This window comes from Bradyrhizobium sp. SZCCHNR1017, from assembly GCF_032381375.1.
Taxonomy (GTDB): domain Bacteria; phylum Pseudomonadota; class Alphaproteobacteria; order Rhizobiales; family Xanthobacteraceae; genus Bradyrhizobium.
This window is the reverse complement of sequence record NZ_JAUHIR010000021.1, coordinates 57672-111602: the sequence shown is the minus strand read 5'-3', so window position 1 is coordinate 111602 and position 53931 is coordinate 57672. Positions and strand designations below refer to the sequence as shown.

Genomic DNA, 53931 nt, shown 5'->3' with positions numbered 1-53931 from the left:
CCGCTACGGCGCTATTTGGGAGCGCGCGTCCGGGCGGCTTTGCTCCACCGAGCTACACCACCTCCGGGGACACGACCCCAAGTAGCCCTTCTGGCCGGACCATTGCGGTGACGGCGATCGAGTTCTGTGTGCAGATTCGCAACTATCAACACCGACATTCACGGGAGGTTGCGGTTCGACCACGGCAACGCGAGGCTGCCACTCCCTCGAGCGTGCTGTTTTTATACGGAAACATAACCTGAGTTCCGGATAGTTGGCACATCCCTCCTTCTGAGAAGAGATCGAGGAGTTCTCCTGCCTTTTGCCAAGTTGCTGCAATAGTGCCGGCTCTGCGGCCCGCATCAGGTGCTTGAGCTTGGCAAAGACCTCCTCGATAGGATTGAGATCCGGGGGCTGTAGGGAGGCAGGAATAGGAGGTGCGCCCCTCTGGCGGAGATGATGGCGCGAGCTGCCTTACCTTTGTGGCTTCCGAGATTGTCGAGGATTACGACATCCCCCTTGGTCAAGGTCGGAGCGAGCTCCTTCTCGACATAGAGCGTGAAGAGTTCGCCATTGATCGGTCCATCGATTACGCAGGGTGCTGAGATCCGGTCGCAGCGAAGTGCCACGATGAAGGTCATCGTCTTCCAACGACCGAACGGTGCGGATGCCTCGAGCCGCTGCCCGCATGGTCCCCAGCCGCGCAGCGGAGCTATGTTGGTCTTGATCCAGGTCTCATCGATAAAGACTAGGCGGGAGGTATCAATGCGATGGACCGTTGGATCGGGTTCAGTTTCGAGGATAGAGCTGCAATTCGATCGCGCGCCCCGCCTGCTCGATCCAAACGCCTGACGCCTCGATCGATGTCACCCGCCATCCCTGGAATGTCTCGTTCTCGTTAATCCAGGAGCCTGCTCCGGTCTTGCTCAGCAGATACGCCTTGCTCGTGCCGCCGTTGATCATGACGCCACCGACCGCGAGGCCCGGATCAGCGGCGACCGGGGGCGGAGCGACCACCGGCATCGGCGGTGGCGGCGCGGGTGGGAGCGGAACGAACGGCTCGCGCGACTTCTGGAATACCGGATGGGCCAGGATCTCCGCATATGTCTCGAGCGGCTGCCGTCCAGCCACGCTTGCCATGGCGCGGGGCACCGGCGCGTCCCACGCCGCGCGGCCGGCGCCGGGGGCTTCTCCGCCCACGACGAGCGTCGCGAGCCTCGCTCCGAGCAGCACATCGAGACACGCCAGGAGCCCTAACACGCCGGCCAGCGGCGTCACCCGCCATCGCGCCAGGCTCCTCATTGGACGGCACCGTAGACGTCGAGCTGTGCCTGAAGCACCGGCTCTTCGGCTACTCCCGGGCGCATGGCAGGTCCGCTCTTCAGCACCGCATTGGCAATGAAGAGATACGGCTTTGCGCTTTCGATGGCGTGAACTGCGCGCATGACGGCCGGCAGCGGTCCCGACAGGTCGATGCGCGCGCCGCTGTACTTGATCTGGTCGACGGTCCGGCCCGGCAGCGATTGAATCGCGCGGGACTGGGCGCCGGCATTGCCCATGATCGCCTTCAGCTTCGTCTGCAGGTCGGCGGCGATCACGTTCTCATTCGCGCCTGTCAGGAACTCCCCGTTCTGGAGCTGCGACTCGGTTTCGGAGGCAAGGCCCGCGACGGCCGAAGCCTGCGCCGCGATCGCGCTCAGCCGTGCCAACAGCGCCTGCTGCTGCTGGATCCGCGCCTCCCGCTCGGCGAACATCGCCGCGATCGGCGCCACGAAGCCCCAGAACAGCAGCGCAAGAAGCGCGAGGTTGACGACGATGAACAAGCCGTGGCGCCCGAGCTCGTCCCTGCGCCTAGTTAATGCGCTCATGGCGCTACCTCCTTGAAGGCATCCGGCACGCGAATCCTGGCCTGCAATGAAAAGCGCTCCCGGCTCTCGATCGGATCCATCGCCACCGGCGATGTCAGCGCGGCGTCCGCAAACAGTTTCGATCCAGCGAGCGTGTTGATCAGGCTCGGCGCCGCCGCCGAGAACCCGGTCATCGTGACCGATGCGCTGCGCAGGTTTGGGCCCTCCACGATCCGCAGTTCGGTCAGCCAGGAATGCTTCGGCAGAATGCGCGAGGCTTCGTCCCAGACGTCGATCAATCCCGGCACTTCGCTGCGCTGCAGACGCAGGCGCGACAGCGTCGTCCGCTGCTCCCGCAATTGATCCACCAGGACGCGAACGCGCTCGGCGCCCTTGCGGGCGACAACGATCTCGGCATCGAGCCTATCCAGCGTGGCCTGTTGCCGGGCGAACGTTAGCGCCGCGATGCCGGACCCAAGAAGGACGGCGAGCGTACCGAGCACTGCGATCACAACGGTGGAGGTCTTGCGGGCAGCAACAGGACGCGTCAGTCGGATCGAGGGTGAGGCCTGATCGTCGCCGAACACGACGAAGTCGATCTGGGCGACCGCAAGCCCCAGCTGATCTGCGGCTAGCTTAACGTGATGGCGCCGCGTCACCCATTGCCGAACCGCGATCCGGCCGTCAGGCGATGTGGCGGTCACGTGGTCGCAATAGATGTCCTCCGCCTTGAACGGAGTCCGGCGCAACAGGTCCTGCGGCACGATGGTGTCGATCGCGCCCTTTGCCTCGCGCGGCAGCACGAGATCGCGACCGAAAACACTGTCCGCCGGCAGACGCAGGCCGAGATCGACGTCGCGCCGATCCAGACCATGACGCTGCAGCATGGATGCGATCGCTGTTGTCACCTTACCTGCATGGGTGGTTTCGCCAGCCTGCACTCCTGATCGCGGATCGTGCAACCGAAGCCGGACCTCCATGTCGTCGCGATCGACCAGAAGTCTCGGCCGGCCGGCCGGCGCCAGCGCGGCCACGAAGCGTTGCGGCAGCAGATCGACCGCTTCCCGGCACCACCAGGCGAACGCCGATTGCGCCCAGTCGCGTGGACTCGCCGCACGAACCGTGGCCAGCAACGCTCCCTTGTCCTTGCTCTCCTGCATCGCTTGTTCCGCCGCCCTATCCCATGCGCGTCGCGCGCAGGACCTCATCGATCGTGGTCTCGCCGCGCCAGACCTTCCGGACGCCGGTCTCGTACATGCTCTGCATGCCCTGGTCGCGGGCGGCGCGCTCGATCGCGGTGTCCGACGCCTTGGCCAGGATCAGGCTCTGACATGCCTCGTCGATGACCAGCATCTCCGCGATGGTCGAGCGTCCGGAGAAGCCGACATCGCTGCAATCGGAGCAGCCGAGCGGCTGGCGAATGTCGGGCTGCGAAAGCGCACGGAGCCCGGTCACGGAGCGCTCGAAGCTCTCCGCCCAATAGGCGGCCTGCGGATGTTGATGGGAACAACGGGGGCAGAGCCTCCGCACCAGACGCTGCGCAATCACGCCCTTCAGCGTCGAGGCCAGCAGATAGTTCTCGACGCCGATGTCGATCAGGCGGGTGATCGCGGACGCCGCATCGTTGGTGTGCAGCGTCGACAGCACGAGGTGACCGGTCAGCGAGGCCTGGATGGCGATGCGCGCCGTCTCGAGATCGCGGATTTCGCCGATCATGATGATGTCAGGATCCTGCCGGAGCATCGAGCGCAGCGCATGGGGAAACGTCAGCCCGATCTCCGACTGGACCTGGACCTGATTGATCCCCGGCATCTGATACTCGATCGGATCCTCGACCGAGAAGATCTTGCGTTCGGTGCTGTTGAGCGCCTTCAGCGCCGTATACAGCGTCGTGGTCTTGCCGCTGCCGGTCGGTCCGGTGACCAGGATGATGCCGTTGGGCTGCTGCAGCAGCGCCTGCAGCGTCGCGATATGCTCAGCGGAGAATCCTAGCTCGGCAAAATCCAGGCTGACGCGATTGCGGTCGAGCACGCGCAGCACGACGCTTTCGCCGAAGGCCGTGGGGATCGTGGAGACGCGGAAGTCGATGTCGATGCCGCGGACTGCGATCTTGATGCGCCCGTCCTGCGGCAGGCGCCGCTCGGCAATGTCGAGCTTCGACATGATCTTCACGCGGGAGGTGATCGCAGCACGCAGGTCCACCGCGAGCACCTGGACCACGCGCAAGGCGCCGTCGATGCGATAGCGGACGAGCACCTGGTCGACATTGGGCTCGATGTGGATGTCCGATGCCCTCGCCTCGACGGCGTTGGTGATGATCTGGTTGACAAGGCGGATGATCGGCGCCTCGCTGGCAAGGTCGCGCAGCCGCTGCACGTCGGATTCATTGGCCTCGGCGCCGCCGGTCGCGCGCGCTTCCTCGCCGCGCGACAGCGCCGGGTAGAGTGCCGCACAGGCCTTGTCGAAATCTGCCGCCGTGAACAGCCGGATGTCGACCGAAAGGCCCGTGAGGAAGGCAAGCGCCCGGATCGGATCGTGGTTGAACGGATCGGTGACGCCGACGGCGAGCCGGCCGTCGCTGCAGCCGAGCGGCAGCACATGATTGTGACGCACGAACTCCGCTTCGACCAGCTCGGGCAGCACAACGTCGATCGGGACCTGATCCGGACGCACCAGATCGAGCGCCAGGAATTTCGACAAGGCGGCGACCAGACCGGCCTCCGACACCAGACCGAGCTTGGTCAGCACGGTGTCGAGCCTGTCTCCGGTGGTTTGCGCCGCGCGTCCGGCACGGTCGAGGCTCATACGATCGACGATGCCTTCGGCCCGCAGGAAGTCGCCAAAACTCTGCAACAGCACGGTCCGGTCCATGTCGGGCATGGAGCGGTGCAGCTGCGCGCGCGGCTCCTCGATGTCTGCGGCGAAGGCGTCGTCCCGCTGCGTCGCAGGCATTGCGGGTCCCATCATCGCGTCCCCCAGCTCAGCACCCAATAGGGCTGCTGCGGATTTTCCGTCAGGCGCACCGCGACCTCGCCTTCGACCACGCGCGAAGCCTGGGAAAACTCGGTCCGGATCGTGAAGGCGCGGCCACGCAGCGCCGTCATCGGGCTGCCTTCGGCGAGGCCGGATCTGGCGCCGTCGCGCGCGGCCAATGTCGCTTCGGCACTCTGCGCGGTCATGCCGGGCAGCGCGCGCAGCACCTCGCGCGGTGCCAATTGCGGATCGACGAACTGCCGCCCCGAATGGACCGTGAGCGCCGGCGCGATCCGGGCGAAGATCGAAGGTGTCATGTCCATGACCAGGAGCAGCTCGTCGACGCTTTGGAACGGACCGTTGCGCGGATGATAGGCGGCGTTGCGCGACGCGTAGTCCCGGTCCTTGACGCCGTTCAGATGCTTCAGCGACGTTGCGGTTCGCCAGTCCACGATCTTGTCGGCCAGGTCAGCGGCGGCCCGCGCGTCCAGCCCTGCTGATAGCAGCAGGCTGTTCAGCATTGCCTCATCGGTCTGGTTGAGGTCGACCCGTCCGAGCTCGTCCTGAATCCGGATGCCGATCTGCGTGCCGTTGAAATCGAGGGTGTAGAGACGGCCGTCGGCGCGCCAGCGGCGGTCCGCCCGGGCATCGAGCAGACCGTCGATGGCGGCGTTCACGCCGGCCTCGACGAGCGCACCGAGAGAGGCCTGATCGACCCCGTTACGGGCAAGGCCATAGGACACGCTGCTCGACCATGACAGCGACAGTGCAATCGCCGTCAGCAGCGCGAGCCCCCAGAGAACCGACAGCACCGGCATGTCGCCCCCTATCGCCCGCGACAGCGCATCGTGAGCGCGTCGTAGACGCAGGCCACATCGGCCTGCACCCGCGGCGCGATCACGAGCTCCGGCCAGTGACGGGCATCGCCGGGACGCATCAGGACCCGCAGCCGGATCAGGCCGGGAGCCTCGCTCTGATCCTTCCAGCTTGTGCTCCAGGCCGCATTGGCGTCTCCCGTTGCTCTTGCCGCATAACTGAGCTCGATCCGATCGATGTCGGACACCAGCAGCGTCCGCTCGGTGTCCTGCTTCACCGCCAGTTCGGGCCGGGACTGCAGAACGAGATCGACCCCGTCACGCCTGCGGTCGGCGAACAGCTTGAAGCGGAAGCGGCCGGCCCCACCGGACACGGCCGGCGCGTCGCTGAGGAACTCGAGGCTCTCGGCCTGGCCGTCGATATCGATGCGCCGCTGCGCCGCGCCTTCGCCCAGCATCATCGGATAGAGATTGCCGATCAGCCGCCGCAGTACGTCCTGCGCCGCGAGCTCACGCTGGAACGACTCCGCGCGGGCGCTGCCGCTGCGCCAGGCCTGCACGCCGAATTTGAGATTGTCGAACAGCAGGACGGCGAGCAGGCTGAACAGCGCCAGCGCAACGAGAACCTCGACCAGGGTGAAGCCGGCGTCGCGATCATCCATCCCGCTTGCTTTCGGCGACGTCATCGGCCTGGCTCACTGCGACTTGGAGACTCTGGGCCCGAGGCGAAGCGTCGAGAGCGCATAGGAGCGCGGGTCCTGCCCTTCCAGCCAGCCGATCTCGACCGAGACCTGATACAGCTCGACCGGGCGTGCATCGCCGCCTTGCGCCGGCCGAAAGGGCTGCATCGCAAGGCGCCACCGATAGCCGTTCGCCGCGGCGCCATCGCGCGTCTCGGTGCGCAGCGGAATCGAATTGCCGACTTGGGCCATGAGCGACTGCGCCAGCGCAACGGCACCAGCCACGCGTTCGGCCATGCCCGTTCGTGACAGTCCGGTCGAGAACAGGCTCATCACCAAAGCGAGGCCGACCGACAGCATGGCCAGCGCAACGAGGACCTCCACCAGCGTGAAGCCGGCGTCGTCGCCGTCCGCGTGCTTCATCTCTGCCGTGGCGGGAGTCACGGCTGCCAGCTCGTCACATTGGCCGTGGCCGAGGTCTCGTCCTCACGTCCCTCGGGCCCGAGCGAGACGATGTCGTAGGTGCCGTGCTGTCCCGGGAATCTGTAGACATAGGGCCGTCCCCACGGATCGTTCGGGACCAGGGTGCCGCTGAGATAGGGCCCGTTCCAGGTGGTCGCGGTGGCCGGCTTCTGCACCAGCGCCCCGAGCCCTTCGGCTGCGGTCGGATAGCGGCCGTTGTCGAGGTGATAGAGGTCGAGCGCCGAGGACAGGCTGCGGATCTGGATCCGCGCCGTCTTGAGCTTGGAGTCGGAGAGATAGCTCAGCACGCGCGGGCCGACGAGACCCATGATCAGGCCGATGATGGTGATGACGACCAGCATCTCGACCAAGGTGAAGCCGGCCTCGCCATCGCGGCCTCTGCGTAAACGAAGCCGGAATTGCCCGCGCCACGCGGCCACGCGCAGCTTCACGGCATCACGACATTTCATCCATCCCAACATGATCGTCCCCTCCCCTCAACACGTCGCGGCGGTCCGCACCGTCCCTGTCAGCCATTCGACACAGAGCCTGATATGATGCCCGTTCAACTCCAGGCTCAGATCGCCGCCGGTCGACGAGCCGTCCGGAAAGAACCGGAAGCCGCCCACGGCGGCGCCCACGCGCGTCGCGGCGGCATAGGTCAGCTTCGCCTGGATGTCCGGCGCAAAGGTGCGCGGCCGGACGACGTCCGAGCTGAAGGTCCGGCGGTCGACGTCGATGGTCAAGGTCATCACGCGGTTCTGCACGATCGCAGCCGAGCGCGTCGCGCGCAGCGCCGACGCAATCTCGCCTGTCGCCGCATCGAGACTCACCGTTCCGGCGCCGCGTGATAGCAAAGGGACAGCGGCGGATACCGTCAGCGCCAGGATGACGAGCACGGCCAGCATCTCGACCAGCGTGAAGCCGGCGCTCGCCTCGTCCCGTCCCACTGCCGCCCGCGCGCTCATCGCCCCGCCAGATCATTGATACTGAGGACGGCGTTCATCACCGGCATGATCAGCGCGCCGATGATCAATGCGATGCCGACCGTCATCGCCGGCGTCAACGCCGCCATGAAGCGATCGACGCTGGTCTGCAGCTGCTTCTCCAGCATCTGCGCCACGCGCAACAGCATTCGGTCGAGCTTGCCCGCCTCCTCGCCGACCGCGATCATCTGCAGCGCGACGGCCGGCAGCGCGACCTCGTTGCGCAGCGCGCGGTGCAACGCTGTGCCCTGCTGGATCCGCTCGATCGCCTGTTCCATGCCGGCGCGGAGATGACGGTTGTCGACGACGTCGCTCGCCGATTTCGTCGCCGCTATCAACGGCACGCCGGCCATCAGCATCGTACCGAGCGTGCGGGCGAAGCGCGCGGTGTCCTGCTGCAGAAGGAAGCCGCCGAGCAGCGGCAGCTGCAGCGCGAGCCGGTCGAGACGCCGGCGGCGGCCGGGATCGGTCAGCACGAATGTGACGACCGCCCCCCCAGCCACGATGGTGGCAACGCTGCCGACCACGATCTCGAGCCAATGCGCCTTCAAGGCCAGCATCAGCTGGATGGTCAACGGCAGCGGCTTGCCGCTCTGGGTGAAGATCGGGGCCATCGACGGGATCACGCCGCCAACGATGATCGCGAGCGTTGCGAGGCTCAGCACGATCAGCATCGCGGGATAGATGAGCGCCGACTGGATGCGTGCACGGATCTCCGCCCGCCGCTCCAGGAGCTCGGCGAGCTCGCTCAGCACCTGTGCCAGCCGCCCGCCGCTCTCGCCGGCGCGCACGACAGCGACATAGTCGGCCGGGAAGATGCGCGGCTGCGCCTGCATCGCCTCCGACAACGGGCGGCCATTCAGGACATCGGCGAGCAGCGCCTCGACCAGGGTGCGCAGCCGCGCTGCCGAGGCCTGCGTCTGCACGATGCGCAAGGCGTCGTCCATTGGAATGTCGGCCGCGCAGAGCGTGGCGAACTCGCGCGTGAAGGCCAAGAGGTCCGCGCGCGCCGCGCCATTGCCGAGCGTGATCTCGCGGTTCCACCATGCCGTACCGGCGCTATCGGCGGCCTGCATCTGGAACGGCGACAACCCCTGCGCCCACAGCGTCGCGCTCGCCGCATCCGCGGACGCAGCCTCGATCGTCCCCTCCGCGAAAGAGCCGTCGGTGCCGTAGGCGCGGTAGCGGAAGCGCGGCATCAGTCGAGAATCCTGCGTCCGGTGTCCTCGACCCGCCGCCGCGCCGGCTGCCGGCGATGCGGCCCCTCGATCGCCATGAAGTGGCGGTACTCCTCGGTCACGCTGCGCGCCTCGTCGAGGCTGCGCATCACGTGCGGCCGGATCAGGATGATCAGCTCGGTCTTGCCGATGACGTTGTCGCGACTACCGGCGAAATTGCCGATAAATGGGATGTCGCCAATGATCGGCAGCTGGCTCCGGCCGGTCGTGCGGCCCTCCTGGATCAGCCCGCCCAGCACCAGCGCGTCGTTGTCGTTGACGACCACCGATGTCCTGATCTTGCGCTGCCGGATGGTCGGCGAATCGATGTTCGACGACGTGGTCGGCGCCACGCTCGACACCTCCTGCTCGATGTCGAGCAGCACCCGCCCGCTCTCATTGATGCGCGGGATGATCGACAGGATCACGCCCGTATCCTTGTAGCTCACCGTATTGACGATCGGCGCGCCGGGCGTCAGGGTGCCGGTCGCAGACTGCGTCGTGATCGGCACCTGATCTCCGATCTGCAGCACCGCCGGCTTGTTGTCCATGACCGCCAGCGACGGCGAGGACACGATGTTGACGTTGGTGATCTGGTTCAGTGTGTCGATCGTGGCAGCGATGTTGGCCGCTGTCAGCGCGTAGGAAAAGCCGGGAAACACCGAGCTCACGGCGCCGGAGGCCGCCTCCGTCAGGGTGAATTTCGAGCTGTGCTTCTGCATGTACCATTGCACGCCGAACCGCAGCTCGTCGTTCAGAGTGACCTCAGCGATCGTGGCCTCGATCAGCACCTGGTTCGGCATCTGGTCCAGCCGCTCGATCACCTGCAGCACGCGCTTGTAATCGGCATTCGCCGCCTCGATCAGGATCGCGTTCTTGGCCTCGTCGGCCACGATCCGCAGCCGCGGCCCATCCGCATCGCCGTCGCGGCCGGTGGGTGCAGCCGGAGCCGCCGCCGGCATGACGCTCGGCGCAGCAGCCACCGGCGCCGCATTGCGCATGCCGCCGAAGCCGCCACTGGTCGCGCCGAGCCCGCCGGTGAAGGACGGCGACGACGATCCGGACAGCCCGCCTCCGGAGGGCGACGGCTGCGACTGCACGCTCGCCTCCTGATAGTTCGGCGCCACGGTGCGCCGCGCGGCCGTCGTCTGCGTATCGGTCGGGAACATCGACTGCAGCACGTCGACCAGTTCCTGCGCTCGCCGGTTCTGCACGGCATAGGTGAAGAGCTGCTTCTCGCTGCCTTGCGCCTGCGCGTCGAGTTTGCGGATCCAGGTCTCGGCGCGGCGCAGATACTGGATCTGTGGCGAGATCACCAGGATCGAGCGCAGCCGCTTGTTGGGCACGAACTGCACCATGCCGGCCATCGGCCCGTCGCGGTCGGAGGCAAATACGCTCTTCAGCTCGGTGGCGATCGCATCGGGCGCCGAGGTCTTGACCGGGATCAGCGCGAACGACATGCCCTTCATGGTGTCGACGTCGAACAGCGCGATCGCATCCATCATCGCCGCGATCTCCTGGCGATTACCCGAGAGCGTGATCAGATTGCGCGCATCATCGACCCGCACCACCCCGCCGCGCGGCGCGATCGGCTCGACCACGCGCCGGATCTCGGAGGCTGAGACATATTTCAGCTGCACCACCTGCAGCCCGTTGCCAACCATCTCGCCGCTGTCAACGACGTCATCGGTGCGATAAGCGCCCGAAGTCGCGGTCTGGTCCGCCGCCACGATGCGATAGATGCCGCGATTGTTGACCACGGCCGCATTATTGGCCCGCAACGCCGCCTGGAACAGATCGATCACCGCCGACCGCGCCACCGGCTTCGGCGTCTGGATCGTGACCCGCCCCTCGATCCCCGGATCGACCGTGTACTTGACCCCGAGAATATCCCCCAGCACCGTCTTCGCCGCCTGCGGCACCGGCACGCCAGCGAGATTGATGGTGACGCCGTCAGCGACATCATCCGCACCGCGCGGCACGGCCCCGGTCGCCGGCTCCCCGACGAACCGTCCGGTGCCTTCCATCACAGTGGCAGGACCACCTCTGTTATCGTCGAGCAGCGGCGAACCCGAGACCCTGCCGGCCCGCGCATTCCCCGCGGGCGATCGCATCGCCGCCTGCGCCTGCGCGGCCGATCCCGCCTCCGCAGCATTCGTGCTCCAGGCAAACGACGACGTGCCCTCCTCAACGGTCTGACACGCCGACAGCGCCAGCACCACCGGAAGCGCCACCCAACCGCGCCAGCAAGCCTCACCACGCACTGCCGTTCACCCCAACCCGAAGCAGCCATGGCTGCTCAACAACTAACAGACGGAGTCTAGAGGGTTTTGGTGGCGAGCGATATTGCTAGCAGGACACGTAAGGGGAGTCATACACATGCTTTGATGTGCGGAAGAACGACAAAACACGATACACAACCTTTAGTTGTATTTTTTACAAACGTAACTTCGACCAGACTTCACCTGCTCGTCGATCACCATGAACGCCGCATGCACCGCCCAATCAACTAATTACGTGCACTGTCACCGCAATACCCAGTGAAGGCCGCACAGGTGAACTGCGAGCCCTGGTCGGTGTTGAGGGTCTCCGGCTTGCCGTGACGCGCGATAGCATCCTCCGCACACACAATCACCTCGACTTCGAACAGCTGCGCTGCCCGTCAACTAACAAGCAGTGTCTAAGGCGTTTTCGTCACCAGAGAAATTGCTTGCGGGATGCGTCAATGAGTCATGCACATGCCTTACTGCAACACTTTGCAGAGACCACAGCTTCACACAGCCCATAGGGGTACACGACCATAACTCGTTTCAGCCAAATTCTGCGCGTCGCTGAAACGCCACACCGCCAGCCAGGTGCGTCGCGACACGAGCTCGTCTTCAAGACGACAACTAATTAAATGCACTGTCAACGTAATTCCCGAGGCATTGCCGGCTCCTTTGATGAGATCGCCTTCCCAATGCCCTGGGAATTCTGGGCCCAACACGTCGACTGGCCTCTCATAGATCGAGATCATCCCGATCATGCCGCGGCGCTTGTCCGTCCGGCGGCTCAAGGGCAATCGCTGACTGTGATGTCGACGCAGAACGCTGACGAGTTCTCTACGGATTCACCACGAAGCAACACGTAGATCGCCCGACAGATCTTCTCGTGAGAAACCGTCGGCAAATGAGGTCCCGCTGCTGCTCGTCGTCACGCTGCCGGCGGAGCTTGCCGCAAATCTGTCGAGGTGACCAGCCACGCCGGGCACGCGCAAACACCCAGGCCCGCAACGCCGAACCTTCCCGCAGCTTTGCCAGGCCACGGCGTCGACGCAACCGACTCGCACACCCTGCGAGACATGCATCGCACTCTTCGCCATCCTCGCTATTGCGCGAAATCTCCCGCGATAGTGTTGACGCTGAACGACCGAAGTCCCGGGCGGTCGACCGCAGACCTTCGCCCTTCAACATCCGGTTATGAAGCTCGTTGCGCTCCGTCGCGCTCAATTGGCTCTATTGTCGCCCCATGCTCACCCTCGATGTATGTATGGGGGTGTTGCGCTCCAAATTGGAATCCGCCTTAGACAGGACCCTGTTACCGAACCCCCAATCACCGGCCTGTCGTCGCCGCCTCATCTACCAACCTCAGACTCACCCGATATTTTCTTAAGCGCGCGACGCATGTCTAAGACGGCATTCGAAGATACCCCGAACTTACCAAATTTCTCATCAACTGCGAAACCGACGTTATCTATTGCTGCCTGTAGTGCACCCCGAACGGGCTTAGCTGGCGGGCCTATATCGCCCAATGTGATCGCAGCAAAAGCCACGACGATGTCTGATCGATCTTTGAGCAGGGAAGCGATAGCCCTTAAAGATTCGTCGCTTATTGATTCCACAGCTTTGCGATCTTGCTGTTTGACGAAAGCAGATAACTGGCGCGCCGCCTCAACGCGCCGAGCGTCCCGCTCTTGCGTTTTCACCTCGTTTACAAGGGACTGAATTTTTAGATCAACCGCTTTCGACTTCGCGTGGCCGACTGTTGCAACCGCAGAGAAGACCAAAGAGAGCATTACTACGAAGATTCGACCAGATCGAAACTGAGCATGTAGATTCATTGGATCACCACTGCGACTCGATGCTGCGCTTAACAGCATTTGTTGCACGACCGAGCCCCAGCTTAGGATCAATTCTTGTTGCGGGAAGTCCGTTGGCCATCCCCACAGATCCTGCCTTAAATGTAGACGGCAGAGCGAGCCCTTCATAAAAACGAGCTTCCGTACTCAAACTGACGTATCCTGTTGTCCCACTATTCGGAAAACCGACCAAAGCATCAGAAGATGGAACTGAACGGACGCTCCCCTTAGGCACGTACCATGCCTCGAAATACGTCTCTTTTTTATACGGTTGTATCCCTTCGACTTCATAGCTGAATTCGACTTTCTGTATTATATATCCTCCTCGCTCGGAGGGGGCTGATAGCTTCCACTCGATCGTCCACGCAAAATCTCCAGTGGCCGTATGCTCTCTGGATATTGTGTCGTACAAGAGGGACCTAGGCTGCTGCCCGCCGCGCATCTGCGCATTTGCGTTCTCCCAATCTTCGCTTGCTTTTTCGTAACTGACCGCGGCTAGATACTGGAACGCACCCGTTATCGCGCCATTCGCAAACTTTCCACCGCCGGCAACCGAAGCCAGACCACCTGCCGTAGCCTGCACGATCGTGCCGCCGGCAAGATCTCCCATATCCGCTCTTGCGTTCGGAAAGAGCGTATTCGTCAGTGGATTGAATGCTGCACTTACCGCTGCTGCAGCCGCTCCAGATCCACACGATCCACCTGATATCACCGACGAGGCGCAGCCGATCGCGGCGCTTCCTGCGATGTTGGCTGCGTAGAGTCCCGGATTGATGTTCGCGAACGACATCGTTCCAGCCAGCGTGGCGCCACCAAGTTGTTGGAACGCGAATGTCGACATCGCCGCGATTGCGCCGGCTTTGATGATATCGCCCAGATTGCCACCGGACAGGCCGGTCACGATCGCCGCCGCCAAACCAGCCGCGATCGGACTCCCTCCCATGCCGATCGTCAGCGCGATCTGCAGGATCGACCGAGCAATCGCGTTGGTCTGGAAGAAGTGGGTGACTGCACGCCAAGCGCTGCTGAACGCCTTGCCGATCGCATTCCAGAAGCAGCCGAGGATGCAGTGGCCGTTGGGATCGGTGAAGGTCAGGGGGTCGTTGCCGACATAGGAATAGCGGTTCCAGCCCTGTGTGCTGAACGGAAACTGAGTGACCGTGTCGGCGCTGGTGAAACGTGCCAGCAGTGGATCGTAGACACGGCCGTTCATGTGAACGAGGCCAGCGACCGACAACTGCTCATGATCGGTGAAGCCGCGCGTGGTCTGGCTGGTGATGCTGCCGGTGGTATCGTCAGAGCCGTCGACGTTGCGGCGCTTGCCCCAGGCGTCGTAGCTCAGGCGCTCGACCAGCAGGCCATTCTCGTCTGAGATCGCCGAGATCGAGCCAAGATGGTCGGTGTGGAAGTAGCGCGTGGTGACGGTCGTGCTGCCGCCCGAAGTCTGCGCCACCCGCATGCCGACGCGGGCGTTGCCGACCAGGAGATAGTCGGTCCATTTCTGTGTGATCGCACCGGGGTTCTGCACCTCGGCCGCGACGCCAAAGGCGGCAATGTAGAGCGTCGTGCCCTCCGGTGTCACCTGCTTGACGCGCTGGTGGTCGGTGTCGTCGACGAAGGAGATCGTCCGCGCCCCCTGCGTGATGCTCGCGGGCTTGTTGTAGGAAGTGTAGACGATACTGCGGCCGAGACCGGAGGTCTGGTTGCCGTTGGCATCATAGGTGAAGGTGGCGCTGATCGTGCCACCCGAGACGCTGGTGACCGCGTGGGGGCGCGGCTGTCCCGCCGCCGGATAGGTGTAGGTGCCGACATCCGACTTGGTCAGAATGTTGCCGATCGGGCTGTAGGCGAACGTCTTAACCAGCGGCGCCGTGTTGACGCTGGTGGTCGACGTCGTCAGCCGGCTTAGCGCGTCATAGACGAAGCTCTCGCTGACATTTGTATTGGCATCGCTCCGCGAGGTGAGATTGCCGAGCCGGTCGTAGCCGAAGCTCTGGTTCTGCACGGCGCCGTTGACGCCGGTGGCGACGCTGAGCAGCGATCCCGTCAGCGGATCGAAGCCACGGGTCGTGACCAGGCCATTACCTGCCGTCTGCTGGGTGAGGTGCCCCTCGGCATCCATCGCATAGGCCGTCCAGTAGGACTGGCCGCTGGCATCGTCCTGCAGCTGGTTGGCGAAGCCGAGGCCGTTGTAGCCATAGCGCGCGGTGAAGCCGGAGGGATAGCTGACCTTGGTCAGCCGGCTGTTGGCGTCGTAGGTCGCGCCCATCGTGTAGGTCGCGCCATCGATGGTGGTCACGACCTGCAAGGGACGGCCGAGGCTGTCATAACTGACGCTGCGGGCAAAGCCGTTGCCGGAGCCTGAGGTGATGCCGGTCGAGGCCAGCTTGCCGATGCCGTTGGCGGCGGTGTCGTAGGTCCAGACCGAGGTCATGTCCGGCTCGACCCGCTGCACCGTCCGGCCCAGCTTGTCATAGCTCACGCTGACCACCTGCCCCTTGGCGTCGGTCTGCGTGGTCAGCTGCCCCAGCGTATTGTAGGTGTAGCTCCAGACGCCGAGATCCGGATCGGAGCTCGATATCTTGCGCCCCCTGATGTCGTAGCTCGCAGTGACGACATTGCCGACCGGATCCGTGGTCTGCACCATGTTGCCGACCGCGTCATAGGCGGCGGTCAATGTCTGGCCGAGCGCATCGGTGACAGAGACCACCTGGCCCTGGCTGTTCTTGACCGTCGTGCGCGTCTGGTTGAGCGCGTTGGTCTCAGTGGTCGTGAGACCATGAAAGGCCGCCTGCGACACGCTGCCGTCTGGCTGCGTCGTCGTCACCACCCGGCCCAGCGTATCGTAGGTGAAGGTCGTATAGCGCGGCGTGCCGCCGTTCGCGAAATACGGCCGACTGGTCTGCGTCACCCGTCCGAGTGCATCATAGGTCTTGGTGGCCTGGACAATGCTACCGTCGAAGCCCTGGGTCTGGCGACCGATCTCGCGCTCCAGTGCATCGAAGAACACGGTCGCCACCGGTGCGATCACGGTCGAACCGTCGGCTGCGTAGGAGGTCTCCTGAATCAGATAGCTCGCGCCTGAAATACAGCTCGCGGTGCCGCCATTGACGCCGCTGCAGAACTGGTAGGACCAGCGGGTCTGGGTGCCGTCCGGCGACACGACCTGAGTCTTGCGGCCGAACTCGTCATAGCTGAAGGTCGTGGTCAGACCGTTCGGTCCGGTGTGGCTGGTCGGCTGGCCGAAACGCAGGTCGTATTGGAAGCTCTCGCTCTGCCCGAGCGCATTGGTGTTCGACGTGCCGAACTGTCCCCGCGCGTCATAGGTGCTCGAGCTCGAACGGCTGACGATATCGGCGCCGCTGACGGTCACGGTCTGCTTGTGGCCGAAGGCGTCGTAGACATAGTCCGTCTGCAGCCGCAGCGCCGGGGTATCCGGCTCGACGACTTCCTGCGTCAGCAGGCCCGAAGCGGCGTCGTAGGAGAACGACGATGTCCGGGTGATGGTGTAGATGTCGGCGACCGGCGTCGATCCTGACCCTGAGCCGGTCGACGGCGTGTAGGTGATGACGATGATGCCCTGCGCGCCGGCCGTTCCCGCCGTGTTGACGCCGGAGCCGCCCGGACCACCGGCGCCGTAGAGACCCGCAGACCCGTTCGCTGCGCCTGGTCCGCCACCGCCGCCGCCACCACTGCCACCGCCGCCGCCCGAGCCATGTGTCGCATCCCACTCGGACCCGGTGCTGCCGCTGCCACCAGCGTTGTTGATCCAGGCGCTGCCGTCCCAATAGCCCGAACCACCGCCGCCGCCGTTGCTGCCGACACCGCCGGGAACGCGGATCGTGCCTGCGCTACCGCCTCCCGTTCCCACGTAGTTGTTGCCGCCCGCGCCCGCGCCGGCGCCGTTCGTGCCGCCGCCATTGCCGCCGCCGCCGGCGCCCGAGCCGTTCTGTCCGCTGGAGCCGCCATTGCCGCCATTGCCGTTCGGTCCCGCAGCGCCGCCGCCGCCACCACCACCATTACTGCTCGCACCGGAGTTGCCGCCAGCGCCGCCCGAGTATCTGACCGTGCCAACGCCGCTGCCTGCGGTGCCGCCAGCACCGCCACCGGCCGCGTTGAGGCCGCTGCTGGCCTGCCCGGAGTTCCCGCCCTTGGCGCAGACCGACTGCCACAGACATGTCGTGCCGGTGCCATTGAAATACGTGTCACCACCGCCCGCGCCTGCATTGGCGGCGCCGCCGCCAGCGCCGCCAAGACCGATCCGATAGCTGACGCTCGAGCCAGGTTGCAGCGACAGGTTGACGGCCTTCGAATAGGCGCCGCCGCCACCGCCGCCTGCTCCCTCGGAAGAGGCATTGGATCCGGCGCCGCCACCACCGCCGGCGATCACCTCGACGGTATTGTTCGCGCTGTTCCAATCGCTCGGGACCGTCCAGCTCGAGCCGCTCGTCAGATAAATCCGCGTTGCCGATGAGGGCGGCGGCGGAGCGGGCGTGTAGTTTATGACGATGATTCCGGACGCGCCGGGCATGCCGGCGGTGTTGTTGCCGGAGCCGCCGGGGCCGCCCGCGCCATAAAGCGCGGCTGCGCCGTTCGCGGCACCGGCGCCACCGCCGCCGCCCGCCCCACTGCCACCACCGCCTCCAGAACCATGGGAGGCGTCCCACTCCGTTCCGGTGCTGCCGCTGCCGCCGGCATTATTCACCCAGGCGCTGGCATTCCAGTAGCCCGCCCCGCCGCCGCCGCCACCACTGCCATTGCCGCCCGGAGCTCCGGCGGAGCCTGCAGTTCCTCCACCGACGCCGGAGATGTTGTTGCCGCCGGCGCCGGCGCCGACACCGCTCGCGCCGCCGCCATTGCCGCCGCCGCCGGCGCCCGAGCCGTTCTGGCCGGAGGCGCCGCCATTGCCGCCATGCCCCAACGGGCCCGCGGCTCCGCCGCCGCCGCCGCCGCCGTTGCTGCTGGTGCCCGAGTTGCCACCCGCGCCGCCTGAATATCTTACGGTCCCGATGCCGTTGGCCAACGCGCCGCCTTGGCCGCCGGCCGCCGCATTCAACCCACTGCTGTTCAGGCCCGCGCCGCCGCCTTTGGCACAGACCGACTGCGCCTGACAGATCGTTCCGGACCCGTTGAAGTAGGTGTCACCTCCGCCGGCACCGGCATTCGCGGCGCTGCCGCCCGCGCCGCCAGGACCAACCCGGTACGTGATCGATGCGCCCGGCTGCAACGGGAGATTCGATATCTTCGAATAGCCACCGCCGCCGCCGCCACCGGCGCCTTCCGTCGACGCGTTCGACCCCGCGCCGCCGCCGCCGCCGCCGATGACCTCGATGGTGTTGTTCGCGCTGTTCCAATCACTCGGGACCGTCCAGGTCGAGCCGCTGGTGAGGAATATCTGCGCCGCGCCGGCGCCTGACGGGACGGCGGAGCTCATCAACAGAGCGAGCGCCAGCCTCTTCAAACCAGCGAAACGACTTGAACGCGACACACGAAATGACACGGCCTTGAACATGGTCAATTCCTCGGCCTGCAACGGCCAGCGTGAGCTCGATTTCGATCTGAATGGGGAAGATGGGCCGCTATTGCGGTCTGCGACTCGTGACTGTCGCCCGCGTCAATCTGCCGAGATACCAGTTCGACGTATCATTGGCGTACGTGTTGACCGTGGTCTTGCTGTTACCATCGGGCGTCGCTACCACGACCTGCGTCGCATTGCCGAAGTCGTCATACTGATTTGTCGTCGTAACCGTCGGCAGTCCGGAGCCATCCAGATCCGTGCCGCTAGACGTGTTTTGCGTCAGAAAGACACGGTATGGCGCACTGGACGGACTGATTCCCGTTCCACCGCCTGCGTTCAGGCACAGATAGGTGTTGACCGACTGGCCGAGCGTCTGCGCGCCAAGCGTTCGGGTAGCTGAGGACACCATGCCGATGAAGGGGAAATCCTGACGAAAGGTCGTCGTGTCAGCAATGCCGGTTGCCAGATCTTTCACAGTCATCTGGCGAAAACCAAGGTAGCCGCGACCACCCAAATCGAGCTTGGCGCCTGCATAGCTGTAGGACGAGCTGTAGGTACCGCCGACGCCGTTGGATTGGTCCAGCCTGGACGCCACGTAGAGGGCCATCTGCATGTCCAGGATGGGGTAGTTACCATTCGTGTCCTTGGTATAGACTGATCCGTTAGTCATAGGTGTATAGGTGATCGATGCCGTTGCACCGAGCCCACTGGTCACCTGGCTGACCAGATCGCCCGAGCCGCCGTTCGCCGTGAGAGTGTAGATGTAACCGTTGTCCATCAGCGCGAAGTCAGACCGCCCGTCACCGTTGAAGTCCCCCCCAAACACGAAGTAGTTGGCGCTCGGCGGCGCTCCAAAGTTCCAGCTGTTTGGCATGGAGATCGTATTGTAGGCAAAGGATCCATCTCCCTTGCTCAGAAACTGGTAGATATATGGCCCATTGCCCCCGATCAGAACAAAATCGGATCTACCGTCCAAATTGAAGTCACCGGCAATCACGTCAAATCCGGTCGTCGGCGGAGTACCGAAATTCCAACCCGGAATTGCGATCTGCACGTAGTCGAAATTGCCGTCCCCCCTGCTCTGGAACATATAGAGCGTCCCCGCTTTGAGCATCAGCCAATCAGTCTTACCATCTCCATTGAAGTCACCCACGACAGGCATGTAGTCGGACGGGGGGATTCCATCCTCGGGCCAACCGAACCGCCAGCCATTGGTCAGATCAATCTGCCGATAACTGAAGGTGCCATCGCCATTGCCAAACGCCTCGTAAAGCGTTGTGCCTCCAAGCATGATGAAATCGGTCTTGCCATCACCATTGAAGTCGCCCGTGATCGGCACATAACGGGTATTCGGATTCCCGAAGTTCCATCCATTATTGATCCAGATCGAGCTGCAACCAAACGAACCAGCTGCATTGCTGATGCACTCGTAGAGATAGTCCTGATTGATCAGGATGAAATCGGTACGGCCATCTCCGTTGAAATCGCCGGAAACCGGAGCGAACGAACCCTGATCCAAGATGGGCCAGTTGGCCGGAGTCTGAACGACTCCGACGCGAAACGTGCCGTCACCGTTACCCAGAAACGGAAAGATCTGCGATGAGTTCACGAAGGCGAAATCGCTCTTCCCGTCTCCATCGAAGTCTCCAACGAACGTCACATACATCGCAGCCGGATAGCCGCCGAAGTCCCAGACGTTCTGCGTCGAATTCACATTGGTGTAGCTGCCATCGCCATTGCTCAGATACGCAAAGATCGACTTGTTCTTCGTCAGGACAAAATCGGTCTTTCCGTCGCCGTTAAGATCCATCAGAACCGGCGTCCAATACTGCATTCGCACGTATGACGATGCGACGAGATTATTCGGATTCGTCGCAACAGACGGCGAGAATGACCCGCCGCCACCGTTACTCCACTGGAACGTCGTTGCCGGAAGACAATTTCCCGAAGCGGCGCACGCCGTCACTGATGTCAATTCGGAATTGCCGCTCGTGCTGCTCTGCTGATAGGAAAGTCGGTAGTCCGAGACCATATTTGCACCGGCATAGGTCTTCACATTGGTCAGGCGAACTACAGTTCGGACGATAGACCCAGCCTGGTAATGCTGAATGACGTCCGGTCGCGACGCATAGGTAAACTGAACAGAGTTATATGGACTGACCCCGGCGACGCTGTTTCCCGTATAGTCGATCCTGCTTGGTAAGGCCTGGCCATTTGCCGCATCGACACTGTAGGTCAGACTCAAATAATTCCCCTTCGTGTCGGTCAACTTGCTAAGGGCCCAAGCCCTCGCGGTCGACTTACCAACTGCAAGGATCTGCGAATCGGTCGTATGGCCAAATTCCATGACCTGTCCCGATTTCGTGCGAACCTCAAACCACGACGGGCCGGTACCCGCGACTCCACGCGAGATCACCCTCGAGAACGATTCGACTTCGGTCCGATATTCGGTACCTTCGGCCCCATAGGCGCCGCTCACTGCAACAAGCCTCTGCCCGTCGAGACAGAAGCGATCGTTTGCATCGAAATTGACGCTGCCCAGCACGCCATCCTGCACGATAGTCCGGGCACAACGCCCGATCGAGGGCAAGCCCCCCAGCGACCAACCGACCCCGACGATGCCGTTTCCGCCCTGACTGTTGTAGTCAAGCGACAAAGATGGCGCGACACCTGCAGATCCCGGCGACAGCGCAATCGGGAGCGAATAGCCTGCAGAGCCGCTCTGGCCGACCGAGACCTTTCCCGGTAGCGACATCGTCTCGGCATAACTTATAGTTGTATTCTGAAAACAAAAAAATGCACTCGCATACGCAAGCGCAGCACTGATTGCTCTACGCGCGCGACGACGTCGAGCGTCGAACTCCAGATCTCTCGTCACCCCTGCCCCCGCAGTCTCTGTACACCCCGAAACACAACAGACATTATTTGTATTTCACGATCAACTGACATTCGAATTTTTTAACAACATGTGGATGAGCGTGGTCTATAAATACAACCTACACCTCCAGGTACCGCACCCTCCTCTACATTTGCGAGCAAAGGTTGTTCGCATGACGCACCCATCGCCGCATTCGACGACACGGCACACAACGCTGAGTACAGAATAACTCCACGACATCCTCGCGCGTGCACGAATTGGACGAATCAGACTCAACGCTTTTGCTGCACGCCCTGCCTCGCTATGAACTCGATGCCGAACTTTGTGAGCCTTGCACCGTCCGCAGGTCTACAGCTCACGTCAGAAGCCGACCTGCACACGTTGCGCTGGATCAGAGCGCTGCAGCGTCGACACGGCCCGAGGAATCGGTTTCTGCTTTCCCTTCAAACCAATCGGGCATGTCCAGCTCCCGCGGAACGCGCATCAATTTCGCGTTCCCGGAAAACACGGTAAGCATCCGTCGTAGGCCGCGGAGGAAGCGGCCGCTGGCTGTCAGCGGGTCAGCGGTTCTCAGATTTCCCTGCGCATCTTGAGGATCTCGATCAAGTTCTCGATGCCGAAGTCGGTGAGGGCCATGACGCCGTCGTCGGCGACGACGTAGACCCAGATGACGCCGTCCTCGATGTCCATTTCACTGGCGACGTCCTGCAGCCAGTCTTCATCTTCGCCGAGGTCCTTCGCGACCTTGGCCACGGTGGTGACGTGATGCACTTTGTTGACGTGCGTGGTCATGCTGCTTGAGCCGAGAGCGCTTTGGCCTGAGGCCCCCACTTCCAGGGCAGAAATCTATCCAGCCGATGCGCCGGATGAGCAGCGATGCGCGCGAGGACATCCGCAAGCCAGGCTTGCGGATCGATGCCGTTCATTTTGGCCGTTTATGCCGCCCGCCGAACTATGCCGAGTTGGGTCGTTTTCCCCAGATTTCTTGCTGACCGGCGTTTGGTCCGTTCGGCATAGTTCGTTCTGTGCCTCCGCTTTCAACAGCGGAGAACAGGAAGATGGAAGTTGAAGAGTACTTGGGCAGCAGCCGGCTGTACCGGCGTCTCAAAAGCGGGTCGCACGGACAACTCGTCGAGCGCTACGCCGCTCGTCTCGTCGAAGAGAGGCTCGTTCGGCATGGCGCGTGGCGTTGCCTCAACGTGGTCAGCGGGCTCCTGAGTTGGATCGCCGGCCGTCGCTACAAGCTGGTCGATCTCGATGAACAGGTCGTTGAGCGGTACCTCCGACATCGAGGCGAGAGGCAGTCTATCCAACCCGGTGACCGAGCCGCGCTCAAGCGATGGCTGTCGGTGCTGCGCGCGGAAGGCGCGATCGCGCCGTTGGTGCTACCACCTCTCACCCCGCACGAACGGATCTTCAAGGAGTTCGATGTCTACCTACGATCAGAGCGCGGCTTGGCCCCGAGATCCATCGTCCGCCATCTCCCGGTCATCCGCAGGTTCCTGCACGAGGTGTGCCCCGGTGGCGCCGCCGCCCTGTGCAAGATCAGCCAAGAAGACGTGATCCGCTACGTTGAGCGCCACGCCCAGGATTGGAGCCCGGGAACAGGCAAGGCGATGCGCTGGTCGTTGCGCGCCTTTCTTCGTTACCTCCACCATCGGGGGCTGAACGCGCGCCCGTTGGCGGATTGCGTTCCGTCGATGCGGCGATGGAAGCTCGCAACTCTGCCGACCTATCTGCCTGCTGCACAGGTGCGGAAGGCTCTCGACGGTTGCGACCGAGAGACGGTCATGGGACGGCGGGACTACGCCATTCTGTTGTTGCTGGCCAAGCTCGGCCTGCGGGCCGACGAGGTCGTGACGCTCACCCTTGATGATATCGACTGGCGCACCGGCGAGATACTCGTTCGCGCCAAGGGCCGACAGCGTGCACGGATGCCGATACCGCCAGACGTTGGCGCGGCCATCGTTGCATATCTGCGCAGTGGCCGCCCAAAGTCGGCGTGCCGACGGTTGTTCGTCCGCACACTAGCGCCGCACATCGGGTTTGCTTCCGGATGTGCGATCACCATGATCGCCAAGGCCGCCCTCGATCGCGTTGGAATCGACGGTTGCGCGCACCGCGGCGCCCATATCTTCCGACACAGTCTCGCTACCGAACTGCTCCGATCTGGCGCAACCTTGTCCGAGATCGGACAGTTGCTGCGGCACGAGAACCACGACACTACCCGGATTTACGCAAAGGTCGATATCGATGCGTTGAGAACATTGAGCCTGCCCTGGCCGGGAGGCGTGCAATGACCAATCTGCGCGCCGCACTCGATAAGTACCTGAGCATGCGCAAGGGGTTGGGCTACAAGTACGAGCACCAGACCCGTCGGCTCGCCGACTTCGTCGCCTTCATGGAGAAGCGCAAAGCCAGGATCATCACGACGAAGCTGGCAATGGAATGGGCAACGCTGCCGCCCGATCGTCATGCATCCTGGGCGCTGCGATTGAGCGACGTGCGCGGGTTCGCGCGCCATGTCGCCAACTTCGATCCGAGAACGGAGGTACCGCCCGTCGGCATGCTGCCCGGATGGAAGCGCGCCAAGCCCTATGTCTACAGCGACGCGGAGATCGATGCGTTGCTGACGGCAGCGCTGGCTCTGCCGCCAGCGGGCGGGCTGCGCCGATGGACCTACCATACCCTGTTCGGGCTGATCGCGGTGACGGGCACGCGTATATCCGAGGCGATGGGCCTGGAGCGTGATGACGTCGACCTCGACGCCGGCGTACTGACGGTCCGGCTGACCAAGTTCGGCAAGTCGCGGCTCGTGCCATTGCATCCGACGACGAGAATCGCGTTGCGCGACTACGCCGACCAGCGCGACGCGATGCTCGGATCACGCTGCGGCTCGACCTTCTTCGTTGCCGAACAGGGAGGCCGCTTGCTGCACCAATACGTTCATCGCGTCTTCTGGCGATTGTCCCGAGAGATCGGGCTGCGGCGCCAAGGTGATCGTACCGGGCCACGCGTGCATGACTTCCGTCATCGCTTCGCCATCCGGACGCTGCTCGACTGGTATCGCGAAGGCAAGGACGTCGAGCAACAACTCCCAGTGCTCTCCACTTACCTCGGCCACGCCTGCGTGCGCGATACTTACTGGTATCTCTCGGCCTGCCCCGAGTTGATGGAAGAAGCGGCGCGGCGTCTCGATCGGCGATGGGAGGTGACGCCATGAAGCCCGCCTGCAATGTCGCCACGTTGATCGAGCGCTTCTTCACCGAGCGCCTCATGCGCCAGCGCAATGTTAGCGGCAACACGATCGCCTCCTACAGAGACACGTTCCGGCTGCTGTTCATGTTCGCTCAGGTGCAGCTGCGGAAGTCCCCATCGGCCCTGACGCTCGCCGATCTGGATGCAACGTTCATCGGCGCGTTCCTCACCGATCTCGAGGTAACGCGCGGCGCCAGTGCGAAGACGCGTAACCTGCGTCTGACGGCCATCCGATCCTTCTTCAGGTTCGTGTCCTTCGAGGAACCGGCACACAGTGCGCTGATCCAGCGCGTGCTCGCCATACCGAGCAAGCGTCACGACAAGCGACAGGTGCACTTCCTGACGCGCCCCGAGATCGAGGCGGTTCTCGCCGCGCCCGATCGAACGACGTGGCTTGGCCGCCGCGATCACACCTTGCTGCTGGTCGCAGCCCAGACGGGCTTGCGCCTCTCAGAGCTGACTGGCCTTGACCGGGATGCCGTCCACCTCGGGTCTGGCGCACACGTGCGATGCGTCGGTAAAGGGCGGAAGGAGCGGACCACTCCGCTGACCACACTCGCTCGGTGTGCGCTCCAGGCATGGCTCAAGGAACCGTTGCGGAAAGGAGCAACAGCGTTGTTCCCGAACGTGCACGGGGGCCGGCTCAGTGCCGACAGCGTCCAGTCCCTGCTGGGAAAGCATGTTCGTGTCGCTCACAAGAGTTGCCCGTCTTTGAAGGCAAAGAGCGTGTCGCCGCACGTGCTGAGGCACAGCGCTGCGATGGAACTGCTGCAAGCCGGCGTCGACTGTTCTGTGATCGCGCTGTGGCTCGGTCATGAATCGGTCGAGACGACGCAGACGTACCTGCACGCCCACCTCGCCCTCAAGGAAGCGGCCCTGGCGAAGCTCAAGCCGTACGAGCCCGGCAAGCGAACCCGCTTCCAGCCGAACGACCGCCTGCTCGCCTTTCTGGAGGCGCTCTGAACGCCAGACTATGCCGAATGGAGTGGGGCTGCCGTGCACGCAATCGACGCGTGCCAGCGTGACAACGGCGCGCCATACCAAACCCGTTCGGCATAGTTCGGCGGGCGGCATAAACGTGCCTATGCCGAGCGCGGCATAGGGCGGTGACGATCAGGCTGTACATGGCCGCGGCGCGCCGACCTCCGCGATCGGAGCCGCAGAACAGCCAGGATTTTCGACCGAGAGCGATGCCTCGCAGGCCACGCTCAGCAGCATTGTTCGAGAGGCAAATCGGCCCGTCATCGAGGAACGCGGTGAAGCTCGTCCAGCGCTTGAGGATGTAGTTGAACGCCTTGGCGATGTCGTGGCCACGGGACAGTTTGGCGAGCTGCTCGCGCATGTAGACCTGCAGATCCTCGACCAGAGGCCGGCTCAGCGTCTGCCGCACCCGAACGCGCTCCTCGGCACTCCTGCCATTGATGGAGCGTTCGATCTCGAACAGCGCATCGATCCGTCGCACCATCTCGACTGCGATCGGCGCGAGCGGGATGTCCTTCTTGCCCGAAGCCTTGCGTCGCGCGTTCTCCTCGATGTCGGCCATGACGAAGAGCGGGCGCCATGACATGGGCTTCGACCAGGCGCAGCAGGGGATCAAGCGCGGCACAGACCGATCCAACTGCGTCCGCCATCGTCGACAGCGCGATCGGCACGCCTTCCAAAGCGTAGCGCTCGGCCTGGCGGTTCATTGGCTGATGCTGGCCGAACTTCTCGAACATGATCATGGCCAACGCGGCGCATGTCGGTGTGGCCGGCAGCGATCCACACGCGCACTCCTGACGGACTCGGGATCATCACGTCCGCCCGTCCGTCAATGCGGCAACAGCAGCCTTCGGCGTCCTCTCATCGACGACGCACGTGATCCGCATCCTGGCTCCGGCCGCAAACTCGATCTCAATTGCGCCGCCGACGGTCGGCTCGATCGGCAGAGGCGCGGCCACTGGATCTGCAACCACCTTTGCCGGAACGAAGTCCAATCGCAGCCCAGCTTCATTCTGTCGAGGCCGTCGCCAGTTGAGGAGCAACGAACGCGAGATGCCGTACCGCCGGGCTGTTGCCGACACCTGCCGGGCCCCCTGCAGGCTCTCCAGCACGATCTTGAGCTTCTCATCCTCAGACCAGCGCCGCCGCCGACCCGTCTCGACCACCTCAAGTCGCCCGATCCGGGCACGGTCCTTATCTCTGTCCATAAGGACGGTTCTCAGCACCAACACCAAATTGCCAAGGCGGCCTTCGGCGGGCTTCGGCGGAGGGTTACGGCAAGAGCGGACGGCTACGCATTCTCGGCGCTCATTGCCGCTGCATTCCCCCGGAACGACCCCAACGCCCACATGGTGCAAGGCACTGATAAGATCCCTTCCGCCGAGATCGACGCACTCGTCTGCACAAACTCCCTAGCTTGACGGACAAGCCGCCACTTTAACGAGAGCAAAAGCGTATCGCTACTTTTTGATACCGAGACTGCGGCACACCGGCCACACCAACTGGCTATATTCACATTACTAACCACAGAGGACTGGCTGCAAGCCAGCTTCCGTGCCATCGCAGATGGTACGCGGGAGGGGTAACGGAGTGCCGATTCTACGTCGATTGTCTTTAATGTTGGGGCTGTTTCTTCTCTGCTTGGCCTTCTTCGCGCTGGCCAAATTGGCGGCCGACAAAGATCCTGGTGGTCCTCCGTGCAGCAGAGGATCCATTGCGAGCATCATGACGGGTTGCCAACCGGCATCGCGCCCCGTGGCAACAGAGGACGTGATGACCTTCCAGAGGCCCGGCGGCATTTCCCGAACGGCACCTCCGAACTAAGCCACAAGATTGCTCCGAATCTGCTGGGCTTCGGTGTGCATAAGAGCGTCTGTCTCGACAGTGTTGCGCTGGCGTGAAGCAGACTGAAACGCTCGCTATGAATTCACTCACTTGGGCAGACCGAGATGTGGTTCGTTCGTCGCAGGTCGAAGGCATCCGCCCCGCCGCCCTCGTCTGCCGGTGCCTTGGTAGCTCAACCCGTGACTTCGTTTCCACATCTCGCATGGTCTAAGGCACGCAACCGTTATCGAGAATCAACATCACAATTGGGAGCGGCGGGACCAGCGGCCGCGCAATTCGCGCGTTGAGTCGAGAGCAGCGGGAGCCGGTCGCCATTCTCCTCATATTGCGCGTATTGGCCGACTTCTTAGAGGCGGCGGTCACGGAGCTCAAAGTTTGGTCGACCGAGACGAACTTCTGGACAAGCTTCGCAGTCAGACGATGTGCAAGCTCGATAGATGCGACAGCAGCTCGGCGCTCGACACATGTCCAGGGCGTCTCTACCCGTTCGGTCGACGACCTGGTGCAGGCCATGGGCATGGGCGGCATCTCCAAGAGCCAGGTGTCGCGGCTGTGTGCCGAGATCGACGACAAGGTGAAGGCCTTCCTCACGCGGCCTATCGAGGGCGACCGGCTGTATCTGTAGATCGACGCCACCTACGTGAGCGTGCGCCAGAACGGGCTCATCGTCTCGGTCGCGGTGATCATCGCGGTCGGGGTCAACAGCGATGGCCGGCGCAAGGTCTTCGGGATGGACATTGGTCCGTCCGAGGCCGAGACGTTCTGGACGGCGTTCCTGCGCAAGCTCGCCCGGCGCGGCCTGCGTGGCGTCAAGCTCATCGTCTCCGACGCGCATGAGGGGATCAATGCGACGGCCGCAAAGATCCTCAACGCCTCCTGGCAGCGCTGCCGCGTGCACTTCATGCGCAACGCCCTGGCGCATGCCGGCAAGAGCGGGCGACGCGTCGTCCCCGCTTTCACTGCCACCGCCTTTGCCCAGGACGACGCCGAAGCCGCGCGGACGCAATGGCGGCGCATCGCGGATCAGCTGCGCCCGCAATTGGCAAAGCTAGCGATCTTCCTCGATGAGGCCGAGACCGACGTGCTGGCCTATATGAGATTCTCCGCCGCGCATCGGGCCACACTACAATCGACCAATCAGCTCGAACGCCTCAACGACGAGGCCAAGCGACGAACTAAAGTGGTCGGCATCTTGCCCAACGCGGACGCCATCACCCGCCTGGTCGGCGCCATCCTGCTCGAGCAGAACGACGAGTAAGCGGTCCAGCGCGGACGCTACATGACGCTGCAAACCACCGCCCTTTGGGCGATGATCCCACCGTCAGCTTCCCGGCGATCGCCAGCTGACCGATCCGGCCTCTGCCAGCGCCCGCCGTCAGCCGCATTCAGCTACACCACGCTAAGGGACACGATCTTGTCTTCACCGACGAGGGCGTCGAAAATCTGATCGAACTGGTCCGAATGCACAAGGAAAGGCCGGATTGCTCAGGCGCCGGCAATCCGAATAATTCGACCAACCTGCGGGCCACGCCGAATGCTTACCTTGACGCTAATTGAAATCCAGGCGATTCTGCTCAAGGGGCGATCACCAGACAACGCGACCAGCCTGCATTCTTCGAATCAGGGCCAGGCTCTGGCGCGCATTCATGGAAGCTGTCGAAGCGTACAAGGCAGCGGTTCACCGCATTCAGCTCGCCACGCCAGTGCCGCCAAAACGTGCTGCGGATGTTGGTTACTGGTGGACCGCCTACCTGCGATACTCACCGACCGCATAAATCCACTGATTTGGACCCTATCGGCGGTCACCTCTGGGACACCGCATCATCCTTGATGCAGCCGCAGAGGTGCTATCTGACATCAAGCTCGCGCAAACATGCTTCGGCGAGCCAGCCATTCGGCTGATCCTGCCCGAGAGGTGTAGCCCAGCCGGCCGCCCTGACTACCTGGATCCTCATTTCCACCGAGGCGCTCTTCATCTTCCCAAGATAGTAATAGCGCCACGGATCGGCCTTGGCGGACTCCAGGCAGTATGGAACAAGACTCTCCGCCTGCGCCTTCGCAGTCACCTCCGAGATCTGCGAGCGAGAACGCCATCCCGCAGAATAGAGCACTCCAATACTGCAAGCTGCAGCCGCAACGGCTACGAAGAGATAGTAGATCAGACTTCTAAGCATCGATCGCCCGACTGTCTTCAAGGCGACGCCGCACGAACTCGTTGCACAAATCCAACGAATGCTGCCGTATCCACATCTTCGTGCCCTTTATCGTGGATATCCAGCTCGATAAGCGAGTCAAACTTCACCCAGATCTGTTTCAGCTCGAGGTACGCTCCGATCGTCTCATCACTAATTGCGCCCCGTTTCGTGCCACTGAACCAGGACTCAGGATGAGACGCTCCATAACCCAACCAAAGACCATCGCGCCGACCTTCTTCGATCAGTAGCGGTTTCGGCGCGAGCAATGCATAGAGAGCGGAATACGAAAAGAACGCACGAAAGTCATGGCAGAATGGATGCGTGAAGATCCGATACTCCCGCCGCGTATGTTCGAGCGAGAAGAACGCGCCATTCGCTGCCATTGCCCTGATATCCGGCCGAACGATCGCCAACACAAGGCTCGTTAGTCCGCCAGCCGCGTTTCCCAGCCCAATGTAGTCGGGATTCGAATTCAGCAAAGGCTGAATCCGCGTCAGCGCTAGATCCGCAAGCCTCGCCCAGATGATCGAATAGTCCACGCGCCTCGCAAGGTCCGCAAACGGCGCATGGATCGTGTTCGGAAACGCAACCACGGTAAACCCGCCTCTAGCCAGATACGCGCCATGTCCATCATCGTCGAACAACGTTGTGGGCGCCTGACCGCTCCCCTCGCCCCCCACCTCGCCGTGACCATTGATCGCCACGATCGTCGGCAGATCAGGATTTGGCTTGTCCGGTCGCGCCACGGCAACGGTATATCGAAGATCAGCTCCGTCTTGAGCCACATGGGAGAACAGCAGATCGATCTGCTCGATCGCAAAACCGGCCTTCTTTATCGGATCATGAACACCGACCACCTCCGGCGCGACGTTAACTGCACCCTCGAATTGCTCCTTGATGTAATTGAGGGGCTCATTTCTCCAGGACTCGAAAGCAGCTCGATCTCCCAAGATCGCCGAGGCGCTCAGGTCAAACCTGGCGTCCTTGTAATCCCAATCAAACGCGCTTGCTTGATTGGAGCACAAACTCACAAGGTTCGAAGCCAATAGCGCTCTCAGTAACCACTTCATGCCTTTATTCCACTTTGGCCGACCGAGCAGGAGCTGAAACTGGCTTAAGGTACCCCCCCCTGAGATCGATGAATGGCCGCTCAATAAGCCAATAGGTGGCCGTAGCCACCAAGACCGCAACAGGAACGAGATAGACTCCCGATAGTAGCGCATTGACATACGGGCTTCCGGTCAACGTCAAATACCAATTGTGCTTTTGAAACATGAGAAGGATGGGCATATGGATCAGGTAAAGTGAATAGCTCACCAGTCCGATTTTCCTGAGCAAGGTCGTATAGTAATCATGAAACGATCCGTGCGCTTGAACATATATCACAATCAAAGAAGCGAACAGGAAGCCTTCATAGGTGTGCCACAGAGCCTTCCAGTTGGCGTCTCGCTCCCACCCGCCAAACCTGTTGAACGCAAAAAGCGACAACACAATGAGGCAGGATACGCCGACGAGGAGAACTCCGGATCTCCTGGTTGCCAACACACCCTCTCGGTAAAGATGAGCAGCAATCATCCCGATGAGAAACTGATCGATGCGCCCCACAATTGTAAAGTACGAAAGGTTGCGAGGAGAGGCACCCAGACCAACACAAAGAATGCGAAGCAGGATTGCAAGCCCCAGCAGGTGAACCAGGTACTTAACCCCGTATTTCAGTTTGAAAGAATTCAGAAAAGGGAAGACCAGATAGAATTGAAACTCGACACATATGGTCCACAACAGGATTGTGAACGCGCCGCCCGCGAGACCGGCGGGAGTATTCCCCATCAAGAACAAGCTGGACGCGAATGCGCTAAATGAGAACTGAGCTGGATATGTATAGGCTTCCAGAAACAGCAGTAGCACGTACATAGGAAAAATACGCAGGATTCTATTGCGGATAAAGCCTCGATACGAAACTTGGCGGATATGCGCGCCGTAAGAAAACAGAAAGCCACTCAGAACAAGGAAAAGCGATACGCCCGCATGCCCTTCGGCAAGCACGGCAAAGAACGGATTGGAGGGGTATAGCCATGCACCAATGCTCGGGTCGACACCTCTCGTCAAATTATGGGTGAGATGCGCGAACAGCACCATCAGGGCAGCAATCCCCCGCAGCTCGTCGAGCGCAGGGACGTGAGGAATGTTCTTGCTCTCGGGTGCTGAAATATCGCGACCACTCAACTCTCGGCCCTCTGACAGACGGTCATGCTGTTCTGTTAATGCACGCGGCTCAATTTGCCTACCCCTGGTTTGCAACTGCCAATCTCGCAGCACGGCGACGCCTACCCAAGGTCGAGCATGGACGATTGAGCGTCTCGCTGGAATGATTGGCTTTGCAGACGACACCGACGCCCGTGGCTCCTGGCCACAGCGCTTTCAGATCTCACAGATGAGAGAGTCCCGTCCCCCTAGTGGACCACATGTGGAGCATTGCCAGGGCCCCATCCGGCTGAGGCCTCAAGCTCGTCCAGGGATCGCGCCTGGTTCTCGGCCAAGAGCTGACCATGCGACGCATCCAGGATCCCCTCACGAGTGGACGCTGTCGGGTTGGTCGTCGTCTGGCCAGCTGGCTGAGCTCGAACCCATGTCATGGCCGATATCTCATCTGGCAGATTCCGACACGTACACGGAAGCTCCCGCCACCAACCTGAGATTGCCCCCTCGTCAACCGTCGGCAGGGGTGACGCTTGGAAGCAAATTCACCCGCCCACCAAGATCCGGTGGCGGCTTCAGAGTCCGCACGCCTCGATGACATTCCTTCTCAGTCTCGGTGAATTCTGCCGCGGTCGATGTTCAAGGTTACAGCCGCTAAGCGCCCTTGCTGCCGCTCACATCACGACGCGCATCAGCCAGATCGCTGGCGACCATCTCCTTCACCAGATCTCGAAAGCTCGTTTGCGCCGTCCAACCGAGCTTCTGCCGCGCCTTTGTCGCATCTCCGATCAGGAGATCGACCTCGGTCGGGCGGAAATAGGCCGGGTCGATGCGCACGACGATCTTGCCCGAAGCCACATCGCGCCCCACCTCGTCGACGCCCTCACCTTGCCACTCGACGCGACGACCAACTTCACCAAAGGCAAGCTCAACGAATTCGCGCACAGAGCGCGTCTCTCCCGTTGCAAGCACAAAATCATCCGGTTTGTCCGCCTGCAGGATTGCGTGCATTCCCCTGACGTAGTCCCGCGCGTGCCCCCAATCGCGCTTCGCTTCGAGGTTACCAAGATAGATCGCGTCCTCCAGACCGACTTCTATTCTTGCAACTCCCCGCGTGATCTTGCGAGTTACGAAAGTCTCTCCGCGTATGGGGCTTTCATGGTTGAACAAGATGCCATTGGAAGCAAACATGCCATATGCCTCACGGTAGTTTACCGTGATCCAATAGCCATATAGCTTTGCGACTGCATATGGAGACCGCGGATAGAACGGCGTCGTCTCCCGTTGCGGAACCTCCTGCACCAAACCGTACAGCTCCGAGGTCGAAGCCTGATAAAATCGCGTGACCTTCTCCAAGCCGAGAATGCGAATAGCCTCCAACAGCCGCAAGACCCCTACTGCGTCCGCATTGGCGGTGTATTCCGGGCTCTCAAAGCTCACGGCGACATGACTTTGAGCTGCGAGGTTGTATATCTCGGTGGGCCTGATCTGCTGGACCAAACGGATAAGATTGGTCGAGTCCGTCATGTCGCCATAGTGCATCAGAAACGGGACGTCTCCGACGTGAGGATCCTGGTAGAGATGATCCACACGAGCGGTGTTGAAGGAGGACGAACGCCGTTTGATTCCATGGACCGTGTAGCCGAGTCCGAGCAGATACTCAGCCAGGTAGGCACCGTCCTGGCCAGTCACACCAGTAATGAGCGCCACACGTCGTTTACGATCTTGATCCACCATTTTCTCCACTCGACACCGCAGCGACCGTGGGCGCTCGGCATTTTTTCAACGATTAAAGGGAGTCCAGAAACCCCGCCCTGGATGACAATTGTCCTCGTGTTCTGGTCATACACGTGCACAGCCATTCCAGCTTGCGCTACGCGATACCATTTGCGATCGCTAAAGTCTAATGGCCGGCCCTATGGACGCGAGCCTGACCGATCCAAACTCCGCTGACACTCAGGGGGACGCCAGGGTGTCCATTCGCAAGAGAACCGGCACGAGCCGCTTCGGGACGGAACTCTGACAAAATCGTCGCGCGAAATCCGGCAGCAGCTCGACCGATAACGTTTAGCTCCTTCACACCGGCTGCCCTTCTCAGGCGAAGGGACAACTGCGCGAGGAGGACATCCTGCATGCCACGGTCGCCTTGACGGTCGACCGCTCAGTCGCCCCCCCCAGATTGAATGCAAGATCAGAGGCTTTGATGCGCTTGCTTTTCTGCATGCCCGGGTCTGGACGGGAGCAAGCTCGGAGCCACGGCTTTAAGGGCGGTCAGGCGACGATCTACCTTTCCAGCTAGTAGATCATCGGTCTTGCGGCAAAATCAACTGCTGCCAGCAGACCGCAGCGTCATCCACGAGCAGCGCTCGTGGACTCGGATACAATCTTCGGCCCAAGCGGAAGGAGCAGATCGCATTCGACACCCAGGAAGGGCCTCGACATCGCTCAAGGATGAGCGAGGAGGTTTCGATGCCGGAGCTCGCCGATGCCGCCACGATTGTTGGCGGCCCCAGCAATCATCTCCGTCGATCTCTGTACCGTGCAGAGAGGTGGCGTTGAAAGTGCAACGCGATGCACTAGCCCGCCCGCATCCAAGATGCTGCCAATCCGGTCGGAGCATTGAACTAGACAAGATGAAAGCCGGCAAGATGGCTCAGAACTGCCTCCGTGATGGACTGATGTGTCGTAAGCACGTCCTGTGCCGAATCAGAAACAACAATGTTTCCAGGCGTATTGTCGTGACTCGCCGAGAAGATCGCCGCTTGCGTGGCAGCGCGATTGTGACTGAGCCAAACCATGTCTGCCTCCGATGCGAAGTTGGCGGCGATACTCTGCCCAAGCTCTTGGTTGAATGCGAAAACGTCATGCGGTGCCCACAATGCCGTCTGCTGTGGGCCACCAAGCAATGGCTGGGGACTGGAGATGATCATCTGGCCTTGGGCGCCTTCAGCGAAATGGAATCCGTCCTGGCTGAACAGGTCGGAGAGGTAAGTCGCTGCTTGATGTGCGGTTTTTCCCGAAGAGAGGACACCATTTGCGACGCTGAGATTGCCTTGCGGGTAGCCCGCTGAAACTTGGGCGGTTACACCGATCGTACCGTCTCCGTTGAGGTCTTGATGGAAAGTGGTTTCGAACGCCTCGAATGAGGCCGAGCTTCCCGACACACCTCCAATCGCGCTGCCTGTGTAGTTGCCGCCGCTGTCCAGGCTCCAAACTGCATAGACATCAGCTCCCGCGACCTTCCAGGCGACCTCGTAGCCGCTACCCACGGCTTCTGCGCCGATTGGCATCCAGCTGCCGAGTTGTCCGACCACAACATTGGCGCCGCCAAGCTTCACTTGCGGACCCGCGCCGCCGCCGACCGGATTCATAAAATATCCATTGCCGACCTGGGTGAGGCTCGTCGATCCTAGCCCCTCGATGACTATCGTGGGAATCCCGATCGTACCGTCACCATTGAGATCTTGGTGAAAGATGGTCTCGATTGCCTCGAACGAAGCGGAGCTCCCAGAGACACCTCCGATCGCAATGCTCGTGTAGTTTCCATTGCTGTCAAGATTCCACACTGCGTAAAGATCGGCTCCCGCCACCTTCCAGGCGATCTCATAGCCACCACCCACGGCTTCTGCGCCAATCGGCATCCAGCCGCCGAGTTGGCCGGCCACGAGGTTGGCACCGCCAAGCTTCACTTGCGGGCCCGTGCCGCCACCAACTGGATTCAGGATATATCCGTTGCCGGCCTGAACGAGACTGGTTGATCCCAGTGCCTCGATGACCGTCGTCGGAATGCCGATCGTGCCGTCACCATTGAGATCCTGGTGAAACACGCTCTCGAACGCTTCCAGCGAGACCGAGCTTCCGGAGACACCTCCGACCGCGCTGCTCGTATAGTTTCCGTTGCTGTCGAGATTCCACACTGCGTAAAGATCGGCTCCAGCCACCTTCCAGGCGACCTCATAGCCGCCACCCACGGCTTCTGCGGCAATCGGCATCCAGCTGCCGAGTTGACCGGCCACGAGGTTCGCGCCGCCAAGCTTCACTTGCGGGCCCGAGCCGCCACCGACCGGATTCAAAAGATATCCATCGCCAACCTGGACCAGACTGGTCGATCCCAGTCCCTCAATGACGATGGTCGGAATACCGATCGTACCGTCACCGTTGAGATCCTGATGAAAGACATTCTCGAATGTTTCGAACGAGGCTGACCGTCCAGAGACACCTCCGATCGCGCTACTTGCGTAATTTCCGCTGCCGTCGAGGGTCCACACTGCGTAAAGGTCGGATCCGGCCAACTTCCAGGCAAGCTCATAACCCGCGCCCACGGCTTCTGCACCGATTGGCGTCCAGCCACCAATTTGCCCAGGCTGAACCGTGGCGCCGTTGAGCTTGAGTTGGGGGCCAAATCCCCCACCAACTGGATTGAGGAAATAGCTTGATCCCAGCTGCACCAGGCTGGTCGTTCCCAACGCCTCTATGGTTACAGGCGTTGCGGAGACGAGATGAAAGCCGAGAGCGTCCATTTGCTTGAGGTCGACGGACGTCAGCGTCTGAAGTGTGTTGAAAGTGTAGAATTCGTTAAACGGATCGTTGGCGCCCTGAACGCCACTGTTCAGGAAGTCGCTCGGATCGGAGGACTGGCCGTAGTCGGCAAGCTTCGTTTGCCCCCCATCAATTGAGAAGTAGGCCGTCGACGCCGTCGCGCCTCCCGTCATGAGACGGACGCCTGGGCTCGAGAACCGGAAGAGATCGAACACGTCAGGCTGCGGGCCGTAGGGCACGCGGCCGAATGCGTGCGTAAGCTCGTGAAGGGCCACTCCGACGAGCAGGCCTGAATTGATGTCGGTCGCGAACGTCGCGCTGCCGTCGTCGGTCGTGGTATCGTTGGCGCCAAGTCCTCCCCAGAGCTTCAGCTGCGAATTCCAGACGGCAACATAGGATTGCCCTTGGATGCTCGATACAGCCGGTAGGGCGTTGAAGGTGGTGTCACCGGGGCTAGCGTTCCCAACGAGGTTGGACCGAACGCTCGAGTAGGTCATCCACTGGCCACCATCAGGACCTGCAGCAGCGCCTCCGCCGATTCCGCTGTAGTCGATCTTGATGTTGACCGTGATTCGGTCGGAGATCATGGAGGTCAGGATCGCGGCGGCCTGTTGAATCCCGGCCCGGAAGCTGGCTGGAGCGGCCATTGCGGCCGCATCGAACAGAAGGTTGATGGTGAGCCCACCGGCGCTCACGGCCGTCACCGCACCAACCCCGCCGAAATCGCCTTGCGCGAGCTGAGCTTCCACCGCCTCATCTGGGAGCTCGACCGGGTTTGACGGAGGCGGATCGATTGCCGGGCCGGAGGCCTGGACTACGTCGGAGCCTTGCAAATTGGGCGGTCCGGCCATTGGCTAAACTCCCAGCCATTCAAATCCCAGCGCACGATTCCAAGCTCGAGCAGCCCCGAAACCGCGAATCTAGCTATCAGTCATCAGCGTTTCCTGCAGGTTAATGGCCGCCTGCCGGGAGACGAAGGTCTGAACACCCTCTGCGCAGCGCGGCCGGCCACTTGGCGCTCCCGCTTGCTCTGCGGCCAGCTGAAATCAATTTCTGCAGGGACTGGGCATGTCACCAAGCCGCCCCCCCTGCCATGCCGCATTCACCCCTGGTCTGCTCCTCGCAGACTCTCGGCTGCTCGAACCAACTCGGCAGGCGAAGGATCAACTCACCATGTCGCACCGTCGCGCCGCCCGGATCGGTCGGCTCCGTGGGCCGAGGTCCATGGTAGATCGCAGCAATTTGCACGTTTACGACAATGCAATCAGTCGGAATCATCACCATGCCAGCAGCAACTGGAAGAGCGGGAGCGTTCTGCGCGGCGCTAAGGTGGTGTACGTGACTAGCGCTTCGTGGTGCCGCTACAGTCCCCTCAATCAAGAGCTTTCTCCCGGGAAATCAAAATCTAAAATTGCAAAAGCGGATGGACGACCTAGCGCTCTAATCGGTATTTAGATAAGGTCGACCGTACGACCCGAAGCTGTTGCCCTCGGGCTGCGCTGCACCAGACGTCGTTCATGTATCCAACGGCGGCGTCCAGCCAATCTCGCCGCAAACCGCTCGCCCGTTGGCCCATGGGGTAGCTCCAGGCGCGACGACGCTCCATAAAGGCTGGAGACGCGAAGCCCGCCTCAAAGGATCCGATAGCGCACCGGGCTGCTGCTGCATCGACCCGGCCGTGCCTCAGGGAGTGATTGCGAATTCCACTTGCTCAAAGCGTCCTCGTGTGTGACACGGACCCAAAGGTGCGGCGCTCAGCGCCGTCGGCTGGCTATCGCGGTGGTGGAGCAATTGTCGCGATGTCGGGAAAACCTTCAAAGATCCACTGATGTGGAGGACAGCGTTTCAGAAGGCACGTCCGGCTTTACACCCGCATGCACAGGAAGCCTCGATCGATAGCGCGGGATCTCAGCGAATTCCGCCTCTCGTAAATCGACGACGAGGCAGCCAGCGAATCACAATTTGACCACACGAGAGAAGCCCGCGAGGTGGCGATGATCAAGTCTGACCGCCAGGACACGATTACAATTTATGAGGCAACACAGCGCAGCGGTGGACTAACGTCGAGCCTGCGCCAAGCCTACTTCGATCTATCGAACTCTCGCCACGTGATAACTCGCCTTTTCTGGCGCGACTTCATCGCTCAATTCCGACAGAAAATTCTCGGGTATTTCTGGGCTCTTCTCAATCCGATCCTGGGGATCGTCAGCTTCCTGTTTCTTTATTCCATTGGCGTTCTCAAGCCAGGCCAAGGAGAGATCCCATACCCTCTTTATGTTCTCGTCGGCACCACCATCTGGGCATGTCTACCGGGCGCAATGGGAGCGGTCAGCAGTGGGCTGCAGTCGCAGGCTGATCTCATTCTGCGAACCAAGATTCCAAAGCTAGCACTGGCCATGAGCTCGCTGGCAGGCGTTTTCTATTCCATCGCCATCAGCATGATCACGATGATGGCGGTATTCTTGATCATGGGTCGTTGGCCCAGCCTCTGGATACTCGCCTATCCATTGCTGGTTCTGCCCATGGTACTGCTCGGGACGGCAATTGGCTTGATGCTCGCAGTGCTCGGCACAATTGCGCGCGACCTTACGCCGCTCGCCACGCAAGGGCTCTCTCTGCTGATGTACTTGACGCCTGCAGTATACTTGCACTCGAGCATCGAGAGCCCAACGATGCAGTTTCTGATCAAGTGCAATCCGCTGACCTACCTCATCGATGTTCCTCGTGCGCTGATCTGCCTCGACCAAGCCAACGACATTCCGGTGTTTTTGCTGGTGATCGTCGCGACCGTGATTCTGGTCGTCGTTGGGCTGAAGATCTTCTACCTGCTCGAGGACCTCGTAGCGGAGCGGCTGTAGCCTAGCCGACGACAGGCAGCGACAGCAAATTGAACAGAAACGAGACCTCCCGTTAGACAATGTTGCGGCCCGAGTCCCAATTCACGTGCGAGCCCATCCATCGAGCAACTCGCTTGGCGGACGCCGGCCAGCTCGCAGGAGTATGCTCGAGATGAGATGGCTCAAAGATCGGATCAACGCCTATGTCCAGAGGACAGTCGCGAACGCATTGGCGCATGCCACGCCCAAACCCGAGCCGAAGGCATTCGAGCCTGCTCTCGACATCCTCGTGAACAAGTACGGCTACGGACGAACGCTCGAGCTGAAACTGCCGGTCGCCGTGGATGGGAAACCTGTTCCCTGGTACACATATCCCGCACTGGAATACTTCGAGCAGCTCGACGCCAGAGGATTACGAATCTTCGAGTTTGGTTGCGGCAATTCGTCCCTGTTTTGGGCGAATAAGGGAGCCAAGGTGACCGCCGTCGAGCATGATTCCGCCTGGTTTGAGAAGATGCTGCATCGGTCAAGTCGACTGGAAAAGCTCATTCTCCGGGAGGAGGTCACGGAATATGCTGGGGCCATATCCGAAATCGGAGGAGAATTTGATGTCATCATCATCGACGGGGTCTGGCGCAATCAATGCGCGCGGGCAGCCTTGCCTCACCTGAGTGCGGGCGGCTGCATCGTGCTCGACAATTCAGACTGGTACACCGACGTAGCAGAGTTCTTTCGTGGTGAAGGTTTCCTTCAGGTGGACTTCAGCGGATTTGGCCCAATCAACATCTATTGCTGGACAACATCGCTGCTGGTGCGATCGGATAGTATTCTCAACGGCCGGCTCAATCATCCGCGACCAGTCGGAGGCATTGAAGCGTGCAGGGGCAGCAACTGGTGACGGCGCTTAGCTTTCGATTGTCGAGCATGGCGCGATCGCTGATTCAGTTCGTCGGACGCCGAATGGCCCCCGAGCACCGCGCCAGATTGGCGGTCCAGCTCGCCAGGATCGGCGCTCATATGGATATCGACTCCTGCTTACAAATCCTCGAAAAAGCACTCAGCGAACAGAAGCTGGATGCGAGCCAGCTCGGGCGGCTGCTTTCGACGGCTTTTTCTGCAGCTGATGCCGACCACTTGCCCCTCGATTTGAGGAAGCAATTATTGACGCGGGCCTGTGCGGGCCTGGACCCGGCCGACATTCCTGACGCTCTGCTCGAGCATTTCTCTGCGCTCGGCGGAAGCAGCCACCACTACAGCCAGGAGGGAGAGGATATCCTGCTCAAGCGGCTGTTCGGTGATCGTCGCTCCGGCTTCTATGTCGACATCGGCGCTCATCACGCCACCAGGTTCTCCAATACGTTTGCGCTCTACCGCCGTGGATGGCGCGGCATCAATGTCGACGCAACACCCGGGAGCATGAGCTCGTTCGGCCTGCTCCGGCCCCGAGACGTCAACCTCGAACTCGCGGTGTCGGACCAAACAGACCCCCTGCGGATGCACCTCTTTCGCGAGGGCGCCCTCAACACGACCAACACAGAGCTCGCCGACAGCTACGTCGCGGCTGGATGGGACAAGACTGGTGAAATCGAGCTTCGCCCGAAAACGCTCGCAACTATCATGGACGAGTTCGTGCCTCCCGGAATCAACGTCGATCTCCTCAGCGTCGATGTGGAGGGCGCAGAACTGGCCGTCTTGCGTTCGGGCAATTGGGACGTGTACGCGCCTGCCGTGATCATCATCGAAGCGCTGTCGACACCGTTCGCCGAAATGCAACAGGATCCCGCTCTCAGATATCTTCTCGCTAGGAATTACGAAGTCCGGTTTCGGCTCTTCAATTCGGTCATCCTGACTCGCACAGGCGCAGATTTCTCCTGATCAGCGGCGGCCGGCCCAACGCTTCAAAGCCCCTCGCAATCGTGTTGCGAGGCCGCCACGATCAACGGCTGGAGAGACACCTGCCCGCAGCCAAAGACAGACCTCGTTGAATGCTGCCATGTCCGGCTCAACCCGATCGGGCATTCGCAGCGTCGCCGGCAAGATAGTCCGCCTGAACTGAGCTGGAGCTTCGAGCTGGAAGGGGAGGTTACCCGCACAATGAACGCCGGAATTGTCGAATCCGCCGTTCCATATCAGGCTCGTACGCGGGTAGAGAACCTGCGCGCCGGCCTTGGCGACGGCATACCACCACAGAATGCCCCAAGAGTCATTTTTGCCGGCAATGCGATCGGACAGCATCGCTTCATAGTCCGCTGCACCATTGAGGCTGAAGCGGCTGCGGAACCCGGCATCGCGGGCAAGCTCATCGAGCATACCGTCCGTCTGCCAATCAAATAGCGACCATGCCCGCGCCCATGTCGCCCACCCCCAAGTCGTCGTCAGCGGCATGAAGAAGGCATCTCCGGATACTTGGGCCGTACCTTTGAGGTGGCAACCGGAGATCTGCGCAACACCGGAGGCATCAGCATAACGGTCCAGCCCTTCGAGCATGAAGCGGACAAAATCGGGAGCTGCAACGAGGTCGTCCTCGAGGACAATCACTCGGCCGTAAGCGCGCGTGAGCTCGTCGACCGCACCGGCGATCGAGCGAGCAAGACCAAAGTTCTCTGGGCGCACGACGACCTCGGCGCCGTTCGTCACGGCCCAGTCTGCAACTAACCGACGCGTCGCCTCGACCGCATCGGCGTGCTCAGGCCGCTTCGGGGCGTCCGAGTAGATGATGATCTTGACGTCCTCTAAGCGCGCGTTCCGCAGCAGCGCATCGAGCGCCCGTCGCGTGTGCAGCGGGCGGTTGTACGTGAAAAGCGCGAGCGGCACGCGGTCAGTCACGAGAGGACCTCGCGATCATGACACCACGACCCGCTGCGCAACGGACAGGCCCGGAATAGGCTGGTTGAATCATCCACGCCGCGGCTCCCCGATCGAATCCGTTGCGAAGAGAGCCTTCTGCAAATGTTGGACAATGGTCTCTTCACAATTCGTGCCCCGGCATCAGCTTGCAGGCTTGCGCGCTCTGAACGTGTAAAGACGTCCTGGATCGTTGAGGTGGTTACCGTACCACGTCATCAGCCACGGTCGAACGAACGCCAAGGGCAATCTGAGCCGCTTGGCGAGAAGCCTTCGGTGATCACTCATGGTCATTGGAAACAGATTGATATCGGACTGAAGTGGGTTCAACGAAAGATCGAGAGCAAGGCCCGCATTGGCGATGGCGGAGTGATAGTCCGCAAGTAAATAGGCGTGCTCGCCACCATAATGCTTGTGAAGCGGATGCGACGCCAAGAATGCCGGCAAATCTTCGGGTCGTGAAATGACATGCTCGCGCGTGGCAAGTAAAATTCCACCCGGCTTCAGAACGCGACCAATCTCGGCACAGAGCTGCCCCAGGTCACGCGCATGGTGCAGCACTTGACGGCAGAGTACGACATCGAAGCTATTGCTATCGAATGGCAGGGTCTCACCCCACTCCTGCACAACGTTGATCGGCAATCCACTCTCGCCCGCGAGCGCCCGGATCGCCCCGCCCCCCACCAGCGCGCTCGGGTCAGGCTCCAACGCCGTCACTTGCCAGCCATCAGCCGCGAGCGCGTAGCTCGCGATGCCCCTGCCCGCCCCGACATCCAAGGCGCGCCCTGGTGGGCTCGTCAGCAATGATCGCGTCGCAATCCACTCGGAGCTGGCGTGAAATCGCTGCGCAGCCGCCAACAGCGGGTCATCGAAGAAACACGCCTTCACAAGACTGGCCTGGTCAGGCTGGTTGCGCAACCAGGAGACCGCCTGCTCCCAGCTCATCGCGCCATCGGTCATTTTACAGCTTCCATATCGAGTTCGCGAATGACCTTGGCCGGATTGCCCGCCGCAATCACCATCGGAGGAACGTCCTTGGTGACGACGCTGCCCGCTCCAATGACGGCGCCGCGGCCGATTCGCACGCCTCGCAGCACCACGCAATGGCAACTGATCAACGCATCGTCCTCAATGATGACAGGTTGCTCGTCCAGGTCGATTTTGCGTGGATGACCAGCGGTAATGATATCGCGGAACTGCTGATGCCGCTCGCTCGCATCCAACGGGTGGGTCAGATTATCCATGATTGTGCACATATGCGAGATCAGAACGCGGTTGCCGATGCTGATGTCCCTGGCGGACCAGATTCTGGTCTGCTCGCCAACATAACAATACTCGCCAAGGCGAATACGTCCGCCGTGTCCGAACAACAACAACTCGCCACGGACGTGCGTGTGAGCGCCAATCCGCAGCGCCTCTGGCGGGTGCCCGTGCGTATGCAGACTGGCCGTCGGATAGAAAACGGCAGTCTGGTCGATATCTGCCAGAGCGCGATCAATCCTTCCGTCGGCCGACGGCATATGCCGCGGCCGGACGAGCCGAGCAAGTAGTCCTTCGGCAAATGCACGAACACGGCGCGTCACGGAAGCCGCTACTTCGTCAGCTCAAGACACACGACAGCCCGGGAGGCCGCCGCGTAATCATCATCATAAGTGCTTTGCTTATGTATGTCGAAATACGTTGCGTCCTTCGCGCTCTCCCGGTCGCCAACGGTCCACCCTTCCGCCCTGTAACGATAGATGGTCTCGATGCACGATTGCGGCGCGAATCGCTCGACGAGCCGGTCGACCATTTCGGCGTCAAAAATCTGGAACCAACCGTGGTTGGCTCGTCGACCGAATGGCATGCTCAGAAAGAGCACCCCACCTGGCTTCAACATTCGGCGCAATTCCATCAGACAAGAGACGTACCCATCGGTATCCGTCTCGTTCTTTGTGCCGTCGCTCGTGTAGAGCATCGTGTTGTCCAGGCCAACGTGCTCGATCGTCGAGATGCAGGCAATCCAATCGAAATACGCGTCCCGGAAACAGCTTTCGCGCAGATCTTCATAAACGTAGGACACGCCCCACTGCCACGCAGACCACTGCTCCGGCGCCAAAGTCGAAACGGTGCAAGTCTTTTCGCGCAGCTTCGGATGACCGAGCACATGCGCGTGGTTGAGGGTAGACCCCGCGTCGAGCAACCGCCCCTTTCCGGCTGGAAGGCGCGCCATGAACCATGGATACTCGACGATACGTTCATCGAGGCGCCAACCAAAACCGTCCGGGAGCTTGTAGGGATCGTAGGCGGGATCGTTGATTGCGGCGGTTACCGACTTGATCTTATGCGTATCGTAACCTGGCTTCCAAGGCGGGTTGCCGTCCGCAAGAAATCGTTTGTAATTTGATTCCGCGAGCGGCGCCTTGAGGCGCCCTTTGATGTACTGTTTCAATGATTGCATGATGCTTGCCCTGGGTCTGCCGCGCTATCATCACCCAGCCGTATATGCGCTTGGCGTGCCCTCTTGTAGGAAACAAGGGCCCTATATTGCAACAGGCTCGGCCCTCGGCACGCGCGCAGCAGATCGTTCAGTTGCGCGGCATCCGACCGGCCTGCCCATTGCAGCGTGCCGAAGCAATACCAGTCAGGCGGCAACCGCAGGATCAATACGCCATCGCGCACAAGCCGCGACACATCCAACCCTTTGGCGGCGGCCTCATCGCCTTGGAAGGGGCGTGGAGCAAACGTCATCAGCGCAACGAGCTTCACCGCATGCGGCCAGTGCGCGAACTCGAGCGCAGCATCCGGCTCGTTAATCAAGCGGACAACTGCTCGCACGACTCTCCTGACGAGACGCGCGCCCTTATACGGCGGTAGAAAAAAAATGCCGAGTTCCGTGCGCAACAGCAATTTTGCGCCCGCCTGCGCCACCAAAAGGCGATGCAACCGCGGGCGCAGCGGCGCGGGCGCATGTCGGGAGACGAAGCGCCAGTGATCGCCGAGATTGGTCATCGACCTGCGGTCGAAGATTTCGCGCCAGGCTTGCCGCAAGGTCAACTGGGCTTGCGGTACGATACCGGTCTCCTCGATATGAGCCAGAATCATTGTGTCGTAACACACAAGCAGCTTGAAACCAGCAGACTTGATCCGGCAAAAGAAGTCGTAATCTGAAATATAATGTGGAAAGGTCCGATCGTCGATGTTGCCGACCGCTCTTATCATCTTGATCGGAATCAAAGTACCTCGGCCCGGAAGCGTGTCGACGTCTTCACAATGCCGCTCGCCTGAGGCGATCTCTGTTTTGATGGGGAAATCGTAGCGCTCCCAATCAATCATCTCGCCGGCATCGAGGACCCTCGTCGGATCGCGACTGTCAACGACCTTTGCGCCAACGGCCGCGTCATGGGTCCGCGACCAGGCCACCAGCGTTTCGATGTAGTTTTCAGGGACTCTCGTGTCATTGTTCAGCAAAAGAACGAAGTCATCCGTCGCAGCTTTGGCCAGTATCCGCTCAATGGCCAGCGCACAAGAGCCGGCCCACCAACGCTCCTTCCCATCGTAGATCACCTCCACGTCCGGATAGAGTCGAGCGAGCTTGTCTCGCGTGCCGTCGGTCGATCCGCCGTCCGATACGTTGATCGTCAAATGTCGATAGGTCTGACGGCGCAGATCTTCGACGCACTGCTTGGTGAACTGCCAACGATTAAAGACGGGAATAACGACGTGAACGCACCCTTTGGTTGCACAATCGATCGAAACCGGATTGTCAGTGCCGCCGCACGCATCTTCAGATCCGATCAAGCGCTCCACTACCCCGCTTACAGGCACCTTGAAGGAACTCACCAGCTGTCCTCCTCCGCAATCGGCCTGAAGGCATGGATATCGTTGGAAACAATCGTCAGACGGTGTATACCTCCACGACCGGCATGTTTGCAAGTTGGCGCATCCACACGTGAAAGTAGAAAATGCCCTCCGCGTCCACGGGTTTCGCCGTCGCACAAGCGTCCGAGCTGACCCTGCGCCCAGGGGCGCGCGCCCTCTCGTCTTAACCGTGGCGATCAATTCGATAGAGACGATCCCTTTTCGGAACCTCTAAGAGCAATTCTGACGTATGGCACTCGTTTGGATAACCGGCGCCCGTGGATTCCTGGGCCGACATGTGGCCGCGCGTTTTGCGGCGGGGGGCTGGGATATTGCTGGCATTGGGCTTGGCGGCGCTGCCGATGTCGATATCGCCACACTCCCTCTCGCCAAAGTCTCAGGCAGGGCTGCCTGGATCGAGAAGATCATCGACAACGAAGCGATCAAGGAGCTCCTGAAGCTTGTCGGCCCCCCCGACGTCGTATTCCATGCCGCGGGCAGCGGCGCAATCGGCGCATCGCTTGCGGACCCTTACCGAGACTTCCGTCTCTCGGTAGACAGCACCGCGCTGCTGCTTGATACGTTGCGCAGGTCAGCGCCGGAAGCGGTGTTCGTGCTCCCCTCCAGCGCGGCAGTGTATGGCAGCGCCGCGCCGGGACCGATCGCCGAAGACGCTTCGCTGGCTCCTGTATCGCCCTATGGCGCACACAAGCTCTGTGCCGAATTGCTATGTCGATCGGCGTCACACTCATTCGGCTTGAAAACGGCCGTGATCCGCTATTTCTCTCTGTACGGTCCCGGCTTGCAGAAGCAGCTGCTATGGGACGTCGCAGGAAAACTCTCGCAGGCGTCCGACGAAATTACCCTCTTTGGGACGGGGGCTGAGACCAGGGACATGCTGTACGTGGAGGACGCAGCCGAACTCGGGTTCATCGCGGCCCAGCACGCAACGTCGCAGTGCCTCATCGTCAATGGCGGAACTGGCGTCGCATCCAGTGTTGAGTCCATTGCCAGTGAGCTTGCCCGCGCATTGGGAGTCGATTGTCGGATCCGATTCAATGGAAATTCGCGCGTTGGCGATCCGAACCACCTGCAGGCCTCGGCCACACGGTCAAGAAGCCTGGGCTTCGAGCATCGTTGGAGCTTGAGAGATGGGCTTGCCGCCTATGCCGCATGGTGGCGGACGGGCAACAAAGGCGCGAACATCAAGTGAGGGGCTGCCGAACTGGTCGGCTCCGCAGACCGGTCGGCCGGCTGCCCTTTTTGCATTTCGCTTTTATGCCTCCCTCCGGCAGTGTACACCCGCATCCTTACCACCAAAGGTTAGCAGACAGTTGTGAGCGATAAGGACTGGACAGTTCGCGCCGAGAGCGTCTCCAAGAAGTTCGGCCTGTCGCTGCGCCGATCGATGGCACACGGCCTTCGTGACGGCCTCGGTCGGCTTGTTGGCGCCGGCAGCGATTCGAGCCTGTTGCGTGACGGGGAGTTCTGGGCCGTCAAGGACATCAGCTTCACCCTCGAACGCGGCCAGAGCCTTGGCATCATGGGGGTCAACGGCTGTGGAAAGACGACCCTTCTGCGCATCCTGACTGGCATCTACAAGCCGGATGCCGGTCGCGTCATGCTGCGCGGACGTGTTGGCGCATTGATTGCGGCCGGCGCTGGCTTCTCACCGATGCTCACCGGCCGCGAAAACATCTACATAAACGCCGCCCTCCTCGGACTCTCTCCGCGGGAGATCCGCTCCCACATGGATGAGATCGTTGCATTCTCTGAGCTCGAACAATTCATCGACATGCCCGTCAAGCATTATTCGAGCGGCATGCAGGTGCGCCTCGGTTTCGCGGTGGCTGCCGTGAGCGAGCCGGAGGTGCTGCTGGTCGATGAAGTGCTCGCTGTGGGTGACTTGAACTTCCAGAAGAAGTGCTATGATTACCTCTTTGGATTGAAGCGCAAGGGCACGTCGATCGTCCTGGTTTCGCATTCCATTGGAGCGATTTGGGCGGTTTGCGATCGCGGACTGTTCATGGACAAGGGCGAGGTGAAGGTCCTCGGCGAAATCGAGAGGGTGATCCGCGCCTATGACGATCAGAACGCTCGCAACGCCGCCCGTACTCGGGAGAGTGCGCTTCCCGGTCCGGGTGGCGCGAGCGAGCTGATCTCCGGCACCGGCGACGTTGTCTGCGACAATATCAAGATCGTCGCAAAGGACGGCAATGCGGCCAAGAAGGAGCTGCACTTCAAGGAGCCGTTCGACATCGTCATGGATGTGACGGTTCATTCAGCTATCGATGACCTCGTCATCCGCGCCGTGCTCGATGCGGCACATTATAGAAATATCTGCACTATCGACAGTCACGAGCAAGGTCTTCTGGTCGGACGCGTGATGCCAGGTCGCTATAGTCTGAGGATTTCCGTTCCAGCGCAAAATCTGCGGCCGGGAAGTTACGATTTGAACATCGCCGCGATCACGCGCCATGCAGGACTTCATCTCTTTCTCGCGCTCAAGTGTGGAAACGTCGTCGTCCTCAATCCAAGCGACAAGTTCCTCTACTCGGACCCGAATGCCGTCGTTCACTTCGATGCAGATTTTCATCTTGACCAGGTCAGCTCATGAACGAAGCGTTGGACCATTTCGCGCGGGACCACTTTTTCGCGCCGACGAGCGCTGAAGCGGCGCGAGAGCTGTTTCGAAGGTCAGTACGCAACGTCGTTGTCGAAATTTCATCACACTGCAATCGGGCATGCTCCTACTGCCCCGTGTCGAAGGTCGATCGTGCCTCGACCAACAAACTGCTGCCTCACGATACCTATGAACTTATCCTGCGCGACCTCGCAGAAATCTCCTATGACGAGGGCTTGTGCTTAAATCTGTATAACGAGCCAACTTCAGACAAGTCGCTGCTGCTCAATCGCATCAGGCGCGCTCGAGAGCTGTTGCCGGCGGCCCGCATATACTTCAGTAGCAACGGAGACTATCTGGATCGCGACTATGTTCGCGAACTGATCTCAGCCGGCCTGTCCGAACTGTACATTTCCATCCATGCCCCGGCCGGCAAGCCGTACGACGATGCCTATGCAGCGACGCGCTTCAACGACCTTTCCCGACGTTTGCAGAAGGCCATAAAGGTCGACATCCTACGTCCCGGAGAGACGATGCAGGGTCATGTCAATATCGAAAAATTGCCGATCCATGTCTTTGCTACGAACTACTACACCCTGGGATCGAACCGGGCGGAATCCGTCGGACTGAGCTCCGGCGCGTTCAGCCGGTCCGCGCCGTGCTCCCGTCCCTTCAATGACTTTACGGTTTCCTACGACGGCACGCTATTCCCTTGCTGCCAGATGTTCGTCGACTTTGCAGAGCATACCCAACGCTATGCAATTGGAAAATTGACAGATTTTCCAACGATTTTTGCGGCTTATGCCAGCCAGGCGATGGCGGAATGGCGAAAGGAGCTGCTTCGCTATGGTCCCAAGCTTTCGCCGTGCGCGACTTGCACGGAGGGACAGCATGAAGGGACGCCGGAACAGATTGCGACACGTGAAAAGGTCTACTCGGAATTTCTTGGGCCAAGCCAGGTGGTTTCGTCGCCTTCCCCCGGCGGGAGCTGGCTCGGCGGGATACGACGGTGGCGCGTTGCCCGGCGATCAAAGTAATTGCCCATTACGGCACCGAGGAATTGAATGATCGGCCAAAGCAGCGGCAAGCGCCCCACCCGGGTGATCGGGCTCGACGTGATCACCGATCCCAAGTGGATGGGCGGCATTATCTATATTCGCAATCTCGTCTACTGTCTTGAAAGCCTGCCAGAAGCGGAGAGACCGGAGGTCAGGCTGCTCGGCGTACCGGACGACGCGATGCCGCTCGCCGTTGAACTGCGCTCTTTTCCGTTCGTCGACCGGGACCGGCGCCCGCGCAGGCATGGCGCGATCGCCCACTTCTGGCGCCGTGTCCATAGGAAGTTTCTGCAAACCTACATTCCGCCAGATCCGGCTTGGCAGAAGCTGGATGCCACCTATCCTACAATTGGCGGGAAGGTGCAGGGCGTTCCGGCGATCCGATGGATACCTGATTTTCAACATGTGCACCTGCCTCATTTCTTTACTGAGGATGAGCGCGATGCACGCGACCGTGGCATCGCTTTGATCGCCTCCGAGCCTGGCGTCCTGGTCCTGAGCAGTGAAATGGCCAAGAGGGACTTCCTCAATCTCTGCCCGAATCCTGAGGTCGAGCCACATGTCTGGCGCTTCTGCTCTGTCATCACGGATCATGAGCGGGGCGGTCGCAATCCACACACGCAATACCGCCTGCCCCGGCGCTACGCCTACATCGCAAATCAATTCTGGGCCCACAAGAACCACCGAGTTGCATTCGAGGCGCTGCGTCGCTTGAAGGCAAGGCACCCGGATCTGGTACTCGTCTGCACGGGCCGGGAAGACGACTATCGCGACAAGGAATATGTACCTGAATTACTCGAGTTCATCGCCAAATCCGAGCTTCAAGACAGGATACTGCGATTGGGACTGGTTCCTCGAGCTGACCAGATCGAGATTTTCCGCCACGCTACGCTGGTTCTTCAACCATCCCTCTTCGAGGGCTGGAGTACCGTCGTTGAAGATGCAAAGACGCTGGGACGACCAATCATCGCTTCTGATATTCCCGTGCACCGTGAGCAGCTCGAAGGCGAGCAGGGTCTGCCGGTCAGGTTCTTTCCACCTGACGACGACGCAATTCTGGCGGAAACGCTTTCGAGCGCTTGGCGCGAACTCCCGGACGGTCCCGATCCTGCTTCGGAACGACGTGCCCAGGAGCGAAACCTCCGGCAGCGGCTCGCCGCTGCACGATCCTTCGTGGACCTTGTCGAACGAGCTATTGCGATCGAAGGGAAGGCCGGCGTGACACGCGGCAAGCCCACGATCACTGCGTGAACTTTTTTCTGGCCGCGCGGAGCGCTGGCGAGACAACCACGTCTGAAGCGAACGATCTTCGGACGGCGGAAATGGGGGACTAAACTCATGTGCGGCATCAGCGGCGTGATCTGCAGTGCTCCACTTCGGCAAAGCGAGCTCGCTCTACTAAGCGAGATCAATGGAGCCCTGTATCATCGTGGCCCGGACTCCGATGGACTGTTCGCATCGACCCACGTGGCGATGGCCATGCGACGCCTGTCGATTATTGATCTGGCAGGAGGAGGACAGCCGCTTTATAACGAGGACCGGTCAGTTGCAATGGTTTGCAACGGCGAAATCTACAATCACCACGAGCTACGCAGCGCGCTTCAGGCTCGCGGCCACGATCTGAGAACCCACTCAGACGTGGAAACGATTGTTCACGGCTACGAGGACAAAGGTGAGGACTACATCGCAGATTTGCGGGGTATGTTTGCTTTTGCCATCTGGGATGATCGCAAGGGGCGGCTCGTGCTCGGGCGCGACCGCCTGGGCGAAAAGCCGCTCTACATGTTGCGAGACCGGCGAGACGACGGTGCCGAGCGAGTCTGGTGGTGCAGCGAGCTGAAGCCGCTGCTACGGCTCGTGCCAGCAGCGCAACGGCGCATCTCCCCAGTGGCACTGCACGAGTTTCTGACCTTTCAGTACTGCTTGGAGCCGAACTCCCTGATAGAGGGAGTTCATCAGTTGCCACCAGGTCATCTGATAACTCTTTCGCCAAAGCAGCTCTCTGCGGAACCGCGCCCCTATTGGAGTATGCTCGACGTCGAGGCTATTCACTGTCCAGATCCGGTTGCGCAGGTGAGAGACCTGCTGGATACGGCATGCCGGCGGATGGGGAGCGCCGATGTTCCGGTAGGCGTTGCACTTTCGGGTGGGATCGACTCGTCCCTGGTCGCCGCCATTTCGGCGAAACACTATCCCGGCCAGATTCATGCTTTCACGATCGGCTATAAGGGACGACCACCCACGGACGAACGGCTGATCGCTCAGCGCTTCGCGCGCTCTCTCGGCATCGAATTCACGGAAGTGGAAATTGATGTCGACCAAATGGTCGAGCAATTCCCGCAGCTGGTGCAAGCGATGGACACCCCGATCGCCGACATAGCAGCATATGGGTACTTCGAGGTCTGCCGCGCAGCCCGAGCCGCAAAGGTGCCGGTTCTGCTTTCGGGCATGGGCGGAGACGAGTTCTTTTGGGGGTACGAGTGGGTCCGCAATGCAGCCGCGGAGCATCGTAAGAAGGGCGACAATGGAGGAATCAAAGAATGGGCACGCCGGACGTTCGGACGTGGCGCCCCTCGGGAAACCTCCATTCTGGCTCCATTAAAGGAAATCGGCCGGTCAGCCGCGCTATCACGCTCACTTCTCGCCGATCCTTCTTCGGTCGAACCCAATCATTGGCTCGCGCGCACTCGGCCGATTGAAGGATATCCCAGCGGTCCAGCCGTGACGGAGGCGCTTTCGAGGACCTGGCTCCTCTGCAACTGCCTCACGCTGCTCGACCGTATGAGCATGGCCCACTCCATCGAAATGCGCGTGCCGTTCCTGGACATCGACCTCATCAACGCGGTATCCGCTATGCGTCACGGCGGCCTCGAGGATTTCGAGAAGCCGCACAAATGGCTTTTGCTGTCATCCTTTGGTCATCTGCTGCCAGATGAAGTCAGCCAGCGACCCAAGCAGGGCTTCACACCTCCAGTCCAACAATGGATGATGAAGCTGATCGAACGACACGGACCGCTTTGGAGAAACGAAAGCATGCTCGTGTCGCACGGCGTCATTGATGGTGATCGCTTGCGCCGAGAGGAACGAAGCTTCCCCATCGACTTTCAATACAAGCTCACACTTGCCGAACTATGGGCACGCGGTGCTCTCGCATGACGTGGCTGGATCCGGTCAAAGCCACAGGCTGCTCTCCGAGTTCTGGTGGGCCCGGCGCTCAACACGCATCACGTGGGCCTCGGTCACGTTCTCAAGGCGACAGCTAGCCATGTTGGAGAGGTCTGATAGAGCTCGCATCATGCTGGTCTATTGGGGGCGGCGCGGACTATCCCGCTTCGTACAGGAAGCGGCGACCGTAGCGACCTCATGTCCTTCAATCGACGCCACGATATCCATATCTCGCCAAAATGAGAGCTTTGCGGCTTTTTTGGAGTTTGAAGACCGCCTGGTCGCCGTGGACACCTTTTCCAATGATCTTGGCGCTCTCGGCCAAGCCTGGCGCATTCCGATGCTGCGGAGCCGCATCACGCGCGAGATTGTCAATCGGAAGATTGAGGCCGTGATTGAGTTCATGCCCCACGTCTGGTCGTCCGTCGTATTCTCCGTTTTGAAGCCGCATGGAGTTCTCTATTCTTCAATCATTCACGATGCGGAAATCCACCCGGGTGACTACAGGTCGGCGCTGATAGACCCTTTCCTCGATCGGACGATTGCGCAAGCTGATGCGGTCCTCACTCTGAGCGACGCAGTGACGAAGAGACTCCTGACGGCCCGGCGCGTCCCTCAGCACAAATTGTTCACGCTGTTTCATCCAGATCTCGACTATGGCGCGCAGCGGAGGACGATCAGTCTCACCGAAGGCAAGCCGATCAGGCTTGCGTTCCTAGGTCGCATCATGCCCTACAAGGGACTAACCTTGCTTCTCGATTCCATCGAGGCCTTACGCAGAGAAGGCTTTCAGGTCGAACTAGGAGTCTTCGGCGAGGGCGCGCTTGGTGACAACAAACGGCGTCTCGCCGCACTCGGCGCTGAAGTGATAAATCGCTGGCTTACAGAGCGGGAAATCGCAGCGATACTGTCTCGTTATCATGCCGTTGTTCTTTCCCACATGGAAGCCAGCCAATCCGGCGTCGCCGCCACCAGCTTGGGGGCCGGGATCCCGGTCATAGCTACTCCGGTCGGCGGACTGATCGAGCAGATACAGGATGGCGTTAACGGCGTCCTCGCGGCGCGCGTCGACGCTGCT

General features: G+C 61.2%; 39 protein-coding genes and 4 pseudogenes (1 of these 43 cut by a window edge). 13 read left to right on the top strand and 30 right to left on the bottom strand.

Annotated elements, in window-relative coordinates; translation table 11 throughout:
* Positions 1–221 precede the first annotated feature (221 nt).
* The 19 genes and pseudogenes from QW863_RS32630 to QW863_RS32545 form a co-directional block, all read right to left on the bottom strand.
* Positions 222–752, bottom strand: a pseudogene (locus tag QW863_RS32630) (IS630 family transposase); the annotation flags it as partial.
* 16 nt (positions 753–768) lie between these two features.
* The gene (locus QW863_RS32625; RefSeq protein WP_315769817.1) at positions 769–1281 is read right to left on the bottom strand and encodes a hypothetical protein; all 513 of its coding nucleotides are present in this window, start codon (positions 1279–1281) and stop codon (positions 769–771) included.
* Positions 1278–1802: a type II secretion system protein GspM gene (gene gspM, locus QW863_RS32620; RefSeq protein ID WP_315769815.1), complete on the bottom strand. Its 525-nt coding sequence runs from the start codon at positions 1800–1802 to the stop codon at positions 1278–1280. Before gspM ends, QW863_RS32625 begins: the two co-directional genes overlap by 4 nt.
* A gap of 41 nt (positions 1803–1843) precedes the next feature.
* Positions 1844–2986 (bottom strand): PilN domain-containing protein, encoded by a 1143-nt coding sequence (locus QW863_RS32615; protein WP_315769814.1) that lies wholly within the window; start codon positions 2984–2986, stop codon positions 1844–1846.
* A gap of 16 nt (positions 2987–3002) precedes the next feature.
* Positions 3003–4778 carry a GspE/PulE family protein gene (locus QW863_RS32610; protein WP_409978000.1) on the bottom strand — a complete coding sequence of 592 codons (1776 nt, stop codon included), beginning with the start codon at positions 4776–4778 and terminating at the stop codon, positions 3003–3005.
* An 11-nt stretch (positions 4779–4789) separates the two neighbouring features.
* Positions 4790–5617 (bottom strand): type II secretion system protein GspK, encoded by an 828-nt coding sequence (locus QW863_RS32605; protein ID WP_315769813.1) that lies wholly within the window; start codon positions 5615–5617, stop codon positions 4790–4792.
* An 8-nt stretch (positions 5618–5625) separates the two neighbouring features.
* Positions 5626–6300 carry a prepilin-type N-terminal cleavage/methylation domain-containing protein gene (locus QW863_RS32600; RefSeq protein WP_315769812.1) on the bottom strand — a complete coding sequence of 225 codons (675 nt, stop codon included), beginning with the start codon at positions 6298–6300 and terminating at the stop codon, positions 5626–5628.
* A gap of 9 nt (positions 6301–6309) precedes the next feature.
* Entirely contained in the window at positions 6310–6738 is a 429-nt protein-coding gene (locus tag QW863_RS32595; RefSeq protein WP_315769811.1) for a type II secretion system protein, read from the bottom strand.
* Entirely contained in the window at positions 6735–7238 is a 504-nt protein-coding gene (gene gspG / locus QW863_RS32590; protein ID WP_315769810.1) for a type II secretion system major pseudopilin GspG, read from the bottom strand. The genes QW863_RS32595 and gspG overlap by 4 nt, the downstream gene beginning before the upstream one ends.
* A 15-nt stretch (positions 7239–7253) precedes the next feature.
* Positions 7254–7724 (bottom strand): GspH/FimT family pseudopilin, encoded by a 471-nt coding sequence (locus QW863_RS32585; protein ID WP_315769809.1) that lies wholly within the window; start codon positions 7722–7724, stop codon positions 7254–7256.
* Positions 7721–8941 carry a type II secretion system F family protein gene (locus QW863_RS32580; protein ID WP_315769807.1) on the bottom strand — a complete coding sequence of 407 codons (1221 nt, stop codon included), beginning with the start codon at positions 8939–8941 and terminating at the stop codon, positions 7721–7723. Before QW863_RS32580 ends, QW863_RS32585 begins: the two co-directional genes overlap by 4 nt.
* Positions 8941–11193, bottom strand: a complete 2253-nt coding sequence (gene gspD / locus QW863_RS32575) for a type II secretion system secretin GspD (RefSeq protein WP_315769806.1) — start codon at positions 11191–11193, stop codon at positions 8941–8943. The genes QW863_RS32580 and gspD overlap by 1 nt, the downstream gene beginning before the upstream one ends.
* A gap of 539 nt (positions 11194–11732) precedes the next feature.
* Positions 11733–11984, bottom strand: coding sequence for a hypothetical protein (locus tag QW863_RS32570; RefSeq protein ID WP_315769805.1), 252 nt, complete (start codon positions 11982–11984; stop codon positions 11733–11735).
* Positions 11985–12060: 76 nt separating this feature from the next.
* Positions 12061–12447, bottom strand: a complete 387-nt coding sequence (locus QW863_RS36060; protein WP_409978001.1) for a helix-turn-helix domain-containing protein — start codon at positions 12445–12447, stop codon at positions 12061–12063.
* A gap of 125 nt (positions 12448–12572) precedes the next feature.
* Positions 12573–13058, bottom strand: a complete 486-nt coding sequence (locus QW863_RS32565) for a hypothetical protein (RefSeq protein ID WP_315769804.1) — start codon at positions 13056–13058, stop codon at positions 12573–12575.
* A gap of 4 nt (positions 13059–13062) precedes the next feature.
* Positions 13063–18588: an RHS repeat-associated core domain-containing protein gene (locus QW863_RS32560; RefSeq protein ID WP_409978002.1), complete on the bottom strand. Its 5526-nt coding sequence runs from the start codon at positions 18586–18588 to the stop codon at positions 13063–13065.
* Between the two features lie 67 nt (positions 18589–18655).
* On the bottom strand, positions 18656–21349 hold the full coding sequence (locus QW863_RS32555) for an FG-GAP-like repeat-containing protein (RefSeq protein ID WP_315769802.1): 2694 nt from the start codon (positions 21347–21349) through the stop codon (positions 18656–18658).
* A 693-nt stretch (positions 21350–22042) separates the two neighbouring features.
* Positions 22043–22264 carry a hypothetical protein gene (locus tag QW863_RS32550; RefSeq protein ID WP_315769801.1) on the bottom strand — a complete coding sequence of 74 codons (222 nt, stop codon included), beginning with the start codon at positions 22262–22264 and terminating at the stop codon, positions 22043–22045.
* Positions 22261–22407: pseudogene (locus tag QW863_RS32545) on the bottom strand (transposase domain-containing protein); the annotation flags it as partial. The pseudogene QW863_RS32545 and the gene QW863_RS32550, both read right to left, overlap by 4 nt.
* Before the next feature lie 123 nt (positions 22408–22530).
* Here QW863_RS32545 and QW863_RS32540 point away from each other — a divergent pair.
* Genes QW863_RS32540 through QW863_RS32530 form a run of 3 tightly spaced genes read left to right on the top strand, consistent with a single transcriptional unit; the run spans position 22531 to position 25693 of the window.
* On the top strand, positions 22531–23772 hold the full coding sequence (locus tag QW863_RS32540; RefSeq protein WP_315769800.1) for a tyrosine-type recombinase/integrase: 1242 nt from the start codon (positions 22531–22533) through the stop codon (positions 23770–23772).
* The gene (locus tag QW863_RS32535) at positions 23769–24695 is read left to right on the top strand and encodes a tyrosine-type recombinase/integrase (RefSeq protein ID WP_315769799.1); all 927 of its coding nucleotides are present in this window, start codon (positions 23769–23771) and stop codon (positions 24693–24695) included. The genes QW863_RS32540 and QW863_RS32535 overlap by 4 nt, the downstream gene beginning before the upstream one ends.
* Positions 24692–25693, top strand: a complete 1002-nt coding sequence (locus tag QW863_RS32530; RefSeq protein ID WP_315769798.1) for a tyrosine-type recombinase/integrase — start codon at positions 24692–24694, stop codon at positions 25691–25693. Before QW863_RS32535 ends, QW863_RS32530 begins: the two co-directional genes overlap by 4 nt.
* 139 nt (positions 25694–25832) lie before the next feature.
* On the opposite strand, the pseudogene QW863_RS32525 reads toward QW863_RS32530, so the two are convergent.
* Both QW863_RS32525 and tnpA read right to left on the bottom strand, forming a co-directional pair.
* Positions 25833–26460, bottom strand: a pseudogene (locus tag QW863_RS32525) (transposase); the annotation flags it as partial.
* A gap of 63 nt (positions 26461–26523) precedes the next feature.
* Complete coding sequence (gene tnpA / locus QW863_RS32520) at positions 26524–26937, bottom strand: IS66-like element accessory protein TnpA (protein ID WP_315769819.1); 414 nt, start codon at positions 26935–26937, stop codon at positions 26524–26526.
* Positions 26938–28025: 1088 nt separating this feature from the next.
* Between tnpA and QW863_RS32515 the strand changes: the two are divergent.
* Positions 28026–28903: pseudogene (locus tag QW863_RS32515) on the top strand (IS256 family transposase); the annotation flags it as partial.
* A gap of 844 nt (positions 28904–29747) precedes the next feature.
* Here QW863_RS32515 and QW863_RS32510 read toward each other — a convergent pair.
* The 4 genes from QW863_RS32510 to QW863_RS32495 form a co-directional block, all read right to left on the bottom strand.
* A complete protein-coding gene (locus tag QW863_RS32510) occupies positions 29748–30821 on the bottom strand; it encodes a hypothetical protein (RefSeq protein ID WP_315769797.1) in 1074 nt (357 codons plus the stop codon).
* Positions 30822–30825: 4 nt separating this feature from the next.
* Positions 30826–32139: an acyltransferase gene (locus QW863_RS32505; RefSeq protein ID WP_315769795.1), complete on the bottom strand. Its 1314-nt coding sequence runs from the start codon at positions 32137–32139 to the stop codon at positions 30826–30828.
* A 462-nt stretch (positions 32140–32601) separates the two neighbouring features.
* Complete coding sequence (gene gmd, locus QW863_RS32500) at positions 32602–33684, bottom strand: GDP-mannose 4,6-dehydratase (protein ID WP_315769794.1); 1083 nt, start codon at positions 33682–33684, stop codon at positions 32602–32604.
* An 887-nt stretch (positions 33685–34571) separates the two neighbouring features.
* Positions 34572–37337, bottom strand: coding sequence for an NF038122 family metalloprotease (locus QW863_RS32495; RefSeq protein WP_315769793.1), 2766 nt, complete (start codon positions 37335–37337; stop codon positions 34572–34574).
* A gap of 1143 nt (positions 37338–38480) precedes the next feature.
* Here QW863_RS32495 and QW863_RS32490 point away from each other — a divergent pair.
* The 3 genes from QW863_RS32490 to QW863_RS32480 all read left to right on the top strand — a co-directional run bounded on the left by QW863_RS32490 (position 38481) and on the right by QW863_RS32480 (position 41198).
* Positions 38481–39344 (top strand): ABC transporter permease, encoded by an 864-nt coding sequence (locus QW863_RS32490; RefSeq protein ID WP_315769792.1) that lies wholly within the window; start codon positions 38481–38483, stop codon positions 39342–39344.
* A gap of 151 nt (positions 39345–39495) precedes the next feature.
* Positions 39496–40221, top strand: a complete 726-nt coding sequence (locus QW863_RS32485; RefSeq protein ID WP_315769790.1) for a hypothetical protein — start codon at positions 39496–39498, stop codon at positions 40219–40221.
* Positions 40200–41198, top strand: a complete 999-nt coding sequence (locus QW863_RS32480) for an FkbM family methyltransferase (RefSeq protein ID WP_315769789.1) — start codon at positions 40200–40202, stop codon at positions 41196–41198. Before QW863_RS32485 ends, QW863_RS32480 begins: the two co-directional genes overlap by 22 nt.
* Here QW863_RS32480 and QW863_RS32475 read toward each other — a convergent pair whose 3' ends face one another.
* The 5 genes from QW863_RS32475 to QW863_RS32455 all read right to left on the bottom strand — a co-directional run bounded on the left by QW863_RS32475 (position 41199) and on the right by QW863_RS32455 (position 45989).
* Entirely contained in the window at positions 41199–42149 is a 951-nt protein-coding gene (locus tag QW863_RS32475) for a glycosyltransferase (RefSeq protein WP_315716380.1), read from the bottom strand. It lies immediately after the preceding gene.
* Between the two features lie 162 nt (positions 42150–42311).
* Positions 42312–43127 (bottom strand): class I SAM-dependent methyltransferase, encoded by an 816-nt coding sequence (locus QW863_RS32470; protein ID WP_315769788.1) that lies wholly within the window; start codon positions 43125–43127, stop codon positions 42312–42314.
* Positions 43124–43750 (bottom strand): acyltransferase, encoded by a 627-nt coding sequence (locus QW863_RS32465; protein ID WP_315716382.1) that lies wholly within the window; start codon positions 43748–43750, stop codon positions 43124–43126. The genes QW863_RS32470 and QW863_RS32465 overlap by 4 nt, the downstream gene beginning before the upstream one ends.
* Before the next feature lie 8 nt (positions 43751–43758).
* The gene (locus QW863_RS32460) at positions 43759–44607 is read right to left on the bottom strand and encodes a DUF268 domain-containing protein (protein ID WP_315716383.1); all 849 of its coding nucleotides are present in this window, start codon (positions 44605–44607) and stop codon (positions 43759–43761) included.
* Complete coding sequence (locus tag QW863_RS32455; RefSeq protein WP_315769785.1) at positions 44595–45989, bottom strand: glycosyltransferase family 2 protein; 1395 nt, start codon at positions 45987–45989, stop codon at positions 44595–44597. Before QW863_RS32455 ends, QW863_RS32460 begins: the two co-directional genes overlap by 13 nt.
* 268 nt (positions 45990–46257) lie before the next feature.
* Between QW863_RS32455 and QW863_RS32450 the strand changes: the two genes are divergently transcribed.
* The 6 genes from QW863_RS32450 to QW863_RS32425 all read left to right on the top strand — a co-directional run.
* The gene (locus tag QW863_RS32450) at positions 46258–47220 is read left to right on the top strand and encodes an NAD(P)-dependent oxidoreductase (protein WP_315769783.1); all 963 of its coding nucleotides are present in this window, start codon (positions 46258–46260) and stop codon (positions 47218–47220) included.
* A 123-nt stretch (positions 47221–47343) separates the two neighbouring features.
* A complete protein-coding gene (locus QW863_RS32445) occupies positions 47344–48624 on the top strand; it encodes an ABC transporter ATP-binding protein (RefSeq protein WP_015664002.1) in 1281 nt (426 codons plus the stop codon).
* Positions 48621–49667: a radical SAM protein gene (locus QW863_RS32440; RefSeq protein WP_315716387.1), complete on the top strand. Its 1047-nt coding sequence runs from the start codon at positions 48621–48623 to the stop codon at positions 49665–49667. The genes QW863_RS32445 and QW863_RS32440 overlap by 4 nt, the downstream gene beginning before the upstream one ends.
* Positions 49668–49694: 27 nt before the next feature.
* Positions 49695–50939 (top strand): glycosyltransferase family 1 protein, encoded by a 1245-nt coding sequence (locus tag QW863_RS32435; protein ID WP_315769780.1) that lies wholly within the window; start codon positions 49695–49697, stop codon positions 50937–50939.
* Between the two features lie 87 nt (positions 50940–51026).
* Positions 51027–52844 carry an asparagine synthase (glutamine-hydrolyzing) gene (gene asnB / locus QW863_RS32430; protein WP_315769778.1) on the top strand — a complete coding sequence of 606 codons (1818 nt, stop codon included), beginning with the start codon at positions 51027–51029 and terminating at the stop codon, positions 52842–52844.
* Between the two features lie 139 nt (positions 52845–52983).
* Positions 52984–53931, top strand: the 5' portion of a protein-coding gene (locus QW863_RS32425) for a glycosyltransferase family 4 protein (RefSeq protein ID WP_315769776.1). 168 nt of this gene lie beyond the right edge of the window; 948 of the gene's 1116 nt are visible here — the first part of the coding sequence; the start codon lies at positions 52984–52986; its stop codon lies off the right edge, out of view.

Excerpts from the sequence above, each read along its gene's own strand:
- QW863_RS32490 (WP_315769792.1), top strand. The coding sequence starts at position 38,481 with ATGATCAAGTCTGACCGCCAGGACACGATTACAATTTATGAGGCAACA.
- QW863_RS32585 (WP_315769809.1), bottom strand. The coding sequence starts at position 7,724 with ATGAGCGCGCGGGCGGCAGTGGGACGGGACGAGGCGAGCGCCGGCTTC.
- QW863_RS32485 (WP_315769790.1), top strand. The coding sequence starts at position 39,496 with ATGAGATGGCTCAAAGATCGGATCAACGCCTATGTCCAGAGGACAGTC.
- QW863_RS32530 (WP_315769798.1), top strand. The coding sequence starts at position 24,692 with ATGAAGCCCGCCTGCAATGTCGCCACGTTGATCGAGCGCTTCTTCACC.
- QW863_RS32605 (WP_315769813.1), bottom strand. The coding sequence starts at position 5,617 with ATGCCGGTGCTGTCGGTTCTCTGGGGGCTCGCGCTGCTGACGGCGATT.
- QW863_RS32580 (WP_315769807.1), bottom strand. The coding sequence starts at position 8,941 with ATGCCGCGCTTCCGCTACCGCGCCTACGGCACCGACGGCTCTTTCGCG.
- QW863_RS32440 (WP_315716387.1), top strand. The coding sequence starts at position 48,621 with ATGAACGAAGCGTTGGACCATTTCGCGCGGGACCACTTTTTCGCGCCG.
- QW863_RS32470 (WP_315769788.1), bottom strand. The coding sequence starts at position 43,127 with ATGACCGATGGCGCGATGAGCTGGGAGCAGGCGGTCTCCTGGTTGCGC.
- QW863_RS32565 (WP_315769804.1), bottom strand. The coding sequence starts at position 13,058 with ATGAATCTACATGCTCAGTTTCGATCTGGTCGAATCTTCGTAGTAATG.
- QW863_RS32550 (WP_315769801.1), bottom strand. The coding sequence starts at position 22,264 with ATGACCACGCACGTCAACAAAGTGCATCACGTCACCACCGTGGCCAAG.
- gspG (WP_315769810.1), bottom strand. The coding sequence starts at position 7,238 with ATGTTGGGATGGATGAAATGTCGTGATGCCGTGAAGCTGCGCGTGGCC.
- asnB (WP_315769778.1), top strand. The coding sequence starts at position 51,027 with ATGTGCGGCATCAGCGGCGTGATCTGCAGTGCTCCACTTCGGCAAAGC.
- QW863_RS32610 (WP_409978000.1), bottom strand. The coding sequence starts at position 4,778 with ATGCCTGCGACGCAGCGGGACGACGCCTTCGCCGCAGACATCGAGGAG.
- QW863_RS32570 (WP_315769805.1), bottom strand. The coding sequence starts at position 11,984 with ATGATCGGGATGATCTCGATCTATGAGAGGCCAGTCGACGTGTTGGGC.
- QW863_RS32540 (WP_315769800.1), top strand. The coding sequence starts at position 22,531 with ATGGAAGTTGAAGAGTACTTGGGCAGCAGCCGGCTGTACCGGCGTCTC.
- QW863_RS32495 (WP_315769793.1), bottom strand. The coding sequence starts at position 37,337 with ATGGCCGGACCGCCCAATTTGCAAGGCTCCGACGTAGTCCAGGCCTCC.
- QW863_RS32460 (WP_315716383.1), bottom strand. The coding sequence starts at position 44,607 with ATGCAATCATTGAAACAGTACATCAAAGGGCGCCTCAAGGCGCCGCTC.
- QW863_RS32560 (WP_409978002.1), bottom strand. The coding sequence starts at position 18,588 with ATGTTCAAGGCCGTGTCATTTCGTGTGTCGCGTTCAAGTCGTTTCGCT.
- QW863_RS32535 (WP_315769799.1), top strand. The coding sequence starts at position 23,769 with ATGACCAATCTGCGCGCCGCACTCGATAAGTACCTGAGCATGCGCAAG.
- QW863_RS32625 (WP_315769817.1), bottom strand. The coding sequence starts at position 1,281 with ATGAGGAGCCTGGCGCGATGGCGGGTGACGCCGCTGGCCGGCGTGTTA.
- QW863_RS32615 (WP_315769814.1), bottom strand. The coding sequence starts at position 2,986 with ATGCAGGAGAGCAAGGACAAGGGAGCGTTGCTGGCCACGGTTCGTGCG.
- gmd (WP_315769794.1), bottom strand. The coding sequence starts at position 33,684 with ATGGTGGATCAAGATCGTAAACGACGTGTGGCGCTCATTACTGGTGTG.
- QW863_RS32600 (WP_315769812.1), bottom strand. The coding sequence starts at position 6,300 with ATGACGTCGCCGAAAGCAAGCGGGATGGATGATCGCGACGCCGGCTTC.
- QW863_RS32510 (WP_315769797.1), bottom strand. The coding sequence starts at position 30,821 with ATGAAGTGGTTACTGAGAGCGCTATTGGCTTCGAACCTTGTGAGTTTG.
- QW863_RS32450 (WP_315769783.1), top strand. The coding sequence starts at position 46,258 with ATGGCACTCGTTTGGATAACCGGCGCCCGTGGATTCCTGGGCCGACAT.
- QW863_RS32555 (WP_315769802.1), bottom strand. The coding sequence starts at position 21,349 with ATGTCGCTACCGGGAAAGGTCTCGGTCGGCCAGAGCGGCTCTGCAGGC.
- QW863_RS32435 (WP_315769780.1), top strand. The coding sequence starts at position 49,695 with ATGATCGGCCAAAGCAGCGGCAAGCGCCCCACCCGGGTGATCGGGCTC.